Origin of the sequence: Variovorax nivicola (genome assembly GCF_051216475.1) — a bacterium.
Lineage (GTDB): Bacteria > Pseudomonadota > Gammaproteobacteria > Burkholderiales > Burkholderiaceae_C > Variovorax.
In genome coordinates this window covers 55008-110902 of sequence record NZ_JBPJZK010000001.1, presented here as the reverse complement: position 1 = coordinate 110902, position 55895 = coordinate 55008, and the positions used below count along the sequence as shown (strand labels likewise).

Below are 55895 nucleotides of genomic sequence, written 5' to 3'. Positions count from 1 at the left end.
CTCGATCTGGAACACGCCGATGGTGTCGGCGTCGCAGATCATGTCGAATACCTTCTGGTCGTCGCTCGGTATCTGGTGCATCTCCAGCGTCGAGCCCCGCCAGCGGTTCATGTGCTCGAGCCCGCGGCGGATGGCGCTGAGCATGCCAAGTGCGAGCACATCGACCTTGAGCATGCCCATCGCTTCGAGATCGTCCTTCTCCCACTGGATGACGGAGCGGTCTTTCATCGAGGCCTTCTCGACCGGCACCAGCCGCGTGAGCTTCGTGTGCGTGAGCACGAAGCCGCCCACGTGCTGGCTCAGGTGGCGCGGAAAGCCCTTGAGCCGCTGCGTCATCTCGATCCAGTGCATCAGCTTGAGCTCGTCTTCCTCGACACCGACGCGCGCCGAGGCCTGGCGCAATTGCTCGCCGAGCACTGTTTCGTCGAACCAGTAATGGTCCTTCGCGAATTCGTCGATCAGCCGTTCGTCGATGCCGATGGCCTTGCCCACGTCGCGCAATGCACTGCGCGCGCGGTAGCAGATAACGACGGCGGCGATGGCGGCGCGGTCGCGGCCGTATTTCTCGTAGATGTACTGGATGACTTCCTCGCGCCGCTGGTGCTCGAAGTCAACGTCGATGTCGGGTGGCTCGCGGCGATGGCGGCTCAGGAAGCGTTCAAACAGCAGGTGCCCCGTTTCAGGGTTGATCGCTGTGATGCCCAGGCAGTAGCAAACCGCCGAATTGGCCGACGAGCCACGGCCCTGGCAGAGGATTTCCCGTGAGCGAGCGAAGCTCACGATGTTCTCCACCGTAAGGAAGAACATCTCGTATTCAAGCTCGAGGATCAGGGCCAGTTCTTTCTGAACCCGCCGGCACACGCTCTCCGGAATGCCCCCGGCATAGCGTTCGAGCGGATATTTCTTGAGCGCCCCCTCCCACGTCCTGCGCACCAGCGTTTGCGCGGCCGTCTCGCGGCTGCCCACGGTTTCGAGCGGGTACTTGTAGTTCTCCCGGATCACCTCCGGATCGAAGCCGCATCGCCCGGCCACCACCAGCGTGTTCGCGAGCATCGGTGGCAAATAAAGCTCGGCCAGTCGCACCCGCTGCCGCAGATGCCGCTCGGCATTCGACTGCAATGCAAAGCCGCACTCGGCCACGGTCTTGCCTTCGCGCACGGCCGTCAGCACATCGTGCAACGGCTTCTGCGACCGCATGTGCATGTGCACATCGCCAGCCGCCACCAGCAGTACGCCGGCGTCCTCGCCCGCCTGCATCAGCGTGACGAGCCAGAGGTCGTCGTCGAGTTCGTTGAACAGCTCCACGGCCAACCAGAGGTTTTCGCCGTACAACTCCTTGGCGGCCATCAGGTCTTCGTGCAGCGTTGCGACATCCATCGCACCGCCGGGGTTGCGCGGCGGCACGAAAAGAATCTGGCAGTGCTGCAGCGAGGCCACGTCGCTGTCTTCCCAGCTCACGCGGTACTCGCCCTTGGGCAGCTCGGTGTTGCGCGCAGCGGTGATGAATTCGCACAGGTTGCCCCAGCCCTCGGTGTCGTTCGCGATCACCACGAGCTTGAAGCGCTCGAACCGGAACTCGCTGCCGAACAGCAGGCGGAAGCCGGGGTGACGCTGGATCGGCGGCGCTTCGGGGTGCTCGCGTTCGAGCGCATCCAGCTTCGCCGACAGGTCACGCAACGCGACATGGGCGCGCACGATCCCGGCCACCGAGCATTCGTCGGTGACTGCCAGGGCCTCGTATCCCAGGTGGTAGGCGCGCTCCACCATGTCCTCGGGCGTCGATGCGCCGCGCTGGAAGCTGAAGTTCGTGAGGCTGTGCAGCTCGGCATATTCCGGCAGGCCCGGCACCGGCCTGGACCGCTGCGGGAGCACATGCACATTGGCGGGCATGCGAGCTCGGCTCTGCTTGCCGCTCAGGTCAGGCATAGAAACCCTGCAGATACCAGCGCACCTCGCCGGAAGAAAAGCGCGCGGCAGGCCGCTCGCGAAAGATCCACACCAGCCCGGCCTCGAGGCTTTCCGCGACGTAGTAGTCGCGCATCGCAGGCTGGCCGCCGTCTTCCTTGTCGCCCCACCAACCCGTCTCTACGCGCTGCGGCCCGATCAGCCTGCTCAGCGGGCCGCGATAGCACGGGCGCTCGCCATCCATTTCGAGCAGCAGCGGCTCGGGCAGCAGCCACGGCGGGTAGATGGCGTCGGGCTGCGAAGCCGCGGCCCTGGCGGCTTTTGCTTCCTTGCGGGCCTTGTCGCCGGGCGCGTTCTCTTTCTTCTCTTTCTGCAGCGCGGGTCGCCATGCCTGCTTGCGCTCGGGCCGGTGGTCGGCCTGCGCCGACGGCACCACCACCTGCTGCGCTCCGAGCCGCACGCTGAGCCGCTCGACCATCTCGTGCAGCCTGTCGCCCTTGCGGTTGTCTTCCGGCAGAAAGCTGGTGCTGGCGCCGGCCCACGGATCGGTTTCGAGCGTGCGCAGCCTGAGCCAGCTCGCAGGCGCGGCCAGCGTGGTGAGGGCCAGTTTTTCGGACAGCAGGCGGCGCAGGTGCGCCATGTCCTGCGTGGGCTCGGCCGTGCGCACGGTGACCTGCTGGTGCGGCGGCAGATTCACGCCGTTGAAGCGCTTGAGATCGAGCGTCCACTCCAGTTCAAGTGCGCGTGCGCCACGCTGGCGGGCACGCAGCCAGATCTGCAGGGCCGACAGCAGCCGGTTGGCCGACCACATGAGTTCGGGTACGGTCTCGGCCAGCGCTGGCAGCTCCAGCTTCTGCTCGAACACGTCGGGCAGCGTGAGCCAGGCATGGCTTTCGGGGCGCAGGCCCCAGGCGGCGTCGAGTGCCTCGCGCAGCCCCGAGCCGAAGCGCCGCGTGAGGCCGCCACGCGGCAGCGCCGCCACCTCGCCCCAGGTGCGGCAACCCAGGCGCGCGAGCAGGTCGAGGTGTTCGCGCGCGGCGCTCAGCGTGTCGAGCGGCAGCCCGGCCGGCACGTCCTGCGGGCGCTTTTCCTGTCGAACGAACAGGCGCAGCCGCGCCAGCGCGATCAGGCTCGTGGCGCCCTGCGCGCCCAGCATGCGGACGTCGGGTGCGGGGTTGTCGGCCAGCAGCTGGCGCATCAGCTGCAACCGTCCACCCCACAGGCGCTCGCAGGCGGAGACTTCGAGCATCAGTGCCTCGTCTTGCCAGGCGACGTGGGGCGTGTACTGCAGTGCCCACCAGCCCAGGGCTTCGGGCGTGGGCAGCGTCGAGGCATCGGGCGTGTCGGCGTCAGGCGACCACCGCAAGGCGATCCAGTGCATCTGGGCCCCCTCCCTTCCACGCGTCGATGCGCACCACGGTCGCCGACGTTGCCGCCTCCCCGGCCGGCACCGTGCCCAACTGCTGCAGACGCAGCTTGCGGCGCAGCCGGGCGGCGGCCAGCAATGCGGTCATGCGTTCGTTGCGCGCCGGCAGCATCACCGGCGTGGCCAGCGGCGGGCCACGGCGCTTGAGGATGTGCAGCTCGATCTGCGACGCATCCGCTTCGCAGCGCTCGGCCCGAATGCGCAGCCGCGCCGGCGAGGCCGACAGCGCGACCGATTCGGGCCGGCACACGAACAGCAGCACCTCGTGCTGCGCGGCCGCCAGCTGCAGCCGCCGCAGTTCGCCGACCCGCGCCTGCGGCAGCCAGGCCACGACGGCGGCGATGTCCGCGCAGCGCAGTGCCTGTTCGCAGGTCCACAGCCGCGCGGCCGGGGCCTCGCTGCGGACCCACATCAGGGCCTCCACCGGCAGCCCCTGCGCCGCGAGCGACGGCCCGCAAGGCTCATAAGGCGCGCCGACCAGCACCACCGGCCCGCCCCGCACCTGCACCGCCTGCGCCAGCGCGGGCAGTAGCAGCCGCCAGACATGGGCCTCGGGCGCGGCCTGCAGCAGCTCCGTCATCGCCCCGACCGGCCAGCCGCCGCCCGGCAACTGCGCGTCGAGCGCGGCGTGGCCGGTGGCGACGACCTGTGCGTCGGCAAGGCCGAGTTCGTCGGCATGCCAGACGCCACGGCCTGCGGCAGCGGAAAAGGAGTCGAGGAAAGGAAGGCCCATGGTGAAGACTGTTAACTGTGTTTTTATACAGTATTCCATGGGTCACGGCAAGAAAGCCGTTTTTCTGTTTTTCTTCTTCAGCGCCCCAACGGCTGCACCGCGTGCGCCACCGCACGCAGCCCCTGCGAGAAAGCCTGCGCCGCGGGCGTGAGCGAGGCACGGTCGCGCATGAGCAGCGAGACATGCACATTGGGCAGCTTGTCCGCCAGCCGCAAAGCGACCAGCCCCCTGCGCGCCGTCGAGTGCGCGAACACCGGCGCCCCGGCGAGCGTCAACGCATCGGCCTTGCGCACGAGCGTGGCGCCCAGTTGCCACGAATGGCAGATCACGACATCGCGCGGTGCCGGCATGCCAAGGGCGGCGAAGTTTCGTTTCAGCAGTTCGGCGCCATACGGCGGCACCACCCACATCGCCTCCTGCAGCCGCGCCAGCGATCGCACCCGCGCCAGCGGATGGCCCGCGCGGGCAATGGCCGTGAGCGGAAAGTTCAGCAGCACCTCGCGGTGGAGACCATCGTCCGCCGCCGGCTCCAGTTCGCCAAGGATCGCGAAATCGAAGTCGCCGCGGTCCCACAGCCCCTTCACGTCGGCGCCGCTGAGTTCCTGCAGTTCAAGCGCCACGCCGGGCCACTGGCGGCGAAAGTCCAGCAGCGCGCTCGGCAGCAATTGCTCCATCGCGAACGAACTGAACGCCACGCGCAACAGGCCGCCCGCGCGGTCACGCAGCTGGGCGATTTCTTCTTCGGCGCGGCGCACCTCGTTCGACAGCAGCCGCGCGCGCCGCAGCAGCGCCTGTCCGATCTCGGTCGGCACCACGCCCTTGGCGCTGCGCACCAGCAGTTGCGCGCCCACGCTCTGCTCCAGTTCGCGAATGGCGTAGGTCATGGCGGGCTGCGTCAGTGCGGAGCCGCGTGCCGCGGCACGGATGCTGCCGGCCTCGGCGACCGCCTCGAAGATCTTGAGGTGCTTCAAGTTCATGAAGAGTATGTCGGGTGTGCGATCAGCAATTTTGATCGCTCTGCAGTTTTTCGGATCTTTTCCTTCACCCCGGCTTTAGCTATGGTCCGCAGCGGTTCTTTCACATTCCTTGCACGAGCCTCTCATGAACATCCGCTCCCGCCTCGCCCTGCTGATGCTGTCCGGCAGCTTCCTGAACGGTGCCGCCTTCGCCCAAACCGCGCCGGAAAACGGCAACGGCAACGGTAACGGCAACGCGCTCGCTACGCGCGCGCTGGCCCTGGCCGATGCCTCCGAGGCGCAGGTGATCGAATGGCGCCGCCATATTCACCAGCACCCCGAGCTCTCCTACCAGGAGGTGCGGACAGCCGCCTACATCGCGGCCGCGCTTGCGAAGATGCCAGGCATCGAAGTGCAGTCCGGCGTGGCCAAGACCGGCATCAAGGCCGTGCTGCGCGGCGGCAAGCCGGGCCCGGTGGTCGCCCTGCGCGCCGACATGGACGCGCTTCCCGTTCTCGAGCGCAACGACCTGCCTTTCAAGTCGACCGACAAGGCGCCCTGGCTGAACAGCGAGGTGCCGGTGTCGCACGTCTGCGGCCACGACACCCATGTCGCGATGCTGCTGGGCGCGGCGCAGGCGTTCTCGAAAATGCGTGCGGAACTGCCAGGCACCGTGGTTTTCCTGTTCCAGCCGGCCGAGGAGCAAGGCCCGGGACCGGTGCTCAGCGGTGCGCCTGCAATGGTCAATGCCGGCGTGCTCGACAACCCGAAAGTCGACATCGTGATGGGCCAGCACATCAATGCGCGCGGCCCCTCGGGCACCATCAGCTACCGGCGGGGCGGTTTCATGGCCAGCGGCGACGCCTTCAAGATCTCGCTCAAGGGCAAGGGCGGGCATGGCTCGTCGCCCTGGACCGCCAAGGAGCCCACCATTGCGGCCGCAGAGATCGTGCTGGCGCTGCAGAACATCGTGAGCCACCAGATCGACCCGCTCGACGGCCCCACCGTCGTGACCGTGGGGCTGCTGCAAAGCGGCAACCGGGTGAACATCCTGCCCGACACGGCGGAGATTGCCGGCACCGTGCGCTCGCTGTCGCAGAAGAACCAGAAGATTGCGCACGACAACATCCGGCTGAAGGCGCAGAAGATCGCCGAAAGCCACGGCCTGACCGCCGAGGTGACCATCGACACCGGCTACGAGGTGCTGGTGAGCGATCCCGCAGCCACGCAGGTGGTGGCGCAGGCGCTGGAAACCGCGGCCGGTGCGGGCAAGGCGCGCGAGTCGCAGCCAAGCATGGGCTCGGAAGACTTCGGCTCGTTCGGCAAGAACATCCCGGTGGTGTTCTGGCATCTGAACGCCTCGCCCTTCGGCGACAAGCACGGCGCGCCCAACCACTCGTCGGAATTCGTCATCGACGAATCGGCGATGCGGGTGGGCGTGCGCGCACTGGTGGGCAGCACGCTGACGTACATGAACCGGCCCAGCGGCACCTGAACCAGACGGCGACCGGGCGGCCCCATCTGTGCCTGATGCGCCCGGTGCGATGCGGCCCCGATTGGCGAATCCAGCGGTGCGGTGTATGGTGGCCGCTCCGCGCCATGACATCCACCGGCCTGCCCTCTGCGCCTGTTCCGCGTCTCTCCCGCGCCCGATTCCTGCGGCTCCTCGCGGCGCTGCCTGTGGGGGCCGTGGTCCCATCCTTCGCGCAGCAGCAGCAGCAACCGCCACTCAAGCCCATGCCGACGAAGACGATGAACACCCGCCCCATCCCCTCCACCCAGGAAGCCCTGCCCGTGATCGGCTGCGGCACCTGGATCGGCTTCGACCAGCGCCCCGGCAGCGAGGAATACAAGCGCCTTCCCGGCGTGCTCGATGCCCTGTTCGCGGCAGACGGCACGGTGATCGACAGCTCGCCGATGTACGGCCGCTCCGAGGAAACCACCGGCGAACTGCTGGCCGCAGCGAAGCAGCGCGACAAGGCCTTCCTCGCCACCAAGGTCTGGACCTCGGGCCGCGAGGCCGGCATCGCGCAGATGGAGCAATCGTTCGCGCGGCTGCGCACGCAGCGCATGGACCTGATGCAGGTGCACAACCTCGTCGACTGGCGCACGCACCTCGCCACGCTGCGCGGCTGGAAAGAGAAAGGCCGCGTGCGCTACATCGGCATCACGCACTACACGGCCTCGGCCTACGACGAAGTCGAGGCCGTGCTGCGCAGCGAAAAACTCGACTTCCTGCAGATCAACTACTCGCTCGACTCGCGCGAGGCCGAGCAGCGCCTGCTGCCGCTCGCGGCCGAGCGCGGCGTGGCGGTGATCGTCAACATGCCTTTCGGCGGTGGCGGCCTGCTGCGCCGGCTGCGCGACAAGCCGCTGCCCGCGTGGGCCGGCGAAATCGGCAGCACCAGCTGGGCACAGGTGCTGCTGAAGTTCGTGCTGAGCCACCCGGCGGTGACCTGCACGATTCCGGGCACCAGCCGCGCCGAGCACATGGCCGACAACACCGCGGCCGGCGCGGGCACGTTCCCCGATGCAGCCTTCTGGCGCCGCGAAGCCGCCGCTATTCGAACTTGACGTTGTGCTCCCGCACGGTGGCGCCGAAGGCGTCGTACTGCGTGCGGAAAAACTCGGCGAACTTCGCGGGGCTCATGCCGTAGCCCTCGAAGCCCTGCTGCACCAGTTGCGCATGCACCTCGGGCCGCTTGAGCGTGTTCTGCAGCTCCAGCGAGAGCTTGTCGGTAATTGCCTGCGGCAGCCCCGGCGGCCCGAAGAAGCCGGCCCACGGCGTGATGGTGAGCTTGCCCAGCCCCAGCTCGCCGCCGGTCGGCACGTCGGGCAGCAGGCCGCTGCGCTGCGGCAGCAGCGTCACCAGCGCGCGGATGCGCCCTTCCTTCACGAAGCCCGGCGCCAGCGTGCCGGTGGTGAACATCATCTGGATCTGGCCGCCCAGCAGGTCGGTCATGGCCTGCATGTCGCCCTTGTAGCGCGCGTTGACCACCTTGCGGTCGCCCAGCAGTTGCAGCATCGCGAGCTCCGAAGCGCTGTTGCTCGATGCCGAGTTGTAGGCGCCCGGCTTGGCCGAGATCATTGCCAGCAGTTCGTTCACGCTCTTCACCGGCAGGCTCGTCGGCACCACCAGGAACATCGAGAACTGCCCGGCCGAGCTGATCGGCGTGAAGGCCTTGAACGGGTCGTAGGGCGGCGTCGGACGCAGCGTGGGAGCGGCCACCATCGCGGTGTTGGTGCCCATCAGCAGTGTGTAGCCGTCGGGTTTGGCCGACGACGTGGCCTGCGCCGCGAGCACGCCATCGGCACCGGGCCGGTTCTCCACGATCACCTGCTGGCCGAGCTGCTTCGACAGCCCCTCCGCGATGATGCGCGTGAGCACGTCGGCGCCGCCGCCGGGCGCGAAGCCCACGATCAGCCGCAGCGGCTTGTTCGGATACGCGTCGGCACTCCAGGCCGCCGCGCCGGGCAGCATCGCGGCCGCCAAAGCCGGGAGCACTGCCATGGTCAGGGTTCTGCGTCGCATGAAAGGCTCCTTGCTTCAGAAGAGATGCCGCACACCGAATTCCCACCCCGACGAGCGCTGCCCGGCCCCCGGTGCAACGCCGCCGCTGACCACATAGCGCGCCTGTCCGCTGTTCATCAGCCGCGCGTAGGTGCCGTAGAGCGCGGTGCGCTTGGAGAGGTTGTGCACGTAGCCGATGCCGAACTGCCGCGCGTCGTCGCGGTTGCGCGGCATGCCGTTGGCGTTGCGCAGGCTCTCGTCGCTGCGGTCGTCGAGGTAGGCGTAGCTGATGCGGATGCGGCCGACCTCGAAGGCCGGGATGTGCGCGCCGATCTCCGTGGTGTTCTTGCGCACCGTGCCGCCTGCGAGCTTCACCGTCACCTTGTTGTAGAGCGCGAAGAACTTCGCGAAGCCCGCGTCCCAAGAGCCGCCGATGTTGGCGTGCGTGTAGTTGCCGATGGTGGTGGTGGCGTCGAAGTGCGAGCGCGTGACGGCCGCCGCGATGTCGAACGCGCCCGAGGCGAAGCCGAAGCGTGCGCCAGCGAAATTGCCGTCGTCGCGGTTCGCGACAGTCGAGTCGTTCTCGCCAGTGCCGACCATCGCCATGCCGTAGAAGCCGCCGATGTTGGGCGGCAGCCAGTAGCTCACCGTGTTGCTGCCGGTGATGGCCGTGGGCAGCGGCCCCGTGCCCGCGCCAGCGAAGGTGAGGTTGCCCGCGCGCGCCACGCCGTTGGCGTTGAAGGGGTCGAAGTAGATGCTGTTGTAGTGCGTGGGAATGAAGTCGTGGCCCAGCCGCACTTCGCCCAGCGTGTCCGACGAGAGGCTCACGAAGGACATGCGGTCGAAGGTTATGGGGCCCGCCGCGCCCGCGCCGCTCGTCTGGTTGTTGCTGTTGCTCGGCCGGCCCGTGCCGTTGTCGGGGTTCAGGCTGCCTTCGAGCCAGAAGCCCGCGCGCAGGCCGCCGCCCAGGTCTTCGGTGCCGCGAAATCCGAGCCGGCTGGTCGAGAGCCCGCCGTTCGACAACGCCTTGACCGAGCCGCTGCCGGCGCCGCTCGTGTACTGGATGCCGAGGTCCACCACGCCGAACACGGTGACGCTGGATTGCGCATGCGCCGCGCCGCTGCTTGCCAGCCCCAGCGCCGACCACATCAAAAATCTCTTCATGGTTTCTTGTCTCCTGCTTCTTCTCTTGGGTTGAAAAACTCTGGAATCGCGCGCAGGGCTGCGCCACCGGGTGCGAACGGGGGTTCGCACCGGTTGGCGAAGGCCGGGGTGAAAAAGGTCTAGCTCGAGGGCTCGGGGCGTTCGGTGCGCACGAGCACTGCACCCTTGGAGAGCGGACTCACGTTGCGCCGGTACTGCTGCAGCCAGCCGGTGTCGAAGGCCGGCGGCGGCGCCTGCCAGTCGGCGCGGCGGGCCTGGAGTTCGGCGTCGGTCAGCGCGATGTCGAGGCGGCGTGCGTCGAGGTCGATGGTGATCACGTCGCCGTCACGCACCAGCCCTAGCGGTCCGCCGAGCGCGGCTTCGGGCGACACCTCGGCCACCACGAGCCCCTTGCAGACGAGGCCCGAGAGATGCCCGTCAGTGAGCAGCGCGACCTGGTCGCCGAGGCCCGCGCCATCCACGGCGAAGACCACGCGCGATGCCCCGCCGCCCATGGCCGGGCCACCGCAGGCGCCGGCGCCGCGCATCACGACCACCTGGCCGGGCACGATCTCGCCCTTCTTCAGCGCTGCGATGGCCGCGTCCGAAGTCCAGAAGCACACGGCCGGGCCGGTGAAGCGCCGCACCTTGCGCTCTGCGATGCCGGTCTTGATGAGGCCCGACTCGGGCGCGAGGTTGCCGCGCAGCAGCACGATGGCCGGCAGCGGTGCGACCGGGCGATCGATGGGGCGGATCACTTCTGCATCGGCCACTTCAGCGTTGCGCAGGTTCCCGGCCACGGTGCCGCCGGTAACCGTCAGCGCGCTGGTATCGAGCAAGGGCTCGAGCTGCTTCATCAGCGCACGGCAACCGCCCGCTGCCTCGAAGGCTTCGATGGAATGCTCGCCGATGGGCCGCACGCCGGCCAGCACCGGTGTCGTGGGGCCGAGGCTTTCGAAGAGGCCGTAGACGTCGACGCCGCACTCCCCCTCGGTCGACACCGCTTGCAAGTGCTTCGCCGTGTTGAGCGAGCCGCCGACGGAAAGCACCGCACGCACCGCGTTGACGAAAGCGCCGGGCGAGAGGATGTCGCGCGGCTTCAGGTCGTCCCACACCATCTGCACGATGCGTGTGCCTGCCGCGCGCACGTCGGCCATCATCTTCGGGCTGAGCGCCGCCACCGGTGCACTGCCCGGCAAAGCCATGCCGAGCGCTTCGCAGACGATGTGCATCGAGTTCGCGGTGCCCAGGCCCGAGCACACGCCGGGCCCGCGAATCGCTTCGCGGCTCATGCCCACGAGTTCCTCAATCGGCAGGTTCCCCGTGACGGCGTGCATCGCGCCGATGAACACCTCCTCGATGTCCATGTGCTTGCCGCGGTACTCGCCGCTGGGCTGGTAGCCGCAGGGCACCAGCAGCGTCGGAATGTTGAGCCGCGCCGCAGCCATGAGCTGGCCCGGCACGGTCTTGTCGCACGAGGTGAGGCACACCATGCCGTCGAGCTGCGCGCCTTCGACAGCCACCTCGATGTCGTTGGTGACCAAATCGCGCGCGCCGAGCATGTAGGCGCCGCGCGCACCGGCGCCGGTGATGAAGTCGCTGGGCGCGGCGGTACGGATCTCGAAGGGAATGCCGCCCGCGGCACGGATCGCAGCCTTTATTTCCCCCGCCACGCGGTCGAGGTGGCTGAAGCAGGCGGCCAGCTCCGACGAACTGTTGACGACGGCGATCTTGGGTTTCTCGCAATCCTCTTCCGGAATGCCGAGTGCGCGCCAATGCGCATTGCGCACCGACCACAGGTAGGAGCCGCGCGGGAAGTTGCTGCGCAAGGGGCGGGTCATGGGCGGTCTCCGAGTTTGTTTTTCTTGGTGATCTCGATCACGCCGCGGTCGGCGTCCACGCGGACCCAGTCGCCGGTTTCGATGCATTCGAGCGGGTCGCGCTCGAAATCGGTCATCGATGGCGAGTGCGTGACCACGGCGCCCAACGCCATCTTGGTCGTCATCTCGTTGAAGAGGAACGCTGCCGGCGCCGAGTTCATGAGCCGCGTCATGTGGAACATCGCCGACCAGCCCGATGAGCCCTTGGCTCCCGGAAACACCAGCACCTTGCCCGCGAAGCTCTGGCCGCGCAGTTCGTGCCGCGTCTCGATGACGGTGCCGGTGCGCGGGTCGATGCCGCCCCAGCCCGAGATGCGGTCGCGCGTGACCAGCGCTTCGCCCTCAGCCACGCCGCCCACCACCTTGCGGCCGCGGATGACGATGGTTGTTTCGGTCATGACTGCGTCGCTCATGCGTAGCCCCCGTTCCAGCGGCCGGTGCAGGCGGCATCGATGCATTCGGCCGTGCTGCCGAACCAGGCCTGCACGCCGAGGATGGCGGGCAGGTAGTGAGCCTGCTTGGCCGAGTCGAGCGCCACGGTCTTCGTGCCCTTGGGCACGGCGCGGCTCATGGCGGAACAGCTGTCGCTCATGATGATTCCGCCCGCGTCTTCGATGATCTTCGTGTAGCCGTTGCGATCGGCCAGCGACTTGATGGCGCGCGGCGTGAAGATCCATAGCTCGCAACTCGGATGCACCTTTCGCCCTTCGATGAGCTGCGCGGCTTCCCAGATCTGCTCGATGGTGTAGTGCGGACAGCCCAGCATCACGTACTGGATTTCCGAGTCCTTACCCGTGACGTTGATCTTCTCGTAGGTGGCGCGGCGCTCCGCCTCGCCGTAGCGCAGCACCTCGACCGGCGCGCGCCCACCAAGTGCCTGTTCGAGCGTCAGCGCCTCGGGCGTGATGCCGGCGATGTGATACATCTCCACGCCGCCCGAAGACGACGCGGCGGCACCGAAGTGCTTGAGCCGCGGCAGGTTCGGCACGCGACCGATGCCGCGCTTGCTGTGCACCACCGGCACGCGCTCCTGCACGTGTTCGCCGATGTAGTAGCCGAGCAGGCCCCAGTCCTGCACCGACTCGACCTCGATGTCGAGCTCGACCACGTGCGTGGCGCGGCGGTTCTCGTCGAGGTGGTAGCCCCAGTACGGAATGCGGCCGGTGAGCATGGCGGCGCCGGTGCTCTCGCGGCCTTCGGTGTTGGTGCGCGCTCCGAGCACCGAATTGCAATACACCACCGCCGAAGACTCCATCCACGCACAGTGCTCGCCGCGCGTCGGGATGTTGCCCACCTGGTAGGGCGTGCAGGTGTTCATGATCTGCGCGCCCAGGCCGGCGGCGTGCCGCTCGCTCCTGTTGTAGAACTGGACGATCTCCTCGCTCACGCCCATGCGCTCTGGCTGGCCGGGGTCGAAGCCCAGTTGCAGGTGGCTGGTGAAAACCTTGAACTTGGGAATCTCGACGGTCTCCTGGCTGTCGAGGCTGAACTCGGAGAACACCGCGTCCATGCCGCCGCCCTTGGCGAGCGCGAAGTCGCGCTGGAAGGGCGTGGTCGAGGTGATGGTGGCGCAGACGTTGCGCGTCTCGACCAGCCGCTCGGCGCCCAATGCTTCGCCGTAGCGCATCAGCAGGTCCATCGCCTTCTGCACGGCCGGGCCGTCACGGCCGTCGTACATGGCTTTTTCTTCATCGCTCAGGTGCATGGCCTGTGTCTCCGTTCTTCTGTGTCGTGGGGGTTGCCCCCGGGCCGGGCCTGCTAGCCCGGCGAGGGTGTGGGCACGTGGCCGCCGATATCGCGCGCGATGGTGAGCGCGATGTCGTGCAGGCGCGGTGCGAGTTCGTTGCGCAGGCGCTCCTCGGTAAAGACGAAGGCAGCGCCGCCGCCGTTGAGCGCCATCACTTCGCCGTCCGGCCCGATGAGGGGCACCGACACCGAGTTGATCTCGCGGTGGAATTCGCCGAGCGACAGGCAGTAGCCCAGCCGCTTCGATTCGCCGATGGCGCGGTTCATGTTGGGCGCGATGCTGTCCCACTCGGGGCCGCGCAGCAGGCGCATCGAATCGATCAGTTGGTTGCGCTGCGCCTCGGGCAATGCCGAAAGGTACGAGCGGCCGAGCGCCGAGTTGGCCAGCGGCGCGCGCGAGCCCACGTCGAGCCGCGCCGAGAGCATCGACGAGCGCGGGCGGCAGGCTTCGATGAGCACCATCTCCATGCCGTCGCGGATTGCGAGGTAGACCGAGGCGCCCACCTCCTCCGCCATCGCCTGCATGCTGGGCCGCGCGGCGGCGCGCACGTCGAGGCTGCCGAGGAACACGCGCGACAGCGACACCACGCCCGGCCCGAGCATGAAGCGGTCGGCCGCCTGTGCGGGCTTGAGCATGCCCAGCGAGAGCAGCGTGGCGACCAGCCGGTTGACGGTGGGGCGCGGAATGCCGGTGATGCGCGCAATGTCGGCATGGCCCAGCACCGGGCGTTCTTCGCTGAAGCAGCGCAGCACCGAGATGCCGCGCTCCAGCGCGCTCACGGTGTCGGAACGCTCGCCGCGCGCATCGGCCGGTTCAGCTGCGGAAAAGGAGGTGTCGTTTTTTTCAGTGGACATGGAGGGACCCTTTGCAAGACTCTTCTCAGGACTCTCCAATGTAGAGGCTTGCGAAGAGAGGGCGTCCGGGGTCATGGCCAATGGCTCAGGCGCCGGCTTCGGCCGTTGCAGGCGACACCGCGCCCTGCCCAACTCCGGGTGCACCGGCTCGCAGGTACACGCCCTGGGCCAGCAGCTCGGACTGCAGCGCACCCACGTCGATGAAGCGCGGCGCAATGCCGTCGCGCGACGCCAGCGCCGCCGCCACGCCCGCAGCCTGGCCGGTGATCCAGCACTGCGGAATCTCGCGCATGAAGCCGTGCGAATTGCGATCGCACGAGATGTGGCGCCCGCAGGCCAGCAGGCCGTCGAGCTTCTGCGGCACCAGCGCGCCGTAGGGAATGGAGATGTTCGGAAACTTGGGCGACACCGCGGGCGACACGCCGATCTCGTCCGCCAGCGGCACGCCATTGGGCCACTGGCTGCGCAGCACCGCACCCACGCCGCTCAGGCGCCTCGCATGGCGCACGCCGATCTGCGGCGCGCTCAGCATCAGATAGGCATCCTCGAAGCCCGGCGCATGGGCGCGGAAGTAGTCGAGGTGCGCGGCCATGGCGCGGTGCGAGCGGACTTCCACGGCAGTGAGGTCGTCCACGTCGAGCGCCGAGTAGCCCGACTGGCGCGGCCCCATGAACAGCGCCACGTCGTTGCGCCACGAGACGAAGGGCCGCTCGAACAGGCCGCATTGCTCGCGGCCGCCCGCCATGAAGGCGGTGAAGGCTTCGGGCTGGCCAGCCTTGAATTCGATCCATCGGTTCATGTCCACGCCGCCGAACAGCCACGAGGTGTTCATGCAGTGGTGCACGTCGGCCTCTTCGATGTCGTTCACGTAGTCGGCGCCGGCGCGGGCGAACAGGTCGCCGTCGCCGGTGGCGTCGACCACCACGTCGGCCATGATGGCCATGCGGCCTTCCTTGCTCTCGAAGACCACTCCCTTGACGGCGCCGTCCTGCACGATGGGAATGGCGGCCCACGAGTGGTAGATGAGCTTGACCTTGCGCTCCAGCACGATCTCTTGCGACAGCAGCTTCAGGCGCTCGGGGTCGATGGTGGGCGACCAGGTGACGACGCCGTGGTATGCGGCCGTGCGCTGCGACCAGTGCGCGGCCTTGGCCGTGTCCTGCGAGCCCCAGTCTTCGCGCTGCGGGCCGGCGATGGCGTCGGCGGGCAGGCGGTCGAACAGTTCTTCGGCAAAGCCGCGGATCACCAGCTTGCCTTCCCAGTCGGTCATGCGGTCGATCCAGATGACAAGGCCGCCGGTCGAGAGGCCGCCCAGGTGGTTGTAGCGCTCCAGCAGCGCCACGTCGGCACCCGCACGGGCGGCAGCAGCAGCGGCCGCCGTGCCCGAGGGGCCGCCTCCGACCACCAGCACGCCGCAGCGGTGATAGACCGGAATGCTCTTGCCGGGCTCGGCCCAGCTGCCGTGGTCAGGCCGCTTGACGCGGCTGTCGCGGTCGAAGATGTCGGAGGACAGGATGCGCTCGTCGGTGCGGACGACAGTTTTCATGAATGCGTTCTCGGCTTGGCTTGTTTCGTCGTATTTTGATTTCATTTTCCATTTTGTCAAACTCAAAAGCCACATATTTGGGGTATTCCCTAGTGAATATGGATTTTTATGGTTTTCAAGATCAATATAGAAAGAGAAATCCAACGGAGACATCGATGAAGAAACTTCACGGCACCCGCCGTGCCTTTGGCTCGGCCCTCAGTGCCGCAGCCCTGCTGGGCCTTGCGCCCCTTGCCGTGGCGCAGGACTTTCCGGCGCGCGGCAAGCCCATCCGCATCGTCGTGGGCTTCACCGCCGGCGGCGGCACCGACGCGCAGGCGCGCATCGTGGCGCAGAAGCTCGGCGAGGTGCTGGGCACCAGCGTGATCGTCGACAACAAGCCCGGCGCCAGCACCATGCTGGCGGCCAACGAGGTGTCGCGCGCCCTGCCCGACGGCTACACGCTGCTGTACGCGCCCTCGTCCACCATGGCGCAGAACCCGCACACCTTCGCCCAGGTGCCCTACGACCCGTTCAAGGACTTCACCGCCATCTCGATGGGCGGGCGCGGGCCGCTGGTGCTGTCGCTGAGCACCACCGTGCCGGTGAACAACGTGAAGGAACTGGTGGCCTACGTGAAGGCGCACCCGGGCAAGGTGAGCTATGCCTCGTTCGGCGCGGGTACCTCGTCGCACATCTACGGCGAGGCCTTCGTGAAGAAGACCGGCATCGACGCGGTGCACATCCCGTACAAGGGCGGCTCCGACGCGGCGAAAGACCTGATCGGCGGGCGCGTGCAGTACATGTTCGACTCGGCCTCGTCGGCCATCATCACCTCGGCCACGGGCAAGGTGAAGATCCTCGCGGTGGCCGCCAGCGCACGCATTGCCGCGTTGCCCGACGTACCCACCTTCGCCGAGCAGGGCTACGCGGGGCTCGACCTGCCAAGCTGGCTGGGCTTCTACGGGCCGGCGCGCATGCCGGCGCCGGTGGTCGAAAAGCTCAACACGGCGCTCGCGAAGGTGCTGGCGATGCCGCAGGTGCGCGATTTCTATCGCAGCGGCGGCTACGAGGCCGGTGGCACCACGCCGGAGGAATTCGCCGGCATCACGCGATCGACCTACGACAGCTGGGGCGCGATGGTGCAGCAGGTCGGGTTGGCCAAACAATGAGCGGCATGCGCTCCCTTTTTGATCGCCGCCGTTTTGCCGCCTGGCTTGCGCTCGGTGCGGCCTTGCCGCTGCTGGCAGCGCACGCCGCCGCGCCCTTTCCGGACAAGGGCCGCACCATCCGCATCGTGCTGGGCCTGGCGGCCGGTGGTGCGTCGGACTCGCAGGCGCGCTTCGTCGCCAACAAGCTCGGCGAGGTGCTGCAGACGCCGGTGATCGTCGAGAACCGGCCGGGCGCGAGCTTCATCCTCGCGACGGAAGAAGTGATCCGCGCCGCGCCCGACGGCTACACCTTCATGTACGCGCCCTCCTCCGTGGTCGCGCAGAACCCGCAGACACTGGCGCAGGTGCGCTACGACCCGTTCAAGGACCTGACGCCGATCTCGCTGGGCGCGCGCGGGCCGCTGGTGCTGACCGTGCATGCGAGCGTGCCGGCGCGCACGGTGCAGGAACTGGTGGCGTACATCAAGGCCAACCCGGGAAAGATGAGCTACGCCTCCTTCGGCACCGGCACCTCGTCGCACATCTACGGCGAGGCCTTCGCGCAGCAGGCCGGGCTGGACGTGGTGCACGTGCCCTACAAGGGCGGCGCCGACGCGGCCAAGGACTTTCTCGCGGGCCGCGTGCAGTACTACTTCGATGCGGCGCCCAACGCCATCCAGAACACGGCGACCGGCAAGGTGCGCATGCTGGCCGTGGCGGCACCGAAGCGCAGCCCGATGCTGCCCGACGTGCCCACCATGGGCGAACAGGGCGTGAGCGGCGTGGACATGCCGAGCTGGCTGGGTTTCTACGGGCCGGCGCGCATGCCGGCACCGGTGGTCGAGAAGCTGCATGCCGCGCTGGCGCAGGTGCTGGCGATGCCGGCCACGCGCGACTTCTTCCGCCAGGGTGCGTACGAGGCCGAGTCGTCGAGCCCCGCAGAACTGGCCGCGCTGACGCGCGCGACCTACGAGCAGTGGGGCGACATCATCCGCAAGCTGGGGCTGGTGAAGCAGCAGCAATAGGGTTCAGCGAAAGAACTCCAGCAGCTGCGCGTTGACTTCATCGGCGCGCTCGTACTGCGCCCAGTGCCCGGCGCCGTCGATCACCACGCCTTCGCGCCCCGGCCCTTCGGCCACCAGCTGAGCCACCAGCGGGCGCGGGTCGGCGGTGACGTCGAACTCGCCCCACAGCAGCAGCGTGGGCAAGCCCAGCGCATTCAGCGCCTGCTGCAGCCCACCCGACTGCGACACCTCCTTGCTGCGAAAGCGGGTGCCGTGGCAGGAGATGTCGTGGATCTCGAAGCCCAGCGCGTCGATGGCGGCCGGCTCGTGCAGCATCAGCGCGGCCAGGTTGTTCAGCAGCGCGGCGCGCTCCGCCTCGCGGTCGGGGGCAGCACGCCAGTTGATCATCTGCGCCGTCATTCGCCGCAGCGTGCCGTGGCCGCCGCTGCCGACAAGCGCGAAGCGGCGGATGGCGCCGCGCTGCACCGCGAAGCGCGCTGCGGTCAGGCCACCGAATGAAAAACCGCCCAGGTCGATGGGCGTGCCCACGCCTATGAGCTGGTCGAGCGTGCCACCGAGCGCATCAAGCAGCGGCGGCAGCGAGTCTTCACCCGACGCCACGCGCGGCGGCGCATCGGACTCATTGAAGCCCGGCATGTCGGGCAGCCACAGCGTGCGGCCGGCCGACAGCGCCTCGGCGTTGCGCAGCCAGTGCATCCAGCTGCCATGGCCGCCGTGCAGCAGCACCAGCGGGGGCCGGGTCGTGTCGGTGCCGAAGCGGCGCCAGCGCACGCGCACGCCTTCGTGCACCGGGTCGTGGTGGGTGGACAGCGCATCGACGCGGGCGATGAGGTCGCGGGCCTTGGTCTCTTCCTGTGTGGTCATGGCAGCATCCGCTGGAGTTCAGCCTCGCCGTCGAAAAACTGGTGCTTGAGCGCGCCCAGCACGTGCAGCGCGAAGAGCACGTAAAGCACATAGCCCGCCCAGGTGTGCACGCCGCCCAACACGGTGTGCCAGGTTTCCTTCATGGCGGGCTCGATGGCCATGATCCAGCCGATGCGCGGCCATTCGAACAGGCCGAAGAGCTGCATCGGGTGGGTGTCCGCATCTTTCCAGGCCGAGTCGTGCATCCAGCCCGACAGCGGCAGCAGGATCATCAGCAGATACAGGGCGCCGTGGGCCGCATGCGCCGCGAAGCGTTCGAGCGCGCCGTACGAGCCCGGCATGGCCGGCGGCTTGTGCGTGGCGCGCCACAGGAGCCGCAAAATCACAAGGCCCAGCACCGTGATGCCGATCGACTTGTGGGTGTCGACGGCCGGGCGCACCCAGTCGTCAGGGTAATAGTCGACCAGCAGGATCAGGGCGATGTTGACGACCATGAGCACGGCTATCAGCCAGTGCAGCGCTATGGCGGTTCGGGTGTAGCGGGTTTGTGCGAGCATGCGGGGAATTTTCGGGCGTGGGCCGACTCAGTCGATGACGCGTGCGATTGTCCCGGCTTTGCCTTGGGACTTTCGAAACCGCAGGCCGAGTTTTTGCGTATCGACAACGAACCACCGACCGACAGCCGCCCGGGCACCTTCTCTTGAACGATCCTCTCCAAAGCGCCTTCGTGGCCGCATCGCCGCGCCTGTCTCCACCCAGCACGCCGCTGCGAAGCTGGCTCATTCACGGGAGCGTGCTCGTGCTGTGGGCATTGCTCTTCGCCATGGCCTTCAAGGTCGGCAATGTCGGGGCCTGGTCGGTGGGCGTGGCCTACGTGCTTTACGACACCGTGCTGCTGCTGTTCGTCGCCTGGATGACGCTGCCGATCCTCCGCCCACGACTCTCGCCTTCCCCTGCGGCCGCGGTGAGGCGCAATACGCTGGGCGTGATCGTCGCCTCGCACAACGAAGCAGCCGTGCTGCCCGTGACGCTGGCCGCCCTGCTCGGCCAGACCGACGCACCCGACCGCATCGTGATCGCGGACGACGGCTCGACCGACGGCACGGCCGAACTGCTGACCACGCGCTACGGGCTCGTCGCGCCGGCTCTTGGTTCGCTGAGCGCTGCCAGCGCAACACACCCCTCTCTTTACTGGCTGCGCCTGCCGCACGGCGGCAAGGCGGTGGCGCTGAACGCAGCCGTCCTGTGCATCGACACCGATACCGTCCTCACGGTCGATGGCGACACGCTGCTCGACAGCCACGCCATCGGCGCCGTCCGCCGCGCCTTCTCCGAAGAGCCGAACCTCGTCGCAGCCACCGGCGTCATCACCCCGGTGTGCAGCCGCTCGCTGGCCGGCCGCTGCTTCCAGTGGTTCCAGACCTATGAGTACATCCGCAACTTCCTCTCGCGCTATGCATGGATGCGCGTCAACGGCCTGCTGCTGATCTCTGGCGCCTTTGCCGGCTTCCGTACCGATGCGGTGCGTGCCGTGGGCGGCTTCGACACCGACTGCCTGGTGGAAGACTACGAGCTCATCCATCGCCTGCACCGCCATGCGCAAGCGCACGGCCTGCCGTGGACGGTGCGCGTGCTGGGCGACGCACAGGCGCACACCGATGCACCGAGCAGCACCGGCGCCTTCCTGCGCCAGCGCCGCCGCTGGTTCGGCGGCTTCCTGCAGACGCAGTTCTGGTACCGCGCGATGGTCGGCGACCGGCGCTACGGCTGGCTCGGCGTCGCGATGCTGCCAGTGAAGGCCATTGACACGCTGCAGCCGCTCTACGGGCTGGCCGCCTTCGGGCTGCTGCTGATGTATCTGGTGCGCGGCAACTTCGGCGTGCTCGCGCCGGTGGCCGGCGTGATCGGCGCGAAGATCGTGCTCGACCTGGCCTTTCACCTGTGGTCGGTGTACCTGTACCGGCGCTGGATCGGGCACAGCAGCGAGGCGAACATGGCGCAAGCCTTCATGGCCGCGCTGGTCGAGCCATTCACCTTTCAGATCCTGCGCCACACGGGTGCGGCCTGGGGGTGGTGGACCTTCCTGACGGGGCGGGGTACGTGGGGGCGGCAGACGCGCGTCGGACTGGTCGATGCCGATGGGGTGCGGCGGGGCTAGGGCCACTCGGCGCTCATTTTGCGCAAAGTCGGCTAAGCGCCGGAGTCACTGGCAGAGCAGACTGTCGTGACGATTCATTCTGCGAACGCACGATGACTTTGCGCCACCTTCTTTCCGTTGCCGCCCTCTGTCTTTTCACCACGCTGACGCAGGCTGCGGGCTTCCGCTTCATCGAGGTGCCGGCTGACGCTAACGGCCCGGCGTTGCACGGCGCCGTGTGGTCGCCCTGCGATGCGCCCGCGGGCAAGATCGTGCTCGATCTGCTGGTCATCGACGGCGTCAAGAACTGCCCGGTCTCCGGCTCGCAGTTGCCCCTGGTCGTGATCTCTCATGGCTACGGAGGCTCCTTCTTCGATCAGCGCGACACCGCCGATACGCTGGCCAATGCGGGTTTCGTGGTCGCTGCCATCGACCACTCGGACGACAACTATCAGATTCGCGGCGGCCCGAACGACAAGATCTCGGCGCTCGCAACGCGAACGACCGACATCAAGCGGCTGATCGACTACATGCTCCAGCAATGGCGAGGACATGCATCGCTTGCCGCCGACAAGATCGGCTTCTATGGCTTTTCAAGGGGCGGCTACACGGGCCTTGTGCTCGGTGGCGCGCGTCCGGATTTCCAGCGCATCCCTCTCCCGCCGTCGTCCCCATGCGTATTGGCGCCGGAAAGCCCGGCGTGCGGACTCATCAGGCAGAGATTCCAGGAACTGCTCGCTTCGCCGCTGACCCGTGACAGCCGCATCAAGGCGATCGTGATCGCTGACCCGCTCAGCGTGGTCTTCGACGCCGAGGGTCTGAAAAACGTGGCTGTTCCGATCCAGCTCTGGTCCTCCGCTTACGGCGGCGATGGCGTCACGCCCGAAAGCGTGGCCGCGGTTCGCCGCAATCTGCCTGCGGCGCCGGACTGGCATGTAGTGGAAAACGCCACGCACTTCGGCTTCGTTCTGCCCTGCCCGCCGGCCTTGCTCGAATCGAAGCCGGAGATCTGCCGCGACCGGCCTGGCTTCGACCGTTCGGCCTTTCATGCCGACTTCAATGCCCGGGTACTCGCCTTCTTCAGGCAGCACCTCAAGGCCTAGGCTCTACTCAAGCGCCGAAGCGGAAGCTCGACACCACCAAGCCGCCCATGAAAGCGTCTTCGTGATAGACCCGCTCGCCGGATTCACTTTCGGCTGCCCCGACGGCCACCATCAACGGAATCAGATGCTCTTCACGCGGATGCGCCATGCGCGCCGCCGGGGCTGAATCCCAGTCGAGCAGTTGCGCGCTGCGCTCGCCGGCGGAGCTCTTCACCACCGCCGCGTCGAGCCAGTCGTCGAAAGCCTTCGACACGCCGTGTGCCTGCGGGCCAAAGTTGCGCAGGTTGTGATAGCTCAGCCCGCTGCCGACGATCAGCACGTTCTCGTCGCGCAGCGGCGCGATGGCACGGCCCAGCGCCAAATGTTCGGCCGGGTCGAGCCCGCGCCGCAGTGACAGCTGCACCACCGGCACGTCGGCCTTCGGGTACATCGCGGCCATCGGCGCGAACATGCCGTGGTCGTAGCCGCGCTCGGGGTCGATCTGCACCGGCAGGCCGGCGGCGGCAATCAGCGACTGCACGCGCCGCGCGAGTTCGGGCGAGCCCGGCGAGTCGTAGTGCACCTCGTAGGTGTGGGCCGGGAAGCCGCCGTAGTCGTAAATCATCGGCGGCTTGGGGTTGCCCTGCACCGTGAAGGCGGGCGCCTCCCAATGCGCCGACACCATGAGGATGGCGCTGGGCGTGCGGCCGATCTGGCGTGGCATGTCGGCCAGCGAGGCGGCGAGCTGGTCGTAGGTCGGGCCCATTTCCTTCTTCATCCAGGGCCAGGGGCCGCCGCCGTGCGAGATGAAGTACGTGGGCAGGCGCGAAGTGTTGTTCGCGGTGGTGTTGTCGTGGGTCAAGCCGATGCTCCTTGAAAGCGTTGCATCGACTGTAGACATTTCCTGCAGGGAAATCGACAGGCTACGATGCATCGAATCAGTTCCTCACAGGAAAGCTTCAAGAATGTTCACATGGACCGGATGACCAGCCTGCGCGTGTTCCGCGAAGTCGTGGAGGCGGGCAGTTTCGTGGCCGCGGCCGAGCGGCTGGGCCTGTCGCCGCCAATGGCCAGCAAGCACGTGGCACAGCTCGAGAAGTCGCTCGGTGCGCGACTGCTGCACCGCTCCAGCCGCCACTTGAGCCTGACCGAGGCCGGCACCGCCTGGTACGAGCAGAGCTGCCGAGCGCTCGACCTGCTCGACGCGGCCGAAGCCGCCATCGGCCAGACGCACGACACGCCACGCGGCCAGCTCAAGGTGAGCGCGCCGGTGTGGTGCGCCACGCCGCGTTTCGCCCGGGTGCTGGCCGACTACCGCGAGAAGTACCCCGAGGTGCTGGTCGACATGCACCTGGAAAACCGCAAGGTCGATCTTGCAGCCGACGGCTACGACCTGGCCTTGCGCGCCACGCAGGAACCCTCGCCCGCATTGATCGCCAGGCCGCTGTGCCGCGTGCCCTTCTTCCTGGCGGGCACACCGGCCTACCTGAAGCGCATGGGCGGCGCGCCCGAAGTGCCGGCCGACCTCGCGAAGCTGGGCGCCATCGTGCCGAGCTACGTGAACCTGGACAACCTCGCGCTCAAGGGCCTGGGCGGGCGGATGCTTCCGCTGCGGCTGGCGCCGGCCATGCGCTCTGACGACACCACGCTCACGCTGCATGCGGTGCACGCGGACATGGGGATCGCCTTCATGCCGCTGTGGCTGATCGACGATGACATCGCGCAGGGCCGGCTGGTGCGGCTGCTGCCGGAATTCGAGTCAACGCCCGTCACGCTCTTCGCGGTGTACACCAGCAGGCAGTACATGTCGCCCAAGCTGCGTACTTTCATCGACTTCCTGGGCGAGCGGCTGGGCCTGGATGCGCCACAGAACGCACCTTTTCGGGGCAAGGTCATGCAGGCGCGGCTAAAGTCCTGAGCTCTCCGGGAGACTCTGTCCTTGTTCCGCTTCTTCGAAAAACTACTCCACCCTTACCCTGCCGCCGAACCCCCGTTGCCGCCGCAGGGCTTCTTCGCCTTTCTCTGGGCCTGCACGCACGGCGTGCGCGGCAAGATCGCGGCGATGGCGGTGCTCACCGCCGTCATGTCGATCTTCGAGGCGGCGCTGTTCGCGATCCTCGGGCGCATCGTCGACTGGCTCGGCGGACAGGTGCCTGCGCGCCTGTGGGAAGACCGCGGCACCACGCTCATGTGGCTGGCCGCGTTCCTGGTGATCAGCATCGGCGTGGTCGCGCTGCAAACCATCGTGAAGCACCAGACGCTCGCGGTGAACCTGCCGATGCGCCTTCGCTGGAACTTCCACCGGCTGATGCTGGGCCAGAGCATGGCCTTCTACCAGGACGAGTTCGCCGGCCGCATCACGGCCAAAGTGATGCAGACCGCGCTCGCGGTGCGCGAAACCGTGTTCGTGCTGGCCGATGTGCTGGTCGCCATGGCCGTGTACGTGGCCACCATGATCATCCTGGTGGGCGTGCTCGACGCGCAGCTGGTGTGGCCCTTCATCATCTGGCTGGCGCTGTACATCGGCTCGCTGGTGTACTTCGTGCCGCGCCTGGGCAAGGTCGGCAAGGCACAGGCCGACGCGCGCGCGCTGATGACCGGCCGCGTGACCGACGCCTACACCAACATCGCGACCGTCAAGCTGTTCTCGCACACGCAGCGCGAGGCCGGCTTTGCGCGCGACGCGATGCGCGAATTCATGCACACGGGCTACGGCCAGATGCGCCTCGTGAGCGCCTTCGAAATCGTCAACCACACGCTGAGCATGGGCCTCACGGCCGGCATGGCGGGCATGGCGCTGTGGCTGTGGTCGCACGGCGCGGTCGGCGTGGGTGCGGTGGCTGCGGCCACGGCAATGGCGCTGCGGCTGCAGGGCATGTCGCACTGGATCATGTGGGAGATGACCAGCCTGTTCGAGAACATCGGCACCGTGCAGGACGGCATGAAGACGCTGTCACGCCCACGCACCGTGCTCGATGCGGCCGATGCCACGGTGCTCGACGTGCCACGCGGCGAGGTGCGCTTCGAGCACGCCAGCTTCCGCTATGCCGACGCAGGCCGCCGCGTGATCGACGACCTGAACCTGACGGTGAAGCCCGGCGAGAAGATCGGCCTTGTCGGCCGCTCGGGCGCAGGCAAGTCGACGCTGGTGAACCTGCTGCTGCGCTTCCACGACCTGGAGAGCGGCCGCATCCTGATCGATGGGCAAGACATCGCGCACGTCACGCAGGACTCGCTGCGCAGCCACATCGGCATGGTCACGCAAGACACCTCGCTGATGCACCGCTCGGTGGCCGACAACATCGCCTATGGCCGGCCCGACGCCACGCACGAGCAGATCGAGGCGGCAGCCAGGCGCGCCGAAGCGCATGACTTCATCCAGACGCTGGGTGATGCGAGCGGGCGTCGCGGCTACGAGGCACATGTGGGCGAGCGCGGCGTGAAGCTCTCGGGCGGCCAACGCCAGCGCGTGGCCATCGCGCGCGTGATGCTGAAGGACGCGCCGATCCTGCTGCTCGACGAAGCCACCAGCGCGCTCGACTCGGAGGTCGAAGCCGCCATCCAGCAAAGCCTCTACACGCTGATGGAAGGCAAGACCGTGATCGCGATCGCGCACCGGCTGTCGACCATCGCCGCGATGGACCGGCTCATCGTGCTCGACGAAGGCCGCGTGGTGGAAGAAGGCGACCACCGTACGCTGATGGCGCAAGGCGGGCTGTATGCGCGGCTGTGGGCCCACCAGAGCGGCGGGTTCCTGGGCGACAGCCTGGAAGAAGACGAAGCCCTGCGCGCCTGACCGGTCTTCAGGTCGGCAATGCGCCGGCCTCGTACTGCGCAACGAACTCCCCGCTCGGCGGGATCGGCTTGATGACGTCGATCAGCACGCCGTTCGGGTCGCGCGTGATGAAGTGGCGCTGGCCGAAGGCCTCGTCGCGCAGCGGCAGCAGGATCGGCAGGCCGGCCGCCTTCAGCCGGTCGTGCACCGCGTCGGGGTCGTCCACCTCGAAGTTCAACAGCGTGCCGCCAGCCACCTGCCCGCGCGCGGCGGCCGGAATGGTTTCGTGCCTGCCATCGAGCACGGCGAGGTTCACCGAGGGCTCGTCCGCCAGTTGCAGGTGCACGTACCAGTCGCTCGTGAACAGCGGCGTGAAGCCGAAGTGCGCCTGGTAGAAGTTCGCCGTTCCCGCCACGTCGTTGGTCATGAGAACGGGGTAGTAGCTCGTCACTTTCACGATGAATCCTTTCATTTAACATACAGGCTGCATGTAAATTTGAATATAACTTACAGACAGACTGTATGTAAATGGCCGATTCACCTCCCCCAGTCCGAACCAACCGTGAACGCACGGAAACCACGCGCCTCGCGCTGATCGAGGCGGCGCGCGCGCTCTTCGTCGGCAAGGGCTACGGCGACACCTCGACGCCGGAGATTGCGACGGCCGCCGGCATCACCCGAGGCGCGCTGTACCACCACTTCGCGGACAAGCGCGACCTGTTCCGCCAGGTGCTGCTGCGCGAAGGCGAAGCCGTGGCCGCCGACATCGAGGCAGCCACGCCCGAGCAGCTCTCGCCGCGCGAGGCGCTGCTCGAAGGCAGCAAGGCTTATCTGAACGCGATGACGGTGCCGGGCCGCACACGGCTGCTGCTGATCGACGGGCCGGCGGTGCTGGGCATGGCGGAAGTCATGGCCATGGACGACGCGACCTCGGCGAAGTCGCTGCGACAGGGGTTGGAGCGCGCCGGCATGGGCAAGGGCGAGGCGTCGCTCGACGCCCTGACCCCGCTGCTCGCGGCGGCCTTCGACCGGGCCGCGCTGGCCATCGACGCAGGCGCGGACGTAGAGGAAACCCGCACGGCGATGCTTTGGCTGCTTGAGCGAGCGCTCGGCCCGGTCAGGAAACGCTGATGCGGGACATGTCGTGGGCCGACGCTTCGCACGCGCCTACAGCACGCGCCGTCCCCTGCCGACAGTGACGCCGCGAAGGCGGGGCAATGCTGGATTCATCTTCAACCCAGAGGAGTCCTCGCGTGAATTCCATCATCTACATCGTCGGTCTGGTCGTGGTAGTCGTAGCCGTGCTTTCGTTCTTCGGCCTTCGCTGAGACCGGGCACGCACCAACGACTCCCGCACCATGCAGAACGGGGCCGCTTGCGGCCCCGTTTCTCATCGTGGCCGCCCGAAGCTCGCCGGGCATAATTTGCGCGCCCCCGGCGCCGTGCGGGGCCTCATTGACCGATTGGCTGCAAAGGGACCCTGTTGACCAACACCGCGCTGCGCGAATCTGCTTTTCCGGATGCGGTGATCACCGAGGCGATCCGATGGACCGAACAGAACGGCCCGCTCGACGACGCACAAGCCCTGCGCATCGCCGCCTCGCGCACAGCCGATGCCCATGGGCAAGTCACCGAACGCGCGCTCCAGCTCGGCGAGCGCATCGGCCTGCAGCCTGAACTCGCCCGTGCCCGGCAGTGGGCGCCGTGGGTGCTGCTTGCGCTGGTGGCGCTGATCGTCATGGCCGGCCTCGGACTGGCGGGCAACGTGATCGGCGGCGGCGAGCGCCACATCAACGTGATCGTCGCGCTCGTGAGCCTGCTGGGCCTGCATGCGCTCACGCTGCTGCTGTGGCTCGTTGGCCTGTGGATGCCGCTCGGCTCGTTCAATACCGCATCGCTCGGCTGGATCTGGCTGTCGCTCACCGCGCGGGTGGCCGGCGGCAAGCGCGGACAGGCGCCGGTGCTGGTGCGTGCGGCCACGGGGCTGCTGTCTCGCGCGAAGCTGCTGCCGTGGGCCTTCGGGCTGGTGAGCCATGGCATCTGGTCGCTGTCGTTCGCCGTGGTGCTGGCCGCGATGCTGTTCGCGCTCGCGTTTCGCAGCTACACGCTGAGCTGGGAGACGACCATTCTTGACCCGGACTTCTTCGTGCGCGCGGTGCAGATGCTGGGCTGGGCGCCTGCGAAGCTTGGCTTTCCTGTGCCCGATGCCGCCACCGTGCTGGCCGCCACGCCCAGTGCCGCAGGCCAGCGCACATGGGCGATGTGGCTGACCGGCTGCATCGTGGTCTACGGCTTGCTGCCGCGCGTCTCACTCGTGCTGCTGAGCGCGTTCGTCTGGCAGCGCCGCCGCAAGGCGCTGCAGCCCGACTGGCGCGAGCCCTACTACCGCAAGCTGCTGGCCCGCTTCGCCGCGATGGCGCCGGCGGCCATCGTCGATGCCGATCCGGGCCGCACGCGCGGCGCCTTGCCCACGGGCCTGCCGGCCTCGGAACTGCATGACGCCCTCTTCGTCGTCGGTTTCGAACTGCCGCCCGACATGCCCTGGCCCCCGGTAGCCCTCCCCGCCGGCATGGCGACGCAGGCGCAGCGCATCGACGGCAGCGCCCCCGCGCGCCGCGCCCTGCTCGACCAACTGGCCCATGCCCATCCGCGCACGGTGCTGCTTGTGTGCCACGCCGCATCGAGCCCCGACCGCGGCACCGAGCGCTTCCTGCGCGAAGTTCTGGCGCATTGCGGCGAATGCCGCCTGTGGCTGGCCGACGCGCCCGGCGCGAGCGCCACGCAGCGTTGGCTCGACTGGCTGCGCGACACCGGCCTGGAGCGCATCACCGCCAGTGACCGCCTGGACATCGCCCTGCAAGAAAGCGCGATCGCCCCATGACGCAACAACCAATTCGCATCGCCGTCGTCGGCCACACCAACGCGGGCAAGACCTCGCTGCTGCGCACGCTCACGCGGCGCATCAGCTTCGGCGAGGTGTCGCAGCGCCCCGGCACCACACGCCATGTCGAATCGGTCGACCTCGACGTGAACGGCGAAACCGCCGTGCGCTTCTTCGACACGCCGGGCCTCGAAGACGCCGTCGCATTGCGCGAGCACCTTGCCGGCTTCGATGCACAGGCGACGCCCCCAGACCGCATCCGCCAGTTTTTGCAGGGCCCCGAGGCTCATGGCGTGTTCGAGCAGGAGGCCAAGGTGCTGCGCACCATGCTCGACATCGATGCGGCCTTTCTGGTCATCGACGTGCGCGAGCCGGTGCTGCCCAAGTTCCGCGACGAAATCGAGCTGCTCAACTCTTGCGCGCGCCCTGTGCTGCCGGTGTTGAATTTCGTGCGCGATGCCGCCAGCCGCGAGCCGGCGTGGAAAGAGCTGCTCTCGGCCTACGGCCTGCACGTGCAGGTGCGCTTCGACGCGGCGGCCCCTTTCGTCGGCGCCGAACAAGACCTGTACAACGACCTCGCCACGCTGCTGCGCGAGCGCCGTGATCTGCTGCGCGGCGTGGTCGATGCACTGGCCGACGAAGCTGCGCAGCGGCGCCAGTCCGCATGCACGCGCATCGCGGCGCTGCTGGTCGATGCCGCCGCGGTGCGCCGCACGGTGTCATCCACCGAATTCGCCGACGAGGCGCGCCGGCAGGCCCTCGTTTCCGCACTGCAGAAGGCCGTGTTCGACAAAGCCCAACGCTGCACCGACGACCTGCTCGCGCTCTACGGCTTTCGCCAGGGCGACGCTGACGAAGCCCCATTGCCGATGATCGAAGGCCGCTGGACGCTCGACTTCTTCAGCCCCGAAGCCATGAAGGACGCGGGCCTGCGCCTCGGCAAGGGCGCGGTCATCGGTGCGGCGGTGGGCGTGGTGGCCGACCTGGCCGTGGCCGGCATCTCGCTCGGCGCGGGCGCGGCGCTGGGTGGCGCCATCGGCGGTGCGGTGTCGCAGGGCTGGGGGCCGCTCGGCCGCAAGCTGGCCAACAAGTTGCGCGACGTGCACGAACTTACCGTGGAAGACGGTGTGCTGTTCACGCTGGTCGCATGGCAACTGAAGCTCACGCAGGCGCTGGAGCAGCGCGGCCATGCGGCCACGCAGCGCATCGCTGCCGAGTCGCCCGAAGACGGCGACGCTCCCACACGAGCCGCCGCGGCTGCGGTGCGCGGCGTGCAGCCGGCGCGCAACCATCCCGAGTGGGAAGCCAGCGGCAGCGCTACACGCAGCTTCTGGCGCCCCTCGCCCCAGCGCGAAGCGCTCGTGGCCGACCTGTCACAGGCGCTGCTGCGTGCTTTCGAAGCAGCGCCCTAATTCGCCAGCGCCTGCAGCTTTGCGTAGTCACCCGGCCGCGCGCCCACCTGCTCGGGCGTCGAGCGCTTGACGATCCGCTCCAGGAAAAGCTGCCGGTTGACCGGCGTCACGGTCATGCCCTTGTCGCGCAGGAATTTCTCGTCCTCGAGTTCGCCGGCGATCACACCAACGTTGGTCCACTTCGCGGTTTCCACGAGCACCTTCTCGACCATCGCCTGCTGCGGCGGTGTGAGCTTGGCCCACGCAGCCTTGCCGATGACGATGCCCAGCGTGTCGTAGACGTGCGCCGTCAGCAGCACGTACTTCTGCACTTCATAGAGCTTCTTCGACTTGACGATGTCCAGCGGGTTTTCCTGCGCCTCCACCTCGTTCTTCTTGAGCGAGCTGTAGAGGCTCATGAAAGGCAGCGTCACCGGCTTGGCGTCGAGCGCGGTGGCAAACAGCTGGTAGGCCGCGGCGGCGGGCACGTACAGGCGCAGGTCGCGGAAGTCTTCGGGCTTCGACAGCGGCTTGGCCGACGTGACCTGGCGCGCGCCGTAGTACACGGCGGCCACCATGCGGTTGCCGCTCCTTTCGTTGTAGCCCTTCATCAGGTCGGCCAGCAGCGGGCTCGCCAGGTACTTGCGCATGTGGGCGAGGTCCTTGAAGGCGAAGGGATAGTTCCCCAGGCTCAGCGGCGGATAGCCCTCGGCCAGCGTGGCCTGCCCGACGTAGGCGATCTGCACCGAGTCGTTCGCCAGCATCAGCGGAAAGTCGGCCTCCTGCCCCAGCTTGGAAGACGGCACCACCTCGATCTTGATCTTGCCGTCGGACTGCTCGGCGATCTTGCGCGCCGCAAGCTCTGCCTGCTGGTGAAAGATGCTCGTGGGCTCGTAGACATGGCCCCACTTGAACTGCAGCACCTGCGCATGGGCGGCCACCGCCCCTGCGAGCGCCATGCAAAGAACACCGGCGCGGCGCCATGGCAAGAAGCTTTTCATCGACTCTCCCTCGGGTTGAGAACAGTCCGGCCGTATGCAAGATCGACGCCATGGCAGCCGGCGGACGCCGGGCAAATGCGCCCGGCCCGGGAATCGTAAATATTTGCAACAAACATCGAAAGCGGGTTTGCCCGACTCCGGCCCGCGCGCCTACGATGCCAGCCCGACCAGAACCGGAGGAGACCCCGCATGTCGTTCTTGAATGCCTACGTGCTTCCGCTCACCGTGCTCGCCGCCCTTGGATCGGGGCTCATCGCGGGCCTGTTCTTCACCTTCTCGAACACCATCATGAAAGCGCTTTCGCGCATGCCGCCCGAGCAGGGCATGGCGGCAATGCAGCACATCAACGCCGTCATCCTCAACCCGCTGTTCCTCGGCATCTTCGTGGGCACTGCCCTGCTGGGCGTGGTGCTGGGGCTGCGGGCGGTGTTCGCGCCGGGCGGCTGGACCTCGGTCTGGCTGATCGTGGGTGCGCTCGCCTATGTGGTGGGCTCCTTCGCGCTGACGCGCATCGTCAACGTGCCGATGAACGATGCGCTAGCTCGGGCCGACGCCACTGCGGCCGTCGCGGCGGTGCAATGGCCGGCGTATGTGGAGCCGTGGCTGCGCTGGAACCATGTGCGCACGGTGGCTTCCATCGCGGCGGCGTTGGCGTTCATGATGGCGGCGATTCAACTGGGCCGAACCACCGCACCATGACGACCACGCTGCGCGCCATCCGCGCCGACATCACCACCCTGCCTGTCGACGCCATCGTCAACGCCGCCAACTCATCATTGCTCGGCGGCGGCGGAGTGGACGGCGCGATCCACCGCGCCGCCGGGCCGGAGCTGGTGCACGAATGCCGGCTGCTGGGCGGCTGCAAGACGGGCGATGCCAAGCTCACGAAGGGCTACCGCCTGCCTGCCCGCTTCATCATCCACACGGTCGGCCCGGTGTGGCGCGGCGGCGAGGCGGGCGAGCCCGAACTGCTCGCGTCGTGCTACCGGCGTTCGATGGCGCTCGCCGCTGAAAAAGGTGTACGCAGCATCGCGTTTCCGAGCATCAGCACCGGCATCTACGGCTACCCCGTCGAGCTGGCGGCGAAGGTTGCCGTGAACACCGTGCGCAATGCGCTGGCCGGCACCACGATCATTGAAGAAATCGTCTTCTGCTGCTTCTCTCCGGGCGACCTCGCGGTCTACGAAGCGGCCCTGGCCTAGCAAAAAATCATCCACAACAAGCCTCACACCCCATGTCTGAATCCCCCTTCGAGCCCGACGACAGCAACACAGGCATGCAAAAGGGCCTGACCAGCTACGGCGACCGCGGCTTCTCGCTTTTCCTGCGCAAGGCCTTCATCAAGGGCGCGGGCTACACCGACGCGGCGCTCGACCGCCCCGTGGTCGGCATCGCCAACACCGGCAGCGCCTACAACCCCTGCCACGGCAACGCGCCGCAGCTCATCGAGGCCGTCAAGCGCGGCGTGATGCTCGCGGGCGGGCTGCCGATGGACTTTCCGACCATCTCGGTGCACGAGAGCTTCGCCGCGCCGACCAGCATGTACCTGCGCAACCTGATGTCGATGGACACCGAGGAGATGGTGCGCGCGCAACCCATGGACGCCGTGGTGCTCATCGGCGGCTGTGACAAGACGGTGCCAGCGCAGCTCATGGGCGCGGCCTCCGCGGGCCTGCCGTCGATCCAGCTCATCACCGGATCGATGCTCACGGGCAGCCACCGCGGCGAGCGCGTGGGCGCCTGCACCGACTGCCGGCGCTACTGGGGCAGGTACCGCGCGGGTGAGATCGACGCCGAGGAAACCGCCGACGTCAACAACCAGCTGGTCGCAAGCGTGGGCACCTGCTCGGTCATGGGCACGGCCAGCACCATGGCCTGCATCGCCGAGGCGCTGGGCATGACGATGCCGGGCGGCGCCTCGCCGCCGGCAGTCACGGCCGACCGCATCCGCATCGCCGAGCAGACCGGCGCTCAGGCCGTGCAGATCGCGCGCGACCACCTCACCATCGACAAGGTGCTGACTCCCGCCGCCTTCGAGAACGCGATGCGCGTGCTGCTGGCCATCGGCGGCTCGACCAACGGCATCGTGCACCTCGCGGCCATTGCCGGCCGAATGGGCCTGGACATCGACCTGCTCGCGCTCGACCGCATGGGCCGCGAAACACCGGTGCTGCTCGACCTGAAGCCCTCGGGCCAGCACTACATGGAAGACTTCCACGCCGCAGGCGGCATGGCCACGCTGCTGCGCGAACTCAAGCCGCTGCTGCACCTCGATGCGCTCACGGTCACCGGCCGCACGCTGGGCGAAGAAATCGAGCGCGCCGGGCCGGGCTTCAGGCAGGACGTGGTGCGGCCCGCCAGCCAGCCGATCTATCCGCAGGGCGGCATCGCGGTGCTGTGGGGCAACCTGGCGCCGGGCGGCGCGATCATCAAGCAGTCGGCCGCCGACCCGGCGCTGATGGAGCACGAGGGCCGCGCCGTGGTCTTCGAGAACGCCGAAGACCTGGTGCAGCGCATCGACAGCGACGCGCTCGACGTCACGCCGCAAGACGTACTGGTGCTCAAGAACATCGGCCCCAAGGGCGCGCCGGGCATGCCCGAGGCGGGCTACATCCCCATCCCGCGCAAGCTTGCGCGTGCCGGCGTGAAAGACATCGTGCGCATCTCCGACGGCCGCATGAGCGGCACCGCCTTCGGCACCATCGTGCTGCACGTGACGCCCGAGTCGGCCATCGGCGGGCCGCTGGCCTACGTGCGCAGCGGCGACCGCATCAGGCTCAGCGTGGCCAAGCGCGAGATCTCGCTGCTGGTGACGGACGAAGAACTGGCGCGCCGCGCGAAGGAAACGACGGTGGTCGAACCCACCGCCGAGCGTGGCTACAAGAAGCTGTTCCTGCAGACCGTGATGCAGGCCGACAAGGGCGTGGACTTCGACTTTCTCCGGGCGCCGAGCACCGTGGGGAAGGTGCCACGATAGCGCGCATGACCAACGACTTCTACGACGAACTCGCGCCGCTCTATCACCTGATCTATCCGGACTGGAACGAGAGCATCCGCCTGCAGGGCGACAGGCTCTCACAGCTCATCGAGGCTGAATGGCCCGGCAGTGGCGCGCATCGCAAGGTGCTCGACGTTTCATGCGGCATCGGCACGCAAACGCTCGGGCTCGCCGCGCTCGGCCACGCGGTGACGGCCTCCGACCTGTCGGCCAACGAGATCGAACGCGCGCGGCACGAGGCGCGCCTGCGCGGCCTCGACGTCGCTTTCTCGGTGTGCGACATGCGCGAGGCACACACGCACCATGGCAGCGGCTTCGACATCGTGATGTCCTGCGACAACTCGATGCCGCATCTGCAGACCGACGCCGACCTGCTGACAGCCCTGCGCCAGATGACCGCCTGCCTGCGCCCGGGTGGTGGCTGCGTCGTCACCGTGCGCGACTACGCGAAGGAAGAGCGCGGCAGCAACCTCGTGAAGCACTACGGCGCGCGCGTGGAGAATGGACAGCGCCACGTGCTGTTCCAGGTCTGGGATTTCGATGGCGGGGGCACGGGCGAACACTACGACCTGGGCTTCTTCTTCGTCACGGAAGACCTCGCCACGCATGCCGTGAGCACGCGCGTGATGCGCTCGCGCTACTACGCCATATCGACGATGCGGCTGTGCGAGCTCATGCAAGAAGCGGGGCTGAAGGACGTGCGGCGCATCGACGGCGCGTTCTTCCAGCCAGTGCTGGTGGGCACACGGCCCTGAACCTGCGCCCGGCATCGGGGAGTGTTTGCCGGTCACTGTCCCGTCACGGGGCAAACCTAGCATCCGGCGGCTTTCGTTTCTCTTTCAACAAACACTCGAAAACTTCACATGAAAAAGAACGTTCCCGCGCCCGCGCCCCGCCCGGTTCGCGCCGCCATCGCAGCCATCGGTGGCTGCCTCGTGATAGCTGCCTGTGGCGGCGGCAACGATGGAGGTGTCTCGTTCCCTGTCCTCCCGCCGGCACCGGCGCCCGCACCCGCCCCGGCTCCTCCCGCCCCCGCACCGCTGGGCACGCTCGACGGCTCCGTGCCCCTGGTCATCGGCCATCGCGGCCTGCCCGGCCTGTACCCCGAAGAAACCAAGGTCGCCTACGAAGCCGCGGCCGATGCCGGCGCCGATTCGCTCGAAACCGACCTGCACCTCACCAAGGACTGCGTGCTCGTCGCGCGCCACAACCCCTGGCTGAGCGACAACACCAACATCGCCGACGTCGCCGCGACCAACACCACCGTTGCGGGCCGCAAGCGCACCGTGCCCGGCGTGCTGGTCGACGTGAAGTACCCGGCCATCGAGGCCAACGGCCCGGCCCAGTACCTGAGCGACCTGACCGACCCGAGCGATCCGAAGTCGGTGCTCAAGTCGCTCATCGTCGACGGCGAAGACCACACCAACGACTGGTCCATCACCGACTTCACGATGGACGAGCTGCGCCAGTGGATCCGCGGCACCACCTACGACGCCAAGGACCAGCGCCCCACCGACCTCAACGGCAAGCTGCCGATCCTGAGCTTCCAGGAAGTGATCGACATCGCCAAGGCCAAGAGCGCCTCCACCGGCCGTGCGCTCACCGTATACCCGGAGACGAAGAACCCGATCTGGAACAACGCGCAGGCCATCGCCAACGGCTGCGGCCCGGCGGGCAGCCATCCGCTGGAAGACGCGCTGCTGAAGATCATGAATTTCAACGATCTCAACCGCAAGGACGCACCGATCTTCGTGCAGAGCTTCGAGCCCGAGAGCCTGAAGTACCTGCGCTCGGCCGGCATGAAGGCCCGCGCCGTGCAACTGGTGGACGGCAACGACGTCAACTACCAGACTGGCGAGATGATCTACGTCACCAAGGACGTCTACACCTTCGTCGACGGCCGTCCCTACAGCTGGACGCTGGCCGGCAACCCCAAGTGGTTCGGCGAAATGCTCACGCCCGCGGGCTTGGCCGACGTGAAGACCTATGCCGACGGCATCGGCCCGTGGAAGCCGCAAGTCATGGCCCACACCATCGTGCCCTTCGTCACGCCCAACAAGGGCCTGGCCGACGTGAACACCATCAAGCCCACCAGCCTGATCGCCGATGCGCACAAGGCCGGCCTGTTCGTGCACAGCTACACCTTCCGCAACGAGGCAAAGTATCTGGCCGGCATCTACAAGGGCGACCCGACGGCCGAGTACCTGGCGTACTTCCGCGCCGGCATCGACGGCGTGTTCTCGGACTTCGCGAACACGGCGTTCGCGGCGCGCAAGACCTACCTGAAAGAAACGGGCCGCTGAGGCGGAGCGGCGAAAGGCAGCCAGCACGATGTACCCCGGAGAACGACTCAACGGATACAGCCACCTGCTGGGCCTGCTGCTCGCGCTGCCCGCGACGGCGCTGCTGCTCGCCAAGACCGTGCCCACCGGCGACCCCGCGCGCATCGCGGGGGCGCTGGTGTTCTCCCTCTCGGCCGTGGCCTTGTATGCGGCCTCCACCCTCTTCCACAGCACGCGTGGGCGGCTCAAGCGCGTGTGGGAGCGCGCCGACCACTGCGCGATCTACCTGCTGATCGCCGGCACCTACACGCCCTTTGCGCTGGTCACGCTGCAAGGTCCGTGGGGCTGGCTGCTGCTGGCAACGATCTGGGGCGCGGCGCTTTTCGGCATCTGGCGAGAGCTGATGCCGGCCAAGGGCGGCGGGCAGAAGAAGCCCTCGCTAGCGCTTTACATCGGGATGGGATGGCTCGGCGTGCTGGCCGCTGTGCCGCTGGCCGCACGGCTCGACGGCGCGGGGCTGGCATGGCTGCTGATCGGCGGAGTGCTCTACACGGCGGGTACCGTGTTCTATCGCAACAGGCAGGGCTTCCGGCACGCGCACGGTGCGTGGCACCTGTTCGTGCTGGCAGGCACTGCGAGCCATTACGTGGCGGTGGGCTGGTTCGTGCTGTAGGGGCCTGCGGGCCGGTCGTGCGGGGATAATCGCCGACCGATGATCGTCCGACCCCGCCCCCATTGGCTGCGCATGCTCTTCGTGTGGCGCGGCTCGGTTCTGCTGGACATAGCGCCGCAGCTCCTGTGGACCACCGCCTTCGCGGTGCTGGTGACGGTGCTTCACGGCCGGTTGTTCCAGTGGAAGGTGCCGCTCAATTTCGTGCCCTTCTCGCTCATCGGCCTGACGCTGGCCATCTTCCTGGGCTTTCGCAACGGCACGAGCTATTCGCGCTACTGGGAGGCGCGCACCCTGTGGGGCACGCTGCTCAATGAAACCCGCTCGCTGGTGCGGCAGGTGCTGACACTGGCCGATGCCCCGGCCGAAGCGGGCACGCCGACCCTTCGCCTCATTGCCTTCGTGCACGCGCTGCGCCACCAGTTGCGCGGCACCGATCCCTCGGTGGACCTCGCGCGACTGTTGCCGCCCGAAGACTGCACCCGCCTGCAAGCCGCGCGCTTCAAGCCGGCCATTCTCCTGCTGATGGTCGGTGAATGGCTGCGGGACAAGCGCAAGGGCGGCCAGCTCGACCCGATGCTCGCGCAGTCCATGGAAATTCCGCTGGGCCGCCTGACCGACGCACTGGGCGGATGCGAACGCATCGCGGGCACGCCGATTCCGTTCACCTACTCGGTCATCATCCACCGCACGATCTACCTGTACTGCGTGCTGCTGCCCTTCGGCCTGGTGGACGCCATCGGCCCGATGACGCCGGTGGTGGTCGCATTCATCGCCTACACCTTCTTCGCGCTCGAAGCGCTTGGGGCCGAAATCGAAGACCCCTTCGGTACCTCGCCGAACGACCTTGCGCTGGACGCCATGTCCCGCACGATCGAAGCGACCTTGCGCGAGATGCTCGGCGAGCCGCAACCCGCGCCGCCAGCGCTGGGGCCTGACGAGTACGTGCAAACCTGAACGGCCTGCCTTCTTTCAGATAACCTCGATCCCGTTTCGTTATATTTACAAAAATACAATGGCTCGACTCACCGACAAGGGTTGACCCATGTTCATTCGACAGTTGAGCTACGTCGTCGCGCTGGCGCAGGAAAAGCATTTCGGCCGCGCGGCTGCCGCATGCAATGTGTCGCAGCCCGCGCTGTCGGGCGCGATCCGCGGCATCGAGCAGGAGCTGGGCGTTGTCATCGTCCAGCGCGGACGGCGCTTCGAGGGCTTCACCAAGGACGGCGAGCGCGTGCTCGCATGGGCGCGGCGCGTGCTGGCCGATTGCGAGAGTCTGCGCCAGGACGCCCGTGCCAGTGAAGACGACCCCGTCGGCACGCTGAGGATGGGCGTGATCCCCGCCTCCCTGCCGCTGGTGCCGATGCTCACGCAGTGCTGCCTGCAGCAGTACCCGCGCATGCGGCACGAGATCTACACGCTGTCGGCCACAGACACGCTGCGCAAGATCGCCAACTTCGAGCTCGACCTCGGACTCAGCTACCTCGACGACGAGCGGCTGGGCGCCTTCGAGACCCTGCCGATCTTTCGCGAGCGCTATGTGTTCGTCGCGGCCGACAAGTCGATGCTCGAGGGCATGACGTCGATGTCGTGGTCGGATGCGGCGAGTTTTCCGCTGTGCCTTTTCACCACCAACATGCAATGCCGCCATGGCATGGACGCCGCTTTTACAGCGGCGGGCGTGGAGGCCGTGCCCCAGGTCGAGACGGATTCCATGACCGCGCTGTGGGCGCATGTGCGCCGGGCCGGTCTCTACAGCATCCTGCCGCACAGCGTGTTGTGCCTGACGGAGTCGGCGGAGCAGCTCTGCGCAATACCGATGGCGCCGCAGCTGCAGCGCGACATCGGCCTTGTGCTGCTGGAGCAGCAGCCGCGGGCACCGCTGCTCGATGCCGCCATGCGCCGCTTTCGCGAGCTCGATTTGCAAGGCTGGGTGGACGGCTTTCTGCCGCCCACCTGAGCGGACTTTCCTTACTTCTTCGCGAAGCGCGCAGCCTCTTCCGACCCCTTGGTCGCATTGCCGGCGCTGTACGAGTGCGCGCCGACGCCCGCGAGCTCGCCGCCCTGGACGATCAGGTACTCGTTGCGGATCGGCCGCTTGTCGAAGTAGCACTCCAGAATCTCGCGCGTGCCGGCCGCATAGCGCGCCTGCGCCGAGAGGCTCGTGCCCGAGATGTGCGGCGTCATGCCGTGGTGCGGCATGGTGCGCCATGGGTGGTCGGCAGGTGCCGGTTGCGGGAACCACACGTCGCCTGCATAGCCGGCGAGCTGGCCGCTTTCGAGCGCAGCGGCTATCGCATCGCGGTCGCACAGCTTGCCGCGCGCCGTGTTGATCAGGTAGGCGCCGCGCTTGAAGTTCTTCAGCGACTGCGCATTGACCATGTTCTCGGTCTCGGGGTGCAGCGGGCAGTTCAGCGTGACCACGTCGCACACCTTCGACAGGCTCTCCAGGCTGGTGTGGTGGGTCAGGCCGAGTTCTTTCTCCACCGCATCCGGCAGGCGGTGGCGGTCCATGTAGTGCAGCTTGACGTCGTAAGGCTTCAGCAGGCGCAGCACGCGCAGGCCGATGCGGCCGGCGGCCACGGTGCCGATGTTCATGCCTTCGAGGTCGTACGAGCGCGCCACGCAGTCGGCGATGTTCCAGCCGCCCTTGATCACCCAGTTATACGAGGGGATGTAGTTGCGCACCAGGCTCAGCGTCATCATCACGACGTGTTCGGCCACGCTGTTGCTGTTGCAGTAGGTCACCTCGGCCACGGTGATGCCGCGGTCCATGGCGGCTTGCAGATCGGTGTGGTCCGAGCCGATGCCGGCGGTCACGATCATCTTGAGCTTCGGCGCCTTGGCGATGCGCTCGGCCGTCATGTAGGCGGGCCAGAAGGGCTGCGAAATCACGATTTCCGCGTCGTGCAGTTCGCGGTCGAGCACGCTGTCGGCGCCGTCCTTGCTGGAGGTCACCACCAGCTGGTGGCCGTTGGACTCCAGGTACTTGCGCAGGCCCAGCTCGCCCGACACGCTGCCCAGCAAGGTGCCGGGCTTGAAGTCGATGCCCTTGGGCGTGGGCAGCGACTGTCCGTCGGGGTAGCGCTCCAGGTGCGGCAGGTCGTCGCGGGCGTAGGTCTTGGGGTAGCCGGTGACGGGGTCGTCGTAGAGCACACAAACAATCTTTGCCAATTTCATCTCCTGGTTGGGGTTGCAGCAACATTGCTGCACCGGGAGAGATGGTTTCCGAAGGGCGTTTTAGGCGCCAATCGTTTGATTCGACCGCGTGATAGGCCTGCCTTATCAGGCAGGCCATGCAGGCGCCTTCAGCCGTTGCGCCGGCAGATCGACCCGCCCGACGACAGGTCCGGTGCATCCGGGCTTTCGGCCGGTGGGCTGGAGAAAGCTGCCGCGAAGCATCCGATGCCGGCGCTGCGCAAAGGCATATACCGGACCTGCTGGCGCACGCAGAGCCGCTTGAGGCTGTCCACCGACTCGTGGTCGATGCAGTCGACCGGAAACACCACCACCTCGGCCCACGACACCGCGGAAGCCAGCAGCCCCGACCGGTCTTCGAGCCTGCCGCCGTGGCGCTGGAACTCGCCGCCGTGCCGATGCACGAGATCGCGGATGGCCGGCATCGAACTCGGCCGGCCGCCGACATAGAGAATCCGCCGGCCTTGCAGTTGGCTGTCGAGATAGGCGCTGGGTGCGGCCTCGCCAGCATTCAGCTTCAGCTGGGCCTCTGCTGCCGCGAGCTCACGACCAAGCGCGATCGCATGCTCGCGCAGGTGCTCCAGCTCTTCCTGGAGCCGGTTCGCCTCGGCAACAGCCGCCACCGCAGCCTGCTCGGCGCGCTCGCGCCGGCCGGTCTGGACGGCGATCAGGGATGCGGCCCGCTCACTCCCTTCCTGCCTGATCCGCGCCGCCAGCTCCGGTTCATCCTGCGGAAACGATGGCCCCTTGGGGCTTGCGGCGTGATGAATCAGCTCGTGCTTCAACTTCGAGACCGCGTTGTCCCGCTCCTCGGTGAGTTCGTGCGACCGAAGCTGCTGGCGATCCAGCCGCTCGCGCAGTTCGGTGTTCTCCCGCTCCAGCGCGACCAGGCGCCTGATGTCCGCCCGGTTCGCGGCGCCCACCAGATGCGACAGCATGTGAACGTCGCCGAAGACCTTGCTCCTCAGTTCGGGCGTGGCCTTGCGATGCATGAGAACGGCCCAGTAGGCCCCGGGGATTTCTCCCTGGCGAAGCGCCTCTTCCCAGAATTCGGCCAACTCCGAGGTCGCGTGGATCTTCGAGACACGCTGGATAACCGGAGCGTGCCGATGGTCCAGCGCTTTCTGCAATGCCTTGGCGACACTGGCGTTCTGGGTGGCGAGCCGCACTGAGTCGTGGTGAATGTCGAGGTCACTCACGCCTTGCAGATCGCCATACCGGGCCATCAGCTTGCGCAATTCGGATGTCGTCAGGCAGGTGCCGATCACGGAGCAGAAGAAGTTCGTGTCCAGATCGGAAAGCCTGATACGGCCGTTCGCCGCCGGCTCATCCGCATCCCCAGCAGGATCGCAGCAGGCGGCGACACTGCGGAAAACCGGGCTCTGCGTTTCGGAAACAGCAGTCTGGCCCGACACAAGACGTTTGAATGGCGGGTTGAGCATCGTGTTTGTCACCTGGGTAGCAAGTCGGAGCGAGAGGCCTCTCGTCGTATCTGTAAGAATATAGCGAAATTGCCTTCGTGCGTACCGATGAAGGCCTGCTGCCCCACATGGCCAGGGTTTTCCGCGGCACGATTGGATGGAATACTCGCGGCATGGAACAAAAGATCGTTTCGCCCGCGAAGTCGGACCTTCGGGCCATTGCCACCCAGCTCATGCACGCGTCGGAACTGGTATCCGAAGCCAGTGGCCACGAATTGACTGGTACAAAGACAGACCTCGCCGCGCTGCAGAAGGTCATCGACTCGAAGCTCGTCGAGCCGGAAGCCACCTACTCCCTTCAGGCGCTGGGCCTCGCATTCGGCAAAGTGTTTGTCGGCACCCGAACCGACTTCGACTGGTGGATGGTCGAGGACGAGTACGGACGGGACCCCGCGCTCCGGTACAAGCAAACCTCGCTCCTGCTGTTTCCCAAGACCATGATCTCCAAGCGCATCGAGGACGGCAAGGCAGTCAACGTCACGGAGATGTTCGAGGGGCTGCAGGAAACCGTTCGCGAAGTGCTGGCCGAGCACTACCCGGATGCCTGACCTGACTCGGAACACCGCATGAAAACCATTGCGCCAATCGCCGCCGTGCTTGTGGCCGCCTGCACGACCATCGCGCCCAGTGCCTACGGGCAGGCCCCGGCCTATGCAGGCCCGCTGTTCGACACTCACCTGCACTACAACCAGGAAGCCTGGGACGGCAACACCGGCCCCTATCCGCCTGCCGAGGCACTCGCGCGCATCCAACGCAACAACGTCAAGGCGATCATTGCAAATTCACGTCCCAACGCGGGCACGCAGACCCTGGCCGCGGCGCGCGAAACACGCGCCGCGGGCGTGACGGTCGTGCCCTTCGTGCGCCTGTACCGCAACCGCGACGACTACACCAACTGGTTCCGCGACGAGACCATCTACGAGATGGTGCAGACCGAGCTTGCGCGCGGCACCGCGAGCGGCCCCTATCGCGGGCTCGGGGAATTCCACCTGTACGACAGCGCCGATGCCAACGGCCCCGTGGCGAAGAAGCTGATTGCACTGGCGGAGCAGCGCAAGCTCGCGGTGCTTGCGCACGTCGACGACGTGGCGATCGACCTGCTGATGGCCAACGCCCCGTCGAAGGGCCAGGCCCTGCGCCTCATCTGGGCGCATACCGGCATCGGCGGTGCACCGGTCGAGCGAGTACAGGCGCTGCTGGAGCGCTATCCACTGCTGATGGGCGAACTCTCGTACCGCCCGGGGCTGACCTGCGAAGGCGGCAGGCTGTGCCCCGAATGGCGTGCGCTGATCCTCAAGTACCCGGGGCGCTTCATGGTCGGCTCCGACACCTGGGTCAACCAGCGCTGGAGCGCCTATGACGAGACGATGCGCGGCTACCGCGTCTGGCTTGGCGATCTGCCGGCCGACGTAACGCAACGCGTCGCCTGGGGCAACGCGGCCGCGCTGTTCGACCTTCGCTGATCAGCCTGCCAGCGCAGCGACCGCAATGCGCGTCGCCGACGCAATGACATCGTTGCGCCCCTTCGCATCCTTCTGCGGAAAGGTGAGATACACCGACAGCACGATCGGTGCACCAGCCGGCGGCCACAGCACGCCGACGTCGTTCGTGGAGCCATACGAGCCCGATCCGGTCTTGTCCCCCACCTTCCAGCCGACCGGTACACCCGCCAGGAAACGCTCGGTGCTCGTGGTGTTACCCAGCAGCCAGGTCTGCAACTGGTCGCGCTGCGCCGTGCCCAGCGCATCACCCAGTGCCAGTCGCTGCACGCTGTCGGCCATGGCCGCAGGCGTGGTGGTGTCGCGCGGGTCGCCGGGGATGCTGGTGTTGAGCTCGGGCTCCGTGCGGTCGAGCCTGAAGGTCTGGTCGCCGATGCCGCGCGCAAAGGCGGTCACAGCGGGCGGGCCGCCCAGCACCTTCAACAGCAGGTTGGCGGCCGCGTTGTCGCTGTACTGCACGGTGGCGGCGCACATCGCGGCCACGGTCATGCCGGTGGAAACATGCTTCTCGGTGATCGGCGAATAGGCGACCAGGTCGCTTTTGGCGTAGCTGATGTTCCTCGACAGCAGGCCGCTGTCCTTGGTGCTGCGCTCGAGCACGGCCGCGGCCAGCATCAGCTTGAAGGTGCTGCACAGCGGAAAGCGTTCATGCGGCCGGTGCTGTATGCGTGCGCCGCTGCCGGTGTGAAAGCCGACCACGCCAAGACGGCCGCCCGAGGCGCTTTCGAGCGCGGCGAGCTGCGCTTCAGCCGAAGATTGCGACGCCGTGCCAGACCAGGCAGTGCATGCGCTGGCGAGCGGCAGGACGGAGGCGGCAAGCAGCAGGCTGCGGCGCTTGACTAGAGGGTTCATTTCGTTTTCTCTTTCTTTGGTCGAGTGGATGGTACGAAGCGAATCCTAGGAGCGGCCTCCTTGGCGATCCAGCCTCCCGGCAGCGTTGTGCGTCCCGGGTGTATCCGCTGTAACGGCAAGATTTATTCAACTATATAGTTGAACATTGATCTGGAAATGCCTATATTCAACCTCATGGTTGAACTAGAACTCGCAGACGAACGGCTCGACGCCGTATTCCACGCCCTGGCCGACAGCACGCGCCGCACCATGCTGCAGCTGCTGTCTCATGGCGAATGCAGCGTGGGCGAACTCGGCGCGCCGTTTCGCATGTCCTTCGCGGGGGCATCCAAGCACGTGAAGACGCTGGAGCGCGCGGGCCTGGTGTCGCGCACCGTGCAGGGCCGCGCGCACGTCTGCCGGCTGGAGCCTGCAGCGCTGGCCACGGCCGATGCGTGGCTGCGCTACTACGAAGGCTTCTGGAACAACCGTCTCGACGCGCTGGAGCAGGAACTGCGGCGCGAAGAGAAATCGCGCAAGTGATCTCCCCTTCTTCATCCACAAGGAGCACATACCAATGACGATCAAGCACAGCCACGGCCAGCAGGTCGACCCCGGCACCCTGCGCATGGAACGCACGCTGCCCGCCCCCATCGAGCGCGTGTGGGCCTACCTGACCGACCCCGACAAGCGCGCCGCCTGGCTGGCCGGCGGCACCATGGCGCAGAAGCCGGGCGAAATGTTCGACCTGCGCTTCAACCACACCGAACTCACCGGCGAAGTAGCCCCCGATCGCTACGCCGAATGCCGCCAGCCGATCGTGCAGAAGTCGCGGCTGGTGCGAATGGAAGCGCCAACGCTGCTGACGATCAGCTGGAACGAAGGGCCGGCGCCGTCGGAAGTCACCTTCGAGCTCACGCCGCAGGGCAACACCACGCAGCTCGTGCTCACGCACCGCCGGCTGGCAAGCCGCAAGAACATGGTCAGCGTGGCGGGCGGGTGGCATGCGCATGTCGATGTGCTCATCGAGGTGCTGGCGGGGCGCAAGCCGGAGGGCTTCTGGACGAACCACGCGGCGCTTGAGAAAGACTACGAAGCGCAGATCCGCTGACTGAACCAGCGCGTTCACCCTTTTCATTTCTCTCGCACGGGGCCTTCGGGCCCCGTTTCTTTTGGGCGTTGGCGTTCGCGGGAATTGTCAAACCGCTGTCACCTGAGAACCGCAGCATCCGAGGCATTACGAGTATTTGTGTGTTTTGTTGTAAATAACTTTATTTGCACAGGAACAGAAAGACACCCACGTTCCTTCGGCGCAGCCGCGGGATATGCGTCTCAGAACTTCGAGGGAAAACATGATCAGAGGAATGAACACGCGCCGCGCATTGGCGGGAACAGGCATGTGCGCCCTGCTGCTTCTCACCGCCTGCGGTGGAGGTAGCGGCAACGGCTTCTCGCCCATCGGCACACCGCCGACCGGCGGCGGGAGCAACCCAGCACCGACCGTCAACCAAGGCAAGAGCGGGCCCAAGGCGCTCGTCGTCGAGATCGACGGCCTCATGTACGCGGCACTTCGCGATGCCATGGCGCAGAACAAGGTGCCAGCGTTGCAGTCGCTGCGCGTTGCTCCGGCATGGACCGGCGGCGCCAACGGCACGCTGAGCGAACAGCGCACCACAGACGGCCCAGGCTGGGCCACGCTGCTGACCGGCACATGGGCACAGCGCCACAGTGTGCGCTGGGACACGAATGACCAGCGCATCGACGTCAAGCTCGCGCCCTCGGTCTTCGCGCTCGCCAGGCAGAACAACAAGGCGGCTGGCTACAAAACGGCCTCCGTCACCGCTCGCGCGCTCTATCCGCAGCTGCTGGCGAACGAAACCGGCACGCTCGATGCGGCGATCGACTGCGCGGGCGCCGATGCCTGCGTCACCGACCGCACAGCGCAACTCATCGACACCGGCTACGACCTGCTGGTGGCGCAGTACGGCGCACCGGCCACGGCAGCAGGCAGCGGCCTGAAGAGCGACGCCTACCAGCGCGCAGTCGCCGACACCGCCGCCGGCGTGGGCCAGTTGCTGGCGCGCATCGCGCAACGCACCACCAACGATCCGAAGGAAGACTGGCTCGTGATCCTCACGACCGGCCATGGCCTCGACGCCTTCGGCAGCGCCACCGGCGTGCAGGACAACGACAACAAGACCGTCTTCATCGCGAGCAACAAGACGCTCGCGGCGCAACCCGGTGTCGGCACGGCGGCACCTGCGGACACCACAGCCCTGCTCGCGCTCGCGGCCGCCACCGACATTGCGCCGACCGTTCTGCGCCACCTCAGCGCGCTGCCCGCGGCCGCCGAATACCGCTTCAACGGCCAGGCCCTGCAGGCGGCCACGTCGCTGCGCGGTTTCTCGGCGAAGACTGGCGCGGACAAGCGCAGCATCGAACTGTCGTGGACGCTCGCCGGCACCACGACCGCCCCGGTGCAGGTGCTGCGCGATGGCAAGCTGGTGGCCACGCTGCCGGCCGGCTCGACTGCCTACACCGATCCCATCGTCGCCGAGAGCGACGGGATCTACACCTACCAGTACACGGTCGTCGCCAGCGAGGGCAGCGTGGCGCTTTCCGCGCAGATCGCCTACATCAAGCCGATACCGCCTGAACCGCCGGTGTCGCTCGCCCCAACGCTGGCGAACGGGCTGGTCAACTACTACACGCTCAACGCCTTGCCGGGCGTCGACGCGAAGAACGCCTCCACGCTCGCCCCCTGGGCGGCCGACGCCAACGGCGGCACGCTGGTCGACGACGGCTTCCCGGCACCCAACAAGGCCAAGGCGCTGCACGTCGACAGCACCGTGAAGAACGCCACCGGCATGGCCGGCTACCGCCTGGTGCAGAACAGCGACGTCACGACGAACCCCGCCGTCACGGCCTTCACCATCGGCTTCTGGATGCGCACCGACAACACCTGCAGCCAGGGCGTGAGCAACGGCGGCACGGTGATCGGCAACAAGAACTACACCACCGGCGGCAACGCAGGCCTGGCCATCGGGCTGTTCGGCAGCTGCGAGATCCGCTTCAACGTGGGCACGGGCAGTGCGCGCGCCGACAGCAACGGCTACAGCCTGAGCGCGGGCCAGTGGGCCTACGTGGCGGTGTTGATCGACAAAACCGCGCTCACGATGAAGGGCTACGTGATGGACCCAGTCAGGGGCATCCAGACCAACAGCACCGCCATCACCAGCGCGCTGGTCGGCAAGCTCGGCGGCCTGGGCAACGGCCTGGGCCTGAACGAGGACGGCACCGGCCTCTACTACCAGCGCGAAACCTCCTCGCCGCGAGGCGCCATGGACTTCGACGACTTCGCGATCTGGAACCGCGCGCTCACGAACGACGAGCTGACCAGCATCTTCAAGTCGGGCACGCCGCTGTCGACGCTGCCCTGATCCCGATCACCCCGAGCCCCAAGGCAACAACGATTCCAGAGGATCAAGCCATGCAAATTCACACCCTTCCCGGCGCGCGCCTCGTGCCCGCGCTCATCCTGGCCTGCGTCCTGTCCGCCTGCGGTGGCGGCAGCGGAGGTGGCGGCTTCGTCGGAGGCACGCCGACGCCCCCCACCACGCCGACGCAACCCGACACCGGTGTTGCCCCCGTGAAGAGCTGCGCACCCTGAGCCCCGCCGAACCATGTCCAACCAGAAGAACAAGCCCATGACGAACTCACGTCGCAAATTCCTCACCGGCACGGCCACGACCGGCGCCGCCGCCCTCGCGCTGACGGCCTTTCCGCCCAGCATCCGCCGCGCACTCGCCATTCCCGCCAACAACAAGACCGGCACCATCCAGGACGTCGAGCACGTCGTGATCCTGATGCAGGAGAACCGTTCGTTCGACCACTACTTCGGCACGCTGATGGGTGTGCGCGGCTTCGGTGACCGCTTCACCATTCCGCTGCCCAAGGGCATGAACGTGTGGCAGCAAAGCGATGCCAGCGGCAAGGCCATCCTGCCCTACCACCTGGACAAGACCAAAGGCAACGCGCTGCGCTCGGGACAAACGCCGCACGACTGGTCCGATGGCCAGAACGCCTGGGACGGTGGCCGCAACTACCAATGGCCGCGCTACAAGAACACGCTCTCCATGGGCTACTACAAGGAAGCGGAGTTGCCCTACCAAATGGCGCTGGCCAACGCCTTCACCCTGTGCGACGGCTATCACTGCAGCATGCACGCAGGCACCAACTCGAACCGCATGTTCCACTGGGCCGGCACCAACGGCCCTACCGGGGCCGGCGTGGCCACGGTCACCAACGAATGGGACGACAGCTATACCCCGCCCTCGACCACCGGCTATGAGTGGGCGACCTACCCCGAGCGCCTGCAGGCAGCCGGAGTCAGCTGGATCGTGTATGAAAACATGCGCGACAACTTCGGCGACAACCCGCTGACCGGCTTCAAGCAGTACCGCCGCGCCAGCGAGGCATCGAGCAAACCGGTCAACAGCAGCGGTCCGGTGCTGGCCTACGATCCGGCCAGCGACGACGTCGGCAACCCGTTGTACAAGGGCATCGCCAACACCATGCCCGGCACCAAGGTGGACGAGTACCTGGACACCTTCCGCAATGACGTGAAGAACGGCAAGCTCCCGAAGGTGTCGTGGATCATCGCGCCTGCCACCTATTCCGAGCATCCGGGGCCCTCCAGCCCGGTGCAGGGCGCGTGGTACACCCAGCAGGTGCTGGATGCGCTCACCGCCGTGCCCGACGTGTGGAGCAAGACCGTGCTGTTCATCAACTTCGACGAGAACGACGGCTTCTTCGATCACTATCCGTCTCCGGCCGCCCCCTCCATCAATCCGGACGGCACATCCGCCGGCAAGACCACGCTGAGCGCTGCACAGCTTGCCTTCGAATACCACAACTACCCGGCGCCGCCCGGTACCAGCAGCCAGAAAAACTACCCACCGGATGGCAAGGTTTTCGGACCGGGCAAGCGTGTTCCCATGTACGTGGTCTCGCCATGGAGCCGTGGTGGCTGGGTGAATTCGCAGGCCTTCGACCACACCTCGGTGCTGCGCTTCATCGAGGCGCGCTTCAGGGTCGCGGAGCCCAACATCAGCCCATTCCGCCGCGCCGTGTGCGGTGACCTGACCAGCGCCTTCAACTTCGCCAACCCGAACGGCGAGCCTTTGCCCACACTCGCGGGACGAAAGAGCCTGGACGAAGCCAACCAACAGAGCAAGTCGCAAGAGTTCGAGGCAGATGGCACGACCAAGCGACCGGCGGTTCCCCTGCCGCTCGATCCGCAGCTGCCGCGCCAGGCCACCGGCACACGCCCCTCGCGAGCCCTGCCCTACGAGCTGCACGTTAGCGCTCGCAGCGATGCGATCGGCGGCAAGCTGCAACTGATCTTCGCCAACACCGGCAAGGCCGCCGCCGTGTTCCACGTCTACGACAAGCTGCACCTCGATCGCCTGCCGCGCCGCTACATGGTGGAACCGGGCAAGCAGCTCGACGACGCCTGGAATGCGATGAGCGACGACAGCGGCTTCTACGACCTCTGGGTGCTCGGGCCGAACGGCTTCCATCGGCACTTCAAGGGCGACCTCAACCGCCTGCGCGCGGGCGGCACGGCATCGCCCGAAGTACGCGTGTGCTACGACATCGCCAATGGCAACGTCTACGTCGAGATGCTCAACAGCGGCACGGCCGCCTGCAAGTTCACGGTGCGCGCCAAGGCCTACCGCGACGACGGCCCGTGGAACGCCACGGTGAACGGTGGCGCCCAGGCTGAGCAACTGTGGGGGCTGGCCAGCAGCGGCCAGTGGTACGACTTCGCCGTTACCTGCGATTCCGATCCGGCCTTCTACCGCCGCTTTGCCGGCCGCGTCGAAACCGGCAAGCACTCGGTGAGCGATCCGGCCATGGGCCTCGCCGATCTCTGACAGCGGACGGGGCCAACGCACCTGCATCGGGATATTGGCCGGCACAATTGCACGGCCCCTGTGCCTGTTCACGTGCAACCGGGGCGGCTGTCACACTGACGCCGCCCTTTTTTCTTTTTTACGCCGGCATTCCATGCTCCAAGAAGAACGATTCCTGCGCATCCGCAGCCTGCTCGCCACCTTCTCGCGACTCAGCGTCGAGCGCATCATGCAAGACCTCACGGTGTCGCGCGAAACGGTGCGCCGCGACCTGCTCGAACTCGAAGGCCTCGGCGAGCTGCGCCGCGTGCACGGCGGTGCCGTTGCCATCAAGGCGGAGCCGGAGCCGCCGCTCGCGGTACGGCTGGTGGCGCGCCAGCGCGAAAAGCGCGCCATTGCCAAGGCCGCTGTCGCACTACTGCGGCCGGGACAGACCATCTTCATGGACGCGGGCAGCACCATGTCGATCTGCGCGGAAGAGATCGGCACGCTGAGCGGCATGACGGTCATCACCAACTCGCTGAACATCGCGCTCAAGCTCGCGGGCGCAGGCGAAGGCCGCCTCACCGGCAACCAGACCATCCTGCTGGGCGGCCAGACCGACGTGAAGACGCAAGCCACCTTCGGCGACACCACGGTCGAGGCCATCCGCCGCTACCGCGCCGATGTCGCGCTGCTGTCACCGGTGGGGCTGCACGCCAAGCACGGCGCAATGAGCTTCGAGCACCACGAAGCCACCGTGGCGCGCGCCATGGCCGAGCAGGCGCAGCAGTTGGTGTTGCTGGCCGACCACGCCAAGATCGGCCAGGCCAGCCGCGTGACCTATGCGCGGACGACGGACATCGACGTGGTGGTCACCGATGCCAAGGCGCGCGAGCTGCCGGGGCTGTCGGCGCTGCGCAAGGCGTGCGAGCGGGTGATAGTGGCCTGAGGCGCATCACATGCTGAGACCGGACGCGTCCCCTGCCTCGCGATGGACGATGGCGGCTCTGGGTGCCGCAGCCTTCTTGCTCGCATCCGCGCCGGGCCTGGCTTCCGCCGCATCGGGCTGCCTCGAAACGGCCACGCAAGCCCCTTCACCGTCGCGCGCACTCGCGATGGCGACCTTCGCGCAACAGGAGCACCTGGCCTTCGGCGGCCAGGCCATGGATGCCGAAGGCCGCATGACCGAGGCCGGCGACTCGGAGGCCGAGGACACGCGCCGCACGGTGCCGGGCCTCGCGCCATGGCAGCGGGTGCTGGGCTACTGGCAGGCCGTCGATCCGCAGCTCCCGTCGCTCGTGCGCTTCGGCGCGCTGCGGGGCGCCGACCGGCACCTGCTGATGCAGGCGTTGAACGAAGCGACGGCCGGGCGCCTGCAGGGCATGGGCGTCGGCCCCGACGAGGGACTTGATTCAGTGGAGCTACGCGCCGTTCAGGCTGCATTGAGCCGGGTCGCGGTGATCGACACGCCCTGGTCCGCGGCCTTCATCAGCTGGCTGGCGCGGCAGGCCGGGTTGGCGGACGACGAGTTCGTGTTCTCCGAGGCGCATGTCGACTATGCGGGCGCCGCGTGGCAGGCCGGCGTCGAGGAGGCTGCGGGCCGCCCCACGCGCTACGCCCTGCGCGCCTGCGATCTGACACGCACGCCACCGCGCGTGGGCGACCTTGTCTGCCAGGCGCGCGGCGCGGGCGCCGGGTTCGACACCTTCGACAAGATCGGCGAAGTGCTGGCCGCGCGGGACACCGGCGGCGAGCCGCTGCCCATGCATTGCGACGTGGTGGTGGCCGTTGACGCAACGGGCTTCGACACCGTGGGCGGCAACGTGCTGCAGTCGGTCACGCGGCGCCGGCTCGACTTTGCGCCGGGCACACGGCGGCTGGACCCGAGCTACCTGCCCGAGGGATGCACGCCCGGCGCGCCGGGGTGCATCGATCGCCACATGAGCCGGCAGCCCTGGTCGCTGCTGCTGCAGTGGCGCTGAGCGCTCTTACGCTTCCTTGTAGTACGCCTCGACCGTGCCCTTGAGCTTGAGCAGCAGCGGCTTGCCCTTGCGGTCGAGGGTCTTGCCGGCGGGCACCTTGATCCAGCCTTCGCTGATGCAGTATTCCTCGACGTCGAGGCGGTCCTTGCCGTTGAAACGGATGCCGATGTCGTGCTCGAACGCGGCGGCCACGTGGTGCGGGCTGCGCGGATCGATGGAGAGGTGGTCGGGAAGGGGCGGGCGGGGAGTGGCTTCTGTCATGGCGCGTGATGATAGGGGCTCCCGGGCCCTACCCTATCGCCGCTTCTTCGCGGGCCTTGCGGGCGGCTTGGGCGCGAAGCCCAGCGCGGCGCGTGCCAGCGCGTCGGCCTCGCCGTTGCGGTGGCGTGGAATCCACTGCACGCGCACGTCGTCGAAGCTGCCGAGCAAGGCGCGGGCATCGTCGAACAGGCCGGCCAGGCGCTCGATCGGTTTCGCCCCGGCCGGGCCGAGCTGCTCGACCAGGATGCTGTTGTCGCTGTAGGCCCGCACCGCCGTCGCACCGCGCTCGCGCAGGTCTTGCAGCGCGAGCGTCAGCGCCCGCAGTTCGGCCTCGTTGTTGCAGCCTGTGGCGTGCGTGGCCTGCGACAGCGTGTGGCGCGTGCCGTCAGGCGCGGTGATGACGGCGCCAATGCCCATGCGCCCCGGGTTGGGCATGGCGCTGCCGTCGCAGTAGACGGTCCACGGAAGGCTGCCGGGCCCGACTTCTCCTGCTGCGCTCATTCAACAGTTGCCGCGCTTGATGCCCGCGAGGTTCTGGCAGGGTCGCTGGCCGGGCGGCGGCCCAGGGTCGTGCACATGCGGCGGCGGCCGGCGGATGGGGCGCACGCCGTCGTAGTACGGGTCGGGGCTCAGGATGACGACGGCCAGGGGATCGGCCGCCGCGGGCTGCGTGTCGGCCGGATAGCGCGGGATGATGGCCGGGCCCGAAGGCGGATTGCTGGCCACCTGGCTCGGTGGCGATGGCGACACGGCACTGGGCGCCGGCGCGTAGTCCGGCCGGCGTGCCTCGGCGGGCGGCGATTCGAGGATCGGCACCTGCCGCGACTGCTTGCTGCCCGCCGGGCAGGCGACGTTGGTGTACGAGATGGCCCCGCTGGCGTCCGTGCAGCGCACCACCTCCGCCGCATGTGCGCCCAGCGCCGCAGCGAAGATCGTGAAGGAGGCAGCCAAGGTGCGCATCGGATGGATTTTTCTGCAGGGTTTCTGTCAGGTCAAACACCCGGGAACCGCCCCGGGTCATCCACTGTAGCCGTTGCGGGCCCGATGCGCACCTGCGGCATGATCGCGGGCATGGACAACCACCGCCCGCACCCGCTCGTCATCGTCAAGCTCGGAGACACCTTCGAGGCCCTGCGCGCACAGCGCGGCGACTTCGAGCACTGGATCGCCGACGGGCTCGACACGCACGCGCTTCCCCTGCTGGTGGTCGACCCGCGCCGCGGCGACGCTCTGCCCGACCCAACCCAGGTGTCGGGCGCGGTCGTCACCGGCTCGCACGCGATGGTGTCGCACCGCGAACCCTGGAGCGAGACCACGGCTGCCTGGCTCGCGCAGCTCGTAGCGCGCGACACGCCCGTGCTCGGCATCTGCTACGGCCACCAGTTGCTCGCGCATGCGCTCGGCGGCGAGGCCGGCGACCACCCGCAGGGTGCGGAAGTCGGCACCGTGACCGTCACGCTCGACGAGGCCGCCGCCACCGACCAGTTGCTGCGCGACCTGCCCGCGCAGTTCCCGGCCCACGCGGTGCACTGGCAGAGCGCGCTGCGCCTGCCCGAAGGCGCGGTGCGGCTGGCCGGCAACGACCACGAGCCGGTGCACGCGTTCCGCGCGGGCTCGCATGCCTGGGGCGTGCAGTTTCACCCCGAGTTCGATGCGGACGTCATGCGCGGCTACATCGACCAGTTGGCTGGCGACCTGACTCGAGCCGGCACCGACCCGGCCGCACTGCGCGAGCACGTGGTTTCGACCGACGCGGCGGCCAGCCTGCTCGGGCGCTTCGCGCGAATCGTCGAAGCGCACCACGGCGTCTGACGCCCTGCGCTGACAAAAAGCGCGTTTCGCTTCGGTTAAGGTGCGGTCCATTCGCCGTTTGCCCAACCCATCTTTCATGACCACTCCCTCCCCCGCGCCGACCCGCAAGCATTTTTCGATGCTCCGGGAATTCCACCTGGCCGATGCCTTCACGCTCGGCAACGCAGCTTGCGGGGTGGGCGCGGTGTTCCTCGCAATGGCCTTCATGGCAAGCCAGTCGCTTGCGCAGTTCCTGTGGTCGGCCGCGCTTGCACCGGCCGCTTTCATCTTCGACGTGCTCGACGGCCGCATCGCGCGCTGGCGCCAGACGCAATCCGCGCTCGGGCGCGAGCTCGACTCGCTGGCCGACATCATCTCCTTCGGCGTGGCACCCGCCGCGCTCGGCTTTGCGGCCGGGCTGAACGGTGGCTGGGACTGCGTGATCCTGATCTATTTCGTGGGCTGCGGCGTGAGCCGGCTCGCGCGCTTCAACGTGACGGCCGAGGCACTGTCGGCCGGCTCCGACAAGGTGAAGTACTTCGAAGGCACGCCCATCCCGACCAGCGTGGTGCTGGTGGGCGTGCTGGCATACGCAGCCTGGCAGGGCCACATCGGCAGCGCCTTGTGGGGCGGCACCTGGGTCATCGGGTCGTGGCAGTTGCATCCGCTCACGCTGCTGTTCGCGCTCTCGGGCACGCTCATGATCAGCAAGACGCTGCGCATTCCCAAGTTCTGACCGCTCACTCAAGACGAAGGAGACACGCCGATGACCATGAAGCTGTATTTCGACCCGCACAGCCGCTCGCACATCGCCAAGTGGATGCTCGACGAAGCCGGCGCCGAATACGAGATCGTGACCACCCTGCTCAAGGAGAAGGCGCACAAGACGCCCGGGTTCCTGAAGATCAACCCGGCAGGCAAGCTGCCCGCGCTGGTCGACGGCCAGGCGCGCGTCTTCGAGAACGCCGCCATCTGCATGTACGTGGCCGAGAAGTTTCCCGGCAAGCGGCTCGCGCCTCCCGTCGGCACACCGGACCGGGGCCGCTACCTGTCGCTGATGGTCTATTCGACCGCGCAGCTGGAGCCCGCGATGGGCGACGCCATCCTGAAGATCCGCAGCAACAACAGCGCGCGCGGCTGGACCAATTTCGAAGCGGCCAAGGACGCGGTCGAGCGCGAACTGCGCTACGGGCCCTACCTGTTCGGCGCGCAATTCACCGCGGCCGACGTGATGATCGGCTCGATGCTCATCTGGCACCGCGCGTTCGGCGGTGTCCTGAACCGGCCCACGCTCGACGCCTACATTGACCGACTGCAGGCCCGGCCCAAAGGCATGAAGTTCGGCTGAACTCTGCGCGGCGTGCCGCGCTGGTGACAACGCGCGGCAAAGGTACGTCCTTTAATCGGCTTCCTTGTTCCTTTCAAGAAGAGAGACGCCTCGCATGACATCGAAGAACGCCACGCCTTTCCGGTTTTCGCTCACGGCCCTTTCCGTGGGCCTGGTCGCCCTGCTCGCCGCTTGCGCAAGCACGCCGCCGCCCGGCGGGCGCAGCGTGACCATCGAGCGCACCACCTTCGGCATTCCGCACATCACCGCGCCGGACTACGAGGGCCTGGCGTACGGCAGCGCCTATGCGCATGCGCAGGACAACGTCTGCCAGACGGCCGAGCACCTGCTCACGCTGCGCGGCGAGCGCTCGCAGTTCCTGGGCGCGCAGAACACCGGCGACCTGGGCCTGGGCCGCGCGCCGAATGCGCAAATCGACCTGTTCGTCCGCTACCACATGGACGACGCCGCGCTGGCGCGCGCGGCCACCACCACGAGCCCCGACGTGCAGGCCGCGCTGCGCGGCTACGTGGCCGGCTACAACCGCTACCTGCAGGATGCCGGCCCCAACGGCTTGCCCGAAGCCTGCCGCGGCAAGCCCTGGGTGCGGCCGATGACGGCTGGCGACCTGTCGCGCGCCACCGAGATGGCGATGATCCAGGGCGGCCTGGGCGCGCTGGCCGGCGCC

The 55895-nt window shown here is 67.5% G+C and carries 54 protein-coding genes (2 of these 54 cut by a window edge); 32 read left to right on the top strand and 22 right to left on the bottom strand.

The genetic code is table 11. From position 1 onward, the window contains the following. The 4 genes from ACSFBF_RS00540 to ACSFBF_RS00525 all read right to left on the bottom strand — a co-directional run. Nucleotides 1-1926, bottom strand: partial view of an error-prone DNA polymerase gene (locus ACSFBF_RS00540; protein WP_435464405.1) — the 5' portion only. The gene continues 1440 nt to the left of window position 1, outside the view; only the first 1926 of its 3366 coding nucleotides appear in the window; the start codon lies at nucleotides 1924-1926; its stop codon lies off the left edge, out of view. Continuing rightward, nucleotides 1919-3286 (bottom strand): Y-family DNA polymerase, encoded by a 1368-nt coding sequence (locus ACSFBF_RS00535; protein ID WP_435464404.1) that lies wholly within the window; start codon nucleotides 3284-3286, stop codon nucleotides 1919-1921. Before ACSFBF_RS00535 ends, ACSFBF_RS00540 begins: the two co-directional genes overlap by 8 nt. Next, nucleotides 3255-4064, bottom strand: a complete 810-nt coding sequence (gene imuA, locus ACSFBF_RS00530; RefSeq protein ID WP_435464403.1) for a translesion DNA synthesis-associated protein ImuA — start codon at nucleotides 4062-4064, stop codon at nucleotides 3255-3257. The genes ACSFBF_RS00535 and imuA overlap by 32 nt, the downstream gene beginning before the upstream one ends. 77 nt (nucleotides 4065-4141) lie before the next feature. Next, entirely contained in the window at nucleotides 4142-5041 is a 900-nt protein-coding gene (locus ACSFBF_RS00525) for a LysR family transcriptional regulator (RefSeq protein WP_435464401.1), read from the bottom strand. A 124-nt stretch (nucleotides 5042-5165) separates the two neighbouring features. On the opposite strand from ACSFBF_RS00525, the gene ACSFBF_RS00520 reads away from it, so the two are divergent. Both ACSFBF_RS00520 and ACSFBF_RS00515 read left to right on the top strand, forming a co-directional pair. Beyond that, nucleotides 5166-6515, top strand: coding sequence for a M20 metallopeptidase family protein (locus tag ACSFBF_RS00520; protein ID WP_435464399.1), 1350 nt, complete (start codon nucleotides 5166-5168; stop codon nucleotides 6513-6515). A gap of 104 nt (nucleotides 6516-6619) precedes the next feature. Beyond that, nucleotides 6620-7594: an aldo/keto reductase gene (locus ACSFBF_RS00515; RefSeq protein WP_435464398.1), complete on the top strand. Its 975-nt coding sequence runs from the start codon at nucleotides 6620-6622 to the stop codon at nucleotides 7592-7594. Here the strand turns inward: ACSFBF_RS00515 and ACSFBF_RS00510 are convergent. From ACSFBF_RS00510 to ACSFBF_RS00480, 7 genes are all read right to left on the bottom strand, one after another. Then, the gene (locus ACSFBF_RS00510; protein ID WP_435464397.1) at nucleotides 7581-8552 is read right to left on the bottom strand and encodes a Bug family tripartite tricarboxylate transporter substrate binding protein; all 972 of its coding nucleotides are present in this window, start codon (nucleotides 8550-8552) and stop codon (nucleotides 7581-7583) included. The two genes, ACSFBF_RS00515 and ACSFBF_RS00510, sit on opposite strands and share 14 nt — an antisense overlap. A 15-nt stretch (nucleotides 8553-8567) precedes the next feature. Further along, nucleotides 8568-9695: a porin gene (locus ACSFBF_RS00505; RefSeq protein WP_093055759.1), complete on the bottom strand. Its 1128-nt coding sequence runs from the start codon at nucleotides 9693-9695 to the stop codon at nucleotides 8568-8570. 119 nt (nucleotides 9696-9814) lie between these two features. Further along, on the bottom strand, nucleotides 9815-11515 hold the full coding sequence (gene ilvD / locus ACSFBF_RS00500) for a dihydroxy-acid dehydratase (RefSeq protein WP_435464395.1): 1701 nt from the start codon (nucleotides 11513-11515) through the stop codon (nucleotides 9815-9817). Further along, complete coding sequence (locus tag ACSFBF_RS00495; RefSeq protein WP_435464393.1) at nucleotides 11512-11967, bottom strand: aconitase X swivel domain-containing protein; 456 nt, start codon at nucleotides 11965-11967, stop codon at nucleotides 11512-11514. Before ACSFBF_RS00495 ends, ilvD begins: the two co-directional genes overlap by 4 nt. Beyond that, on the bottom strand, nucleotides 11964-13259 hold the full coding sequence (locus ACSFBF_RS00490; protein WP_307615490.1) for an aconitase X: 1296 nt from the start codon (nucleotides 13257-13259) through the stop codon (nucleotides 11964-11966). The genes ACSFBF_RS00495 and ACSFBF_RS00490 overlap by 4 nt, the downstream gene beginning before the upstream one ends. Before the next feature lie 53 nt (nucleotides 13260-13312). Beyond that, nucleotides 13313-14155 (bottom strand): IclR family transcriptional regulator, encoded by an 843-nt coding sequence (locus tag ACSFBF_RS00485; RefSeq protein WP_435464391.1) that lies wholly within the window; start codon nucleotides 14153-14155, stop codon nucleotides 13313-13315. Nucleotides 14156-14240: 85 nt separating this feature from the next. Further along, complete coding sequence (locus tag ACSFBF_RS00480) at nucleotides 14241-15701, bottom strand: FAD-dependent oxidoreductase (protein WP_435464390.1); 1461 nt, start codon at nucleotides 15699-15701, stop codon at nucleotides 14241-14243. 155 nt (nucleotides 15702-15856) lie between these two features. Between ACSFBF_RS00480 and ACSFBF_RS00475 the strand changes: the two genes are divergently transcribed. Then, on the top strand, nucleotides 15857-16852 hold the full coding sequence (locus ACSFBF_RS00475; protein ID WP_435464388.1) for a Bug family tripartite tricarboxylate transporter substrate binding protein: 996 nt from the start codon (nucleotides 15857-15859) through the stop codon (nucleotides 16850-16852). A gap of 5 nt (nucleotides 16853-16857) precedes the next feature. Then, the gene (locus ACSFBF_RS00470; RefSeq protein WP_435464386.1) at nucleotides 16858-17856 is read left to right on the top strand and encodes a Bug family tripartite tricarboxylate transporter substrate binding protein; all 999 of its coding nucleotides are present in this window, start codon (nucleotides 16858-16860) and stop codon (nucleotides 17854-17856) included. A gap of 3 nt (nucleotides 17857-17859) precedes the next feature. Here ACSFBF_RS00470 and ACSFBF_RS00465 read toward each other — a convergent pair whose 3' ends face one another. Together ACSFBF_RS00465 and ACSFBF_RS00460 are read right to left on the bottom strand one after the other, a co-directional pair. After that, complete coding sequence (locus tag ACSFBF_RS00465; RefSeq protein WP_435464385.1) at nucleotides 17860-18720, bottom strand: alpha/beta fold hydrolase; 861 nt, start codon at nucleotides 18718-18720, stop codon at nucleotides 17860-17862. Further along, nucleotides 18717-19277 carry a cytochrome b gene (locus ACSFBF_RS00460; protein WP_435464383.1) on the bottom strand — a complete coding sequence of 187 codons (561 nt, stop codon included), beginning with the start codon at nucleotides 19275-19277 and terminating at the stop codon, nucleotides 18717-18719. The genes ACSFBF_RS00465 and ACSFBF_RS00460 overlap by 4 nt, the downstream gene beginning before the upstream one ends. Before the next feature lie 143 nt (nucleotides 19278-19420). On the opposite strand from ACSFBF_RS00460, the gene ACSFBF_RS00455 reads away from it, so the two are divergent. Together ACSFBF_RS00455 and ACSFBF_RS00450 are read left to right on the top strand one after the other, a co-directional pair. Then, nucleotides 19421-20878: a glycosyltransferase family 2 protein gene (locus ACSFBF_RS00455; protein WP_435464381.1), complete on the top strand. Its 1458-nt coding sequence runs from the start codon at nucleotides 19421-19423 to the stop codon at nucleotides 20876-20878. 92 nt (nucleotides 20879-20970) lie between these two features. Next, nucleotides 20971-21960, top strand: a complete 990-nt coding sequence (locus tag ACSFBF_RS00450) for an alpha/beta hydrolase family protein (RefSeq protein ID WP_435464379.1) — start codon at nucleotides 20971-20973, stop codon at nucleotides 21958-21960. Nucleotides 21961-21967: 7 nt separating this feature from the next. Here ACSFBF_RS00450 and ACSFBF_RS00445 read toward each other — a convergent pair whose 3' ends face one another. Further along, nucleotides 21968-22801, bottom strand: a complete 834-nt coding sequence (locus ACSFBF_RS00445) for a DODA-type extradiol aromatic ring-opening family dioxygenase (protein WP_435464377.1) — start codon at nucleotides 22799-22801, stop codon at nucleotides 21968-21970. A 111-nt stretch (nucleotides 22802-22912) separates the two neighbouring features. Between ACSFBF_RS00445 and ACSFBF_RS00440 the strand changes: the two genes are divergently transcribed. Together ACSFBF_RS00440 and ACSFBF_RS00435 are read left to right on the top strand one after the other, a co-directional pair. Then, complete coding sequence (locus tag ACSFBF_RS00440) at nucleotides 22913-23857, top strand: LysR family transcriptional regulator (protein WP_435464375.1); 945 nt, start codon at nucleotides 22913-22915, stop codon at nucleotides 23855-23857. 21 nt (nucleotides 23858-23878) lie between these two features. Next, on the top strand, nucleotides 23879-25735 hold the full coding sequence (locus ACSFBF_RS00435; protein ID WP_435464374.1) for an ABC transporter ATP-binding protein: 1857 nt from the start codon (nucleotides 23879-23881) through the stop codon (nucleotides 25733-25735). 7 nt (nucleotides 25736-25742) lie between these two features. On the opposite strand, the gene ACSFBF_RS00430 is transcribed toward ACSFBF_RS00435, so the two are convergent. Beyond that, complete coding sequence (locus tag ACSFBF_RS00430) at nucleotides 25743-26171, bottom strand: VOC family protein (protein WP_435464372.1); 429 nt, start codon at nucleotides 26169-26171, stop codon at nucleotides 25743-25745. 71 nt (nucleotides 26172-26242) lie between these two features. Here ACSFBF_RS00430 and ACSFBF_RS00425 point away from each other — a divergent pair, with 71 nt between their 5' ends. The 3 genes from ACSFBF_RS00425 to ACSFBF_RS00415 all read left to right on the top strand — a co-directional run bounded on the left by ACSFBF_RS00425 (nucleotide 26243) and on the right by ACSFBF_RS00415 (nucleotide 30007). Beyond that, nucleotides 26243-26845, top strand: coding sequence for a TetR/AcrR family transcriptional regulator (locus ACSFBF_RS00425; protein WP_435464371.1), 603 nt, complete (start codon nucleotides 26243-26245; stop codon nucleotides 26843-26845). Nucleotides 26846-27197: 352 nt separating this feature from the next. Then, complete coding sequence (locus ACSFBF_RS00420) at nucleotides 27198-28595, top strand: DUF2868 domain-containing protein (RefSeq protein ID WP_435464370.1); 1398 nt, start codon at nucleotides 27198-27200, stop codon at nucleotides 28593-28595. Beyond that, nucleotides 28592-30007, top strand: coding sequence for a GTPase/DUF3482 domain-containing protein (locus tag ACSFBF_RS00415; protein ID WP_435464368.1), 1416 nt, complete (start codon nucleotides 28592-28594; stop codon nucleotides 30005-30007). Before ACSFBF_RS00420 ends, ACSFBF_RS00415 begins: the two co-directional genes overlap by 4 nt. Here ACSFBF_RS00415 and ACSFBF_RS00410 read toward each other — a convergent pair. Next, nucleotides 30004-30987 carry a sialic acid TRAP transporter substrate-binding protein SiaP gene (locus tag ACSFBF_RS00410; RefSeq protein WP_435464367.1) on the bottom strand — a complete coding sequence of 328 codons (984 nt, stop codon included), beginning with the start codon at nucleotides 30985-30987 and terminating at the stop codon, nucleotides 30004-30006. The genes ACSFBF_RS00415 and ACSFBF_RS00410 overlap by 4 nt on opposite strands. 189 nt (nucleotides 30988-31176) lie before the next feature. Between ACSFBF_RS00410 and ACSFBF_RS00405 the strand changes: the two genes are divergently transcribed. From ACSFBF_RS00405 to ACSFBF_RS00370, 8 genes are all read left to right on the top strand, one after another. Continuing rightward, nucleotides 31177-31686: an anthrone oxygenase family protein gene (locus ACSFBF_RS00405; protein WP_435464365.1), complete on the top strand. Its 510-nt coding sequence runs from the start codon at nucleotides 31177-31179 to the stop codon at nucleotides 31684-31686. Beyond that, nucleotides 31683-32189, top strand: a complete 507-nt coding sequence (locus ACSFBF_RS00400; RefSeq protein ID WP_435464364.1) for an O-acetyl-ADP-ribose deacetylase — start codon at nucleotides 31683-31685, stop codon at nucleotides 32187-32189. Before ACSFBF_RS00405 ends, ACSFBF_RS00400 begins: the two co-directional genes overlap by 4 nt. Nucleotides 32190-32221: 32 nt before the next feature. Further along, nucleotides 32222-33964 carry an IlvD/Edd family dehydratase gene (locus ACSFBF_RS00395; RefSeq protein WP_435464362.1) on the top strand — a complete coding sequence of 581 codons (1743 nt, stop codon included), beginning with the start codon at nucleotides 32222-32224 and terminating at the stop codon, nucleotides 33962-33964. A 5-nt stretch (nucleotides 33965-33969) separates the two neighbouring features. Next, nucleotides 33970-34740, top strand: coding sequence for a class I SAM-dependent methyltransferase (locus tag ACSFBF_RS00390; RefSeq protein WP_435464361.1), 771 nt, complete (start codon nucleotides 33970-33972; stop codon nucleotides 34738-34740). 108 nt (nucleotides 34741-34848) lie between these two features. Continuing rightward, nucleotides 34849-36288 (top strand): glycerophosphodiester phosphodiesterase family protein, encoded by a 1440-nt coding sequence (locus ACSFBF_RS00385; RefSeq protein WP_435464359.1) that lies wholly within the window; start codon nucleotides 34849-34851, stop codon nucleotides 36286-36288. A gap of 28 nt (nucleotides 36289-36316) precedes the next feature. Next, complete coding sequence (gene trhA / locus ACSFBF_RS00380; RefSeq protein WP_435464357.1) at nucleotides 36317-36940, top strand: PAQR family membrane homeostasis protein TrhA; 624 nt, start codon at nucleotides 36317-36319, stop codon at nucleotides 36938-36940. Nucleotides 36941-36979: 39 nt separating this feature from the next. After that, a complete protein-coding gene (locus ACSFBF_RS00375; protein WP_435464356.1) occupies nucleotides 36980-37894 on the top strand; it encodes a bestrophin family protein in 915 nt (304 codons plus the stop codon). A gap of 88 nt (nucleotides 37895-37982) precedes the next feature. Continuing rightward, nucleotides 37983-38897, top strand: a complete 915-nt coding sequence (locus ACSFBF_RS00370) for a LysR family transcriptional regulator (RefSeq protein ID WP_435464355.1) — start codon at nucleotides 37983-37985, stop codon at nucleotides 38895-38897. An 11-nt stretch (nucleotides 38898-38908) separates the two neighbouring features. On the opposite strand, the gene ACSFBF_RS00365 is transcribed toward ACSFBF_RS00370, so the two are convergent. Further along, on the bottom strand, nucleotides 38909-40111 hold the full coding sequence (locus ACSFBF_RS00365) for an NAD-dependent formate dehydrogenase (protein ID WP_435464354.1): 1203 nt from the start codon (nucleotides 40109-40111) through the stop codon (nucleotides 38909-38911). A gap of 134 nt (nucleotides 40112-40245) precedes the next feature. After that, nucleotides 40246-41577 (bottom strand): DUF2325 domain-containing protein, encoded by a 1332-nt coding sequence (locus ACSFBF_RS00360; protein WP_435464353.1) that lies wholly within the window; start codon nucleotides 41575-41577, stop codon nucleotides 40246-40248. Between the two features lie 152 nt (nucleotides 41578-41729). Between ACSFBF_RS00360 and ACSFBF_RS00355 the strand changes: the two genes are divergently transcribed. Then, on the top strand, nucleotides 41730-42164 hold the full coding sequence (locus tag ACSFBF_RS00355) for a DUF3806 domain-containing protein (protein ID WP_435464352.1): 435 nt from the start codon (nucleotides 41730-41732) through the stop codon (nucleotides 42162-42164). A gap of 18 nt (nucleotides 42165-42182) precedes the next feature. Then, nucleotides 42183-43079 carry an amidohydrolase family protein gene (locus ACSFBF_RS00350; protein WP_435464351.1) on the top strand — a complete coding sequence of 299 codons (897 nt, stop codon included), beginning with the start codon at nucleotides 42183-42185 and terminating at the stop codon, nucleotides 43077-43079. Here the strand turns inward: ACSFBF_RS00350 and bla are convergent, their stop codons facing one another. Further along, nucleotides 43080-43967: a class A beta-lactamase gene (gene bla / locus ACSFBF_RS00345; RefSeq protein ID WP_435464349.1), complete on the bottom strand. Its 888-nt coding sequence runs from the start codon at nucleotides 43965-43967 to the stop codon at nucleotides 43080-43082. A gap of 174 nt (nucleotides 43968-44141) precedes the next feature. Here bla and ACSFBF_RS00340 point away from each other — a divergent pair, with 174 nt between their 5' ends. From ACSFBF_RS00340 to ACSFBF_RS00310, 7 genes are all read left to right on the top strand, one after another. Further along, entirely contained in the window at nucleotides 44142-44489 is a 348-nt protein-coding gene (locus ACSFBF_RS00340) for an ArsR/SmtB family transcription factor (RefSeq protein WP_093055698.1), read from the top strand. 34 nt (nucleotides 44490-44523) lie between these two features. Then, a complete protein-coding gene (locus ACSFBF_RS00335) occupies nucleotides 44524-45057 on the top strand; it encodes an SRPBCC family protein (RefSeq protein WP_435464347.1) in 534 nt (177 codons plus the stop codon). A 253-nt stretch (nucleotides 45058-45310) separates the two neighbouring features. After that, complete coding sequence (locus ACSFBF_RS00330; RefSeq protein WP_435464345.1) at nucleotides 45311-47386, top strand: LamG-like jellyroll fold domain-containing protein; 2076 nt, start codon at nucleotides 45311-45313, stop codon at nucleotides 47384-47386. A 50-nt stretch (nucleotides 47387-47436) separates the two neighbouring features. Then, entirely contained in the window at nucleotides 47437-47616 is a 180-nt protein-coding gene (locus ACSFBF_RS00325; RefSeq protein WP_435464344.1) for a hypothetical protein, read from the top strand. Between the two features lie 37 nt (nucleotides 47617-47653). Then, a complete protein-coding gene (locus ACSFBF_RS00320; RefSeq protein WP_435464342.1) occupies nucleotides 47654-49885 on the top strand; it encodes a phosphocholine-specific phospholipase C in 2232 nt (743 codons plus the stop codon). Nucleotides 49886-50018: 133 nt separating this feature from the next. Beyond that, a complete protein-coding gene (locus ACSFBF_RS00315; RefSeq protein WP_258354240.1) occupies nucleotides 50019-50795 on the top strand; it encodes a DeoR/GlpR family DNA-binding transcription regulator in 777 nt (258 codons plus the stop codon). A 10-nt stretch (nucleotides 50796-50805) separates the two neighbouring features. Then, nucleotides 50806-51828, top strand: coding sequence for a DUF2272 domain-containing protein (locus ACSFBF_RS00310; RefSeq protein WP_435464340.1), 1023 nt, complete (start codon nucleotides 50806-50808; stop codon nucleotides 51826-51828). 6 nt (nucleotides 51829-51834) lie between these two features. On the opposite strand, the gene ACSFBF_RS00305 is transcribed toward ACSFBF_RS00310, so the two are convergent. The 3 genes from ACSFBF_RS00305 to ACSFBF_RS00295 are packed head-to-tail and all read right to left on the bottom strand — an operon-like array spanning nucleotide 51835 to nucleotide 53049. Next, the gene (locus ACSFBF_RS00305; RefSeq protein WP_093055689.1) at nucleotides 51835-52089 is read right to left on the bottom strand and encodes a DUF3297 family protein; all 255 of its coding nucleotides are present in this window, start codon (nucleotides 52087-52089) and stop codon (nucleotides 51835-51837) included. A gap of 33 nt (nucleotides 52090-52122) precedes the next feature. After that, on the bottom strand, nucleotides 52123-52590 hold the full coding sequence (locus ACSFBF_RS00300) for a ribonuclease HI family protein (RefSeq protein ID WP_435464339.1): 468 nt from the start codon (nucleotides 52588-52590) through the stop codon (nucleotides 52123-52125). Next, the gene (locus ACSFBF_RS00295) at nucleotides 52591-53049 is read right to left on the bottom strand and encodes a hypothetical protein (protein ID WP_435464337.1); all 459 of its coding nucleotides are present in this window, start codon (nucleotides 53047-53049) and stop codon (nucleotides 52591-52593) included. It lies immediately after the preceding gene. 111 nt (nucleotides 53050-53160) lie between these two features. Here ACSFBF_RS00295 and ACSFBF_RS00290 point away from each other — a divergent pair, with 111 nt between their 5' ends. The 4 genes from ACSFBF_RS00290 to ACSFBF_RS00275 form a co-directional block, all read left to right on the top strand. Continuing rightward, on the top strand, nucleotides 53161-53901 hold the full coding sequence (locus ACSFBF_RS00290) for a glutamine amidotransferase (RefSeq protein WP_435464335.1): 741 nt from the start codon (nucleotides 53161-53163) through the stop codon (nucleotides 53899-53901). A 76-nt stretch (nucleotides 53902-53977) separates the two neighbouring features. Next, nucleotides 53978-54616 (top strand): CDP-alcohol phosphatidyltransferase family protein, encoded by a 639-nt coding sequence (locus ACSFBF_RS00285; protein WP_435464334.1) that lies wholly within the window; start codon nucleotides 53978-53980, stop codon nucleotides 54614-54616. 30 nt (nucleotides 54617-54646) lie between these two features. Further along, the gene (locus ACSFBF_RS00280; protein ID WP_435464333.1) at nucleotides 54647-55228 is read left to right on the top strand and encodes a glutathione S-transferase family protein; all 582 of its coding nucleotides are present in this window, start codon (nucleotides 54647-54649) and stop codon (nucleotides 55226-55228) included. Nucleotides 55229-55322: 94 nt separating this feature from the next. Continuing rightward, nucleotides 55323-55895 carry the 5' end (the start) of a penicillin acylase family protein gene (locus tag ACSFBF_RS00275; RefSeq protein ID WP_435464332.1) on the top strand. It continues 1830 nt past the right edge of the window, so the window shows 573 of its 2403 coding nt (coding positions 1-573); it begins with the start codon at nucleotides 55323-55325; the stop codon falls past the right edge of the window.

Coding starts and splice junctions, on each gene's coding strand:
- ACSFBF_RS00535 (WP_435464404.1), bottom strand. CDS start 3,286: ATGCACTGGATCGCCTTGCGGTGGTCGCCTGACGCCGACACGCCCGAT.
- imuA (WP_435464403.1), bottom strand. CDS start 4,064: ATGGGCCTTCCTTTCCTCGACTCCTTTTCCGCTGCCGCAGGCCGTGGC.
- ACSFBF_RS00525 (WP_435464401.1), bottom strand. CDS start 5,041: ATGAACTTGAAGCACCTCAAGATCTTCGAGGCGGTCGCCGAGGCCGGC.
- ACSFBF_RS00520 (WP_435464399.1), top strand. CDS start 5,166: ATGAACATCCGCTCCCGCCTCGCCCTGCTGATGCTGTCCGGCAGCTTC.
- ACSFBF_RS00515 (WP_435464398.1), top strand. CDS start 6,620: ATGACATCCACCGGCCTGCCCTCTGCGCCTGTTCCGCGTCTCTCCCGC.
- ACSFBF_RS00510 (WP_435464397.1), bottom strand. CDS start 8,552: ATGCGACGCAGAACCCTGACCATGGCAGTGCTCCCGGCTTTGGCGGCC.
- ACSFBF_RS00505 (WP_093055759.1), bottom strand. CDS start 9,695: ATGAAGAGATTTTTGATGTGGTCGGCGCTGGGGCTGGCAAGCAGCGGC.
- ilvD (WP_435464395.1), bottom strand. CDS start 11,515: ATGACCCGCCCCTTGCGCAGCAACTTCCCGCGCGGCTCCTACCTGTGG.
- ACSFBF_RS00495 (WP_435464393.1), bottom strand. CDS start 11,967: ATGAGCGACGCAGTCATGACCGAAACAACCATCGTCATCCGCGGCCGC.
- ACSFBF_RS00490 (WP_307615490.1), bottom strand. CDS start 13,259: ATGCACCTGAGCGATGAAGAAAAAGCCATGTACGACGGCCGTGACGGC.
- ACSFBF_RS00485 (WP_435464391.1), bottom strand. CDS start 14,155: ATGTCCACTGAAAAAAACGACACCTCCTTTTCCGCAGCTGAACCGGCC.
- ACSFBF_RS00480 (WP_435464390.1), bottom strand. CDS start 15,701: ATGAAAACTGTCGTCCGCACCGACGAGCGCATCCTGTCCTCCGACATC.
- ACSFBF_RS00475 (WP_435464388.1), top strand. CDS start 15,857: ATGAAGAAACTTCACGGCACCCGCCGTGCCTTTGGCTCGGCCCTCAGT.
- ACSFBF_RS00470 (WP_435464386.1), top strand. CDS start 16,858: ATGCGCTCCCTTTTTGATCGCCGCCGTTTTGCCGCCTGGCTTGCGCTC.
- ACSFBF_RS00465 (WP_435464385.1), bottom strand. CDS start 18,720: ATGACCACACAGGAAGAGACCAAGGCCCGCGACCTCATCGCCCGCGTC.
- ACSFBF_RS00460 (WP_435464383.1), bottom strand. CDS start 19,277: ATGCTCGCACAAACCCGCTACACCCGAACCGCCATAGCGCTGCACTGG.
- ACSFBF_RS00450 (WP_435464379.1), top strand. CDS start 20,971: ATGACTTTGCGCCACCTTCTTTCCGTTGCCGCCCTCTGTCTTTTCACC.
- ACSFBF_RS00440 (WP_435464375.1), top strand. CDS start 22,913: ATGGACCGGATGACCAGCCTGCGCGTGTTCCGCGAAGTCGTGGAGGCG.
- ACSFBF_RS00425 (WP_435464371.1), top strand. CDS start 26,243: ATGGCCGATTCACCTCCCCCAGTCCGAACCAACCGTGAACGCACGGAA.
- ACSFBF_RS00415 (WP_435464368.1), top strand. CDS start 28,592: ATGACGCAACAACCAATTCGCATCGCCGTCGTCGGCCACACCAACGCG.
- ACSFBF_RS00410 (WP_435464367.1), bottom strand. CDS start 30,987: ATGAAAAGCTTCTTGCCATGGCGCCGCGCCGGTGTTCTTTGCATGGCG.
- ACSFBF_RS00405 (WP_435464365.1), top strand. CDS start 31,177: ATGTCGTTCTTGAATGCCTACGTGCTTCCGCTCACCGTGCTCGCCGCC.
- ACSFBF_RS00400 (WP_435464364.1), top strand. CDS start 31,683: ATGACGACCACGCTGCGCGCCATCCGCGCCGACATCACCACCCTGCCT.
- ACSFBF_RS00395 (WP_435464362.1), top strand. CDS start 32,222: ATGTCTGAATCCCCCTTCGAGCCCGACGACAGCAACACAGGCATGCAA.
- ACSFBF_RS00390 (WP_435464361.1), top strand. CDS start 33,970: ATGACCAACGACTTCTACGACGAACTCGCGCCGCTCTATCACCTGATC.
- ACSFBF_RS00385 (WP_435464359.1), top strand. CDS start 34,849: ATGAAAAAGAACGTTCCCGCGCCCGCGCCCCGCCCGGTTCGCGCCGCC.
- trhA (WP_435464357.1), top strand. CDS start 36,317: ATGTACCCCGGAGAACGACTCAACGGATACAGCCACCTGCTGGGCCTG.
- ACSFBF_RS00375 (WP_435464356.1), top strand. CDS start 36,980: ATGATCGTCCGACCCCGCCCCCATTGGCTGCGCATGCTCTTCGTGTGG.
- ACSFBF_RS00370 (WP_435464355.1), top strand. CDS start 37,983: ATGTTCATTCGACAGTTGAGCTACGTCGTCGCGCTGGCGCAGGAAAAG.
- ACSFBF_RS00360 (WP_435464353.1), bottom strand. CDS start 41,577: ATGCTCAACCCGCCATTCAAACGTCTTGTGTCGGGCCAGACTGCTGTT.
- ACSFBF_RS00355 (WP_435464352.1), top strand. CDS start 41,730: ATGGAACAAAAGATCGTTTCGCCCGCGAAGTCGGACCTTCGGGCCATT.
- ACSFBF_RS00350 (WP_435464351.1), top strand. CDS start 42,183: ATGAAAACCATTGCGCCAATCGCCGCCGTGCTTGTGGCCGCCTGCACG.
- bla (WP_435464349.1), bottom strand. CDS start 43,967: ATGAACCCTCTAGTCAAGCGCCGCAGCCTGCTGCTTGCCGCCTCCGTC.
- ACSFBF_RS00340 (WP_093055698.1), top strand. CDS start 44,142: ATGGTTGAACTAGAACTCGCAGACGAACGGCTCGACGCCGTATTCCAC.
- ACSFBF_RS00335 (WP_435464347.1), top strand. CDS start 44,524: ATGACGATCAAGCACAGCCACGGCCAGCAGGTCGACCCCGGCACCCTG.
- ACSFBF_RS00330 (WP_435464345.1), top strand. CDS start 45,311: ATGAACACGCGCCGCGCATTGGCGGGAACAGGCATGTGCGCCCTGCTG.
- ACSFBF_RS00325 (WP_435464344.1), top strand. CDS start 47,437: ATGCAAATTCACACCCTTCCCGGCGCGCGCCTCGTGCCCGCGCTCATC.
- ACSFBF_RS00320 (WP_435464342.1), top strand. CDS start 47,654: ATGACGAACTCACGTCGCAAATTCCTCACCGGCACGGCCACGACCGGC.
- ACSFBF_RS00315 (WP_258354240.1), top strand. CDS start 50,019: ATGCTCCAAGAAGAACGATTCCTGCGCATCCGCAGCCTGCTCGCCACC.
- ACSFBF_RS00310 (WP_435464340.1), top strand. CDS start 50,806: ATGCTGAGACCGGACGCGTCCCCTGCCTCGCGATGGACGATGGCGGCT.
- ACSFBF_RS00305 (WP_093055689.1), bottom strand. CDS start 52,089: ATGACAGAAGCCACTCCCCGCCCGCCCCTTCCCGACCACCTCTCCATC.
- ACSFBF_RS00300 (WP_435464339.1), bottom strand. CDS start 52,590: ATGAGCGCAGCAGGAGAAGTCGGGCCCGGCAGCCTTCCGTGGACCGTC.
- ACSFBF_RS00295 (WP_435464337.1), bottom strand. CDS start 53,049: ATGCGCACCTTGGCTGCCTCCTTCACGATCTTCGCTGCGGCGCTGGGC.
- ACSFBF_RS00290 (WP_435464335.1), top strand. CDS start 53,161: ATGGACAACCACCGCCCGCACCCGCTCGTCATCGTCAAGCTCGGAGAC.
- ACSFBF_RS00285 (WP_435464334.1), top strand. CDS start 53,978: ATGACCACTCCCTCCCCCGCGCCGACCCGCAAGCATTTTTCGATGCTC.
- ACSFBF_RS00280 (WP_435464333.1), top strand. CDS start 54,647: ATGACCATGAAGCTGTATTTCGACCCGCACAGCCGCTCGCACATCGCC.